This is a genomic window from Sphingomonas sp. PP-CC-3A-396, from assembly GCF_004343105.1.
Lineage (GTDB): Bacteria > Pseudomonadota > Alphaproteobacteria > Sphingomonadales > Sphingomonadaceae > Sphingomonas.
The window spans coordinates 342,544-399,743 of sequence record NZ_SLYF01000004.1 but is presented as its reverse complement, the minus strand read 5'-3'; the positions used below and the strand labels follow the sequence as shown (position 1 = coordinate 399,743).

Annotated in this window: 50 protein-coding genes (1 of these 50 running past the window's edge); 21 read left to right on the top strand and 29 right to left on the bottom strand. The window is 64.5% G+C overall.

What is annotated here, in order from left to right; translation table 11 throughout:
* Positions 1-52: 52 nt before the first annotated feature.
* The 4 genes from ispZ to C8J40_RS10250 form a co-directional block, all read right to left on the bottom strand.
* Positions 53-655: a septation protein IspZ gene (gene ispZ / locus C8J40_RS10265; protein ID WP_132897007.1), complete on the bottom strand. Its 603-nt coding sequence runs from the start codon at positions 653-655 to the stop codon at positions 53-55.
* Positions 656-812: 157 nt separating this feature from the next.
* Entirely contained in the window at positions 813-1,748 is a 936-nt protein-coding gene (gene ftsY, locus C8J40_RS10260) for a signal recognition particle-docking protein FtsY (RefSeq protein ID WP_132896919.1), read from the bottom strand.
* Complete coding sequence (gene mtaB / locus C8J40_RS10255; protein ID WP_132896918.1) at positions 1,745-2,992, bottom strand: tRNA (N(6)-L-threonylcarbamoyladenosine(37)-C(2))-methylthiotransferase MtaB; 1,248 nt, start codon at positions 2,990-2,992, stop codon at positions 1,745-1,747. Before mtaB ends, ftsY begins: the two co-directional genes overlap by 4 nt.
* Positions 2,993-3,302: 310 nt before the next feature.
* On the bottom strand, positions 3,303-4,928 hold the full coding sequence (locus C8J40_RS10250) for an EAL domain-containing protein (protein WP_243693315.1): 1,626 nt from the start codon (positions 4,926-4,928) through the stop codon (positions 3,303-3,305).
* Between the two features lie 367 nt (positions 4,929-5,295).
* On the opposite strand from C8J40_RS10250, the gene ffh reads away from it, so the two are divergent.
* The 4 genes from ffh to rimM all read left to right on the top strand — a co-directional run bounded on the left by ffh (position 5,296) and on the right by rimM (position 8,268).
* On the top strand, positions 5,296-6,852 hold the full coding sequence (ffh, locus tag C8J40_RS10245; RefSeq protein WP_132896917.1) for a signal recognition particle protein: 1,557 nt from the start codon (positions 5,296-5,298) through the stop codon (positions 6,850-6,852).
* Between the two features lie 123 nt (positions 6,853-6,975).
* Positions 6,976-7,404 (top strand): 30S ribosomal protein S16, encoded by a 429-nt coding sequence (gene rpsP / locus C8J40_RS10240; RefSeq protein WP_056062272.1) that lies wholly within the window; start codon positions 6,976-6,978, stop codon positions 7,402-7,404.
* 206 nt (positions 7,405-7,610) lie between these two features.
* Positions 7,611-7,790 (top strand): hypothetical protein, encoded by a 180-nt coding sequence (locus tag C8J40_RS20265; RefSeq protein WP_165911392.1) that lies wholly within the window; start codon positions 7,611-7,613, stop codon positions 7,788-7,790.
* Positions 7,768-8,268: a ribosome maturation factor RimM gene (gene rimM / locus C8J40_RS10235; protein ID WP_132896916.1), complete on the top strand. Its 501-nt coding sequence runs from the start codon at positions 7,768-7,770 to the stop codon at positions 8,266-8,268. The genes C8J40_RS20265 and rimM overlap by 23 nt, the downstream gene beginning before the upstream one ends.
* Before the next feature lie 95 nt (positions 8,269-8,363).
* On the opposite strand, the gene C8J40_RS10230 is transcribed toward rimM, so the two are convergent.
* On the bottom strand, positions 8,364-9,269 hold the full coding sequence (locus C8J40_RS10230) for an NAD(P)/FAD-dependent oxidoreductase (protein ID WP_132897005.1): 906 nt from the start codon (positions 9,267-9,269) through the stop codon (positions 8,364-8,366).
* Between the two features lie 115 nt (positions 9,270-9,384).
* On the opposite strand from C8J40_RS10230, the gene trmD reads away from it, so the two are divergent.
* Together trmD and rplS are read left to right on the top strand one after the other, a co-directional pair.
* Positions 9,385-10,116: a tRNA (guanosine(37)-N1)-methyltransferase TrmD gene (trmD, locus tag C8J40_RS10225; protein WP_132896915.1), complete on the top strand. Its 732-nt coding sequence runs from the start codon at positions 9,385-9,387 to the stop codon at positions 10,114-10,116.
* Positions 10,113-10,505, top strand: a complete 393-nt coding sequence (gene rplS / locus C8J40_RS10220) for a 50S ribosomal protein L19 (RefSeq protein WP_031395442.1) — start codon at positions 10,113-10,115, stop codon at positions 10,503-10,505. The genes trmD and rplS overlap by 4 nt, the downstream gene beginning before the upstream one ends.
* Positions 10,506-11,485: 980 nt before the next feature.
* Here rplS and C8J40_RS10215 read toward each other — a convergent pair.
* The 6 genes from C8J40_RS10215 to C8J40_RS10190 form a co-directional block, all read right to left on the bottom strand.
* The gene (locus C8J40_RS10215) at positions 11,486-12,025 is read right to left on the bottom strand and encodes a pseudouridine synthase (protein WP_132896914.1); all 540 of its coding nucleotides are present in this window, start codon (positions 12,023-12,025) and stop codon (positions 11,486-11,488) included.
* 135 nt (positions 12,026-12,160) lie between these two features.
* Complete coding sequence (locus tag C8J40_RS10210; protein WP_132896913.1) at positions 12,161-13,375, bottom strand: hypothetical protein; 1,215 nt, start codon at positions 13,373-13,375, stop codon at positions 12,161-12,163.
* 228 nt (positions 13,376-13,603) lie between these two features.
* Positions 13,604-15,631, bottom strand: coding sequence for an RNA polymerase sigma factor RpoD (gene rpoD, locus C8J40_RS10205; protein ID WP_056051057.1), 2,028 nt, complete (start codon positions 15,629-15,631; stop codon positions 13,604-13,606).
* A complete protein-coding gene (gene dnaG, locus C8J40_RS10200; protein ID WP_132896912.1) occupies positions 15,631-17,493 on the bottom strand; it encodes a DNA primase in 1,863 nt (620 codons plus the stop codon). The genes rpoD and dnaG overlap by 1 nt, the downstream gene beginning before the upstream one ends.
* Positions 17,494-17,880: an endonuclease domain-containing protein gene (locus C8J40_RS10195; protein WP_132896911.1), complete on the bottom strand. Its 387-nt coding sequence runs from the start codon at positions 17,878-17,880 to the stop codon at positions 17,494-17,496.
* A gap of 45 nt (positions 17,881-17,925) precedes the next feature.
* Entirely contained in the window at positions 17,926-18,378 is a 453-nt protein-coding gene (locus tag C8J40_RS10190; protein WP_107952276.1) for a GatB/YqeY domain-containing protein, read from the bottom strand.
* Between the two features lie 140 nt (positions 18,379-18,518).
* On the opposite strand from C8J40_RS10190, the gene C8J40_RS10185 reads away from it, so the two are divergent.
* The 5 genes from C8J40_RS10185 (at position 18,519) to C8J40_RS10165 (ending at position 24,785) form a co-directional block, all read left to right on the top strand.
* Complete coding sequence (locus C8J40_RS10185; RefSeq protein WP_132896910.1) at positions 18,519-19,832, top strand: carbamoyl phosphate synthase small subunit; 1,314 nt, start codon at positions 18,519-18,521, stop codon at positions 19,830-19,832.
* Positions 19,829-20,245 (top strand): hypothetical protein, encoded by a 417-nt coding sequence (locus C8J40_RS10180; protein WP_132896909.1) that lies wholly within the window; start codon positions 19,829-19,831, stop codon positions 20,243-20,245. Before C8J40_RS10185 ends, C8J40_RS10180 begins: the two co-directional genes overlap by 4 nt.
* On the top strand, positions 20,245-23,577 hold the full coding sequence (gene carB / locus C8J40_RS10175) for a carbamoyl-phosphate synthase large subunit (RefSeq protein WP_132896908.1): 3,333 nt from the start codon (positions 20,245-20,247) through the stop codon (positions 23,575-23,577). The genes C8J40_RS10180 and carB overlap by 1 nt, the downstream gene beginning before the upstream one ends.
* A 75-nt stretch (positions 23,578-23,652) precedes the next feature.
* Positions 23,653-24,129 carry a transcription elongation factor GreA gene (greA, locus tag C8J40_RS10170; RefSeq protein WP_056052861.1) on the top strand — a complete coding sequence of 159 codons (477 nt, stop codon included), beginning with the start codon at positions 23,653-23,655 and terminating at the stop codon, positions 24,127-24,129.
* 5 nt (positions 24,130-24,134) lie between these two features.
* Positions 24,135-24,785, top strand: a complete 651-nt coding sequence (locus C8J40_RS10165; RefSeq protein WP_093399389.1) for a rhomboid family intramembrane serine protease — start codon at positions 24,135-24,137, stop codon at positions 24,783-24,785.
* A gap of 646 nt (positions 24,786-25,431) precedes the next feature.
* Here C8J40_RS10165 and C8J40_RS10160 read toward each other — a convergent pair.
* From C8J40_RS10160 to C8J40_RS10140, 5 genes are all read right to left on the bottom strand, one after another.
* Complete coding sequence (locus C8J40_RS10160) at positions 25,432-25,659, bottom strand: DUF4170 domain-containing protein (protein WP_056051043.1); 228 nt, start codon at positions 25,657-25,659, stop codon at positions 25,432-25,434.
* A gap of 80 nt (positions 25,660-25,739) precedes the next feature.
* Positions 25,740-26,219: a hypothetical protein gene (locus C8J40_RS10155; RefSeq protein WP_132896907.1), complete on the bottom strand. Its 480-nt coding sequence runs from the start codon at positions 26,217-26,219 to the stop codon at positions 25,740-25,742.
* A gap of 98 nt (positions 26,220-26,317) precedes the next feature.
* Positions 26,318-26,590, bottom strand: coding sequence for a phosphatase (locus tag C8J40_RS10150; RefSeq protein ID WP_132740434.1), 273 nt, complete (start codon positions 26,588-26,590; stop codon positions 26,318-26,320).
* A complete protein-coding gene (locus C8J40_RS10145) occupies positions 26,587-26,937 on the bottom strand; it encodes a phage holin family protein (protein WP_243693314.1) in 351 nt (116 codons plus the stop codon). The genes C8J40_RS10150 and C8J40_RS10145 overlap by 4 nt, the downstream gene beginning before the upstream one ends.
* Before the next feature lie 4 nt (positions 26,938-26,941).
* The gene (locus C8J40_RS10140) at positions 26,942-27,451 is read right to left on the bottom strand and encodes a hypothetical protein (RefSeq protein WP_132896906.1); all 510 of its coding nucleotides are present in this window, start codon (positions 27,449-27,451) and stop codon (positions 26,942-26,944) included.
* A 175-nt stretch (positions 27,452-27,626) separates the two neighbouring features.
* Between C8J40_RS10140 and eno the strand changes: the two genes are divergently transcribed.
* Together eno and C8J40_RS10130 are read left to right on the top strand one after the other, a co-directional pair.
* Positions 27,627-28,907 carry a phosphopyruvate hydratase gene (gene eno / locus C8J40_RS10135; protein ID WP_132896905.1) on the top strand — a complete coding sequence of 427 codons (1,281 nt, stop codon included), beginning with the start codon at positions 27,627-27,629 and terminating at the stop codon, positions 28,905-28,907.
* A gap of 25 nt (positions 28,908-28,932) precedes the next feature.
* Positions 28,933-29,259 (top strand): septum formation initiator family protein, encoded by a 327-nt coding sequence (locus C8J40_RS10130; protein WP_055878455.1) that lies wholly within the window; start codon positions 28,933-28,935, stop codon positions 29,257-29,259.
* Positions 29,260-29,266: 7 nt separating this feature from the next.
* Here the strand turns inward: C8J40_RS10130 and C8J40_RS10125 are convergent, their stop codons facing one another.
* Both C8J40_RS10125 and C8J40_RS10120 read right to left on the bottom strand, forming a co-directional pair.
* Positions 29,267-29,920 (bottom strand): hypothetical protein, encoded by a 654-nt coding sequence (locus tag C8J40_RS10125; protein ID WP_132896904.1) that lies wholly within the window; start codon positions 29,918-29,920, stop codon positions 29,267-29,269.
* A gap of 148 nt (positions 29,921-30,068) precedes the next feature.
* Positions 30,069-30,893: an alpha/beta hydrolase gene (locus tag C8J40_RS10120; RefSeq protein WP_132896903.1), complete on the bottom strand. Its 825-nt coding sequence runs from the start codon at positions 30,891-30,893 to the stop codon at positions 30,069-30,071.
* A gap of 123 nt (positions 30,894-31,016) precedes the next feature.
* On the opposite strand from C8J40_RS10120, the gene C8J40_RS10115 reads away from it, so the two are divergent.
* The gene (locus C8J40_RS10115) at positions 31,017-32,759 is read left to right on the top strand and encodes a DUF885 domain-containing protein (protein WP_132896902.1); all 1,743 of its coding nucleotides are present in this window, start codon (positions 31,017-31,019) and stop codon (positions 32,757-32,759) included.
* A 306-nt stretch (positions 32,760-33,065) separates the two neighbouring features.
* Here C8J40_RS10115 and C8J40_RS10110 read toward each other — a convergent pair whose 3' ends face one another.
* Positions 33,066-34,481 carry an MFS transporter gene (locus C8J40_RS10110; RefSeq protein WP_132896901.1) on the bottom strand — a complete coding sequence of 472 codons (1,416 nt, stop codon included), beginning with the start codon at positions 34,479-34,481 and terminating at the stop codon, positions 33,066-33,068.
* A gap of 58 nt (positions 34,482-34,539) precedes the next feature.
* On the opposite strand from C8J40_RS10110, the gene C8J40_RS10105 reads away from it, so the two are divergent.
* A complete protein-coding gene (locus C8J40_RS10105; RefSeq protein WP_132896900.1) occupies positions 34,540-36,669 on the top strand; it encodes a prolyl oligopeptidase family serine peptidase in 2,130 nt (709 codons plus the stop codon).
* A gap of 145 nt (positions 36,670-36,814) precedes the next feature.
* Here C8J40_RS10105 and C8J40_RS10100 read toward each other — a convergent pair whose 3' ends face one another.
* The 4 genes from C8J40_RS10100 to C8J40_RS10085 form a co-directional block, all read right to left on the bottom strand.
* Positions 36,815-37,366 carry a glycine zipper 2TM domain-containing protein gene (locus tag C8J40_RS10100; protein WP_132740412.1) on the bottom strand — a complete coding sequence of 184 codons (552 nt, stop codon included), beginning with the start codon at positions 37,364-37,366 and terminating at the stop codon, positions 36,815-36,817.
* 104 nt (positions 37,367-37,470) lie between these two features.
* Positions 37,471-37,824: a hypothetical protein gene (locus C8J40_RS10095; RefSeq protein ID WP_243693313.1), complete on the bottom strand. Its 354-nt coding sequence runs from the start codon at positions 37,822-37,824 to the stop codon at positions 37,471-37,473.
* 115 nt (positions 37,825-37,939) lie between these two features.
* On the bottom strand, positions 37,940-38,812 hold the full coding sequence (locus C8J40_RS10090; protein WP_132896899.1) for a hypothetical protein: 873 nt from the start codon (positions 38,810-38,812) through the stop codon (positions 37,940-37,942).
* Positions 38,813-38,901: 89 nt separating this feature from the next.
* Positions 38,902-41,181 (bottom strand): UvrD-helicase domain-containing protein, encoded by a 2,280-nt coding sequence (locus C8J40_RS10085; protein ID WP_132897002.1) that lies wholly within the window; start codon positions 41,179-41,181, stop codon positions 38,902-38,904.
* 394 nt (positions 41,182-41,575) lie between these two features.
* Here C8J40_RS10085 and C8J40_RS10080 point away from each other — a divergent pair, with 394 nt between their 5' ends.
* The 4 genes from C8J40_RS10080 (at position 41,576) to C8J40_RS10065 (ending at position 44,436) form a co-directional block, all read left to right on the top strand.
* Positions 41,576-42,325 carry a Bax inhibitor-1/YccA family protein gene (locus C8J40_RS10080; RefSeq protein WP_132896898.1) on the top strand — a complete coding sequence of 250 codons (750 nt, stop codon included), beginning with the start codon at positions 41,576-41,578 and terminating at the stop codon, positions 42,323-42,325.
* Positions 42,326-42,413: 88 nt separating this feature from the next.
* Positions 42,414-43,205: a transglutaminase family protein gene (locus tag C8J40_RS10075; protein ID WP_132896897.1), complete on the top strand. Its 792-nt coding sequence runs from the start codon at positions 42,414-42,416 to the stop codon at positions 43,203-43,205.
* Between the two features lie 140 nt (positions 43,206-43,345).
* Positions 43,346-43,645 carry a hypothetical protein gene (locus C8J40_RS10070; RefSeq protein WP_132896896.1) on the top strand — a complete coding sequence of 100 codons (300 nt, stop codon included), beginning with the start codon at positions 43,346-43,348 and terminating at the stop codon, positions 43,643-43,645.
* Positions 43,646-43,881: 236 nt separating this feature from the next.
* Positions 43,882-44,436, top strand: a complete 555-nt coding sequence (locus C8J40_RS10065; protein WP_132896895.1) for a hypothetical protein — start codon at positions 43,882-43,884, stop codon at positions 44,434-44,436.
* Between the two features lie 123 nt (positions 44,437-44,559).
* Here C8J40_RS10065 and C8J40_RS10060 read toward each other — a convergent pair whose 3' ends face one another.
* The 4 genes from C8J40_RS10060 to C8J40_RS10045 all read right to left on the bottom strand — a co-directional run bounded on the left by C8J40_RS10060 (position 44,560) and on the right by C8J40_RS10045 (position 48,606).
* Positions 44,560-45,288, bottom strand: a complete 729-nt coding sequence (locus tag C8J40_RS10060; RefSeq protein WP_132896894.1) for an extensin family protein — start codon at positions 45,286-45,288, stop codon at positions 44,560-44,562.
* 1 nt (position 45,289) lies between these two features.
* Positions 45,290-46,048, bottom strand: coding sequence for an NUDIX domain-containing protein (locus C8J40_RS10055; RefSeq protein ID WP_132896893.1), 759 nt, complete (start codon positions 46,046-46,048; stop codon positions 45,290-45,292).
* Between the two features lie 57 nt (positions 46,049-46,105).
* Complete coding sequence (locus C8J40_RS10050; protein WP_243693312.1) at positions 46,106-47,488, bottom strand: S1 family peptidase; 1,383 nt, start codon at positions 47,486-47,488, stop codon at positions 46,106-46,108.
* A gap of 125 nt (positions 47,489-47,613) precedes the next feature.
* Positions 47,614-48,606, bottom strand: coding sequence for a polysaccharide deacetylase family protein (locus tag C8J40_RS10045; RefSeq protein ID WP_243693311.1), 993 nt, complete (start codon positions 48,604-48,606; stop codon positions 47,614-47,616).
* On the opposite strand from C8J40_RS10045, the gene C8J40_RS10040 reads away from it, so the two are divergent.
* Complete coding sequence (locus C8J40_RS10040; RefSeq protein WP_243693310.1) at positions 48,605-49,801, top strand: cupin-like domain-containing protein; 1,197 nt, start codon at positions 48,605-48,607, stop codon at positions 49,799-49,801. The two genes, C8J40_RS10045 and C8J40_RS10040, sit on opposite strands and share 2 nt — an antisense overlap.
* A gap of 77 nt (positions 49,802-49,878) precedes the next feature.
* On the opposite strand, the gene C8J40_RS10035 is transcribed toward C8J40_RS10040, so the two are convergent.
* A complete protein-coding gene (locus C8J40_RS10035) occupies positions 49,879-51,357 on the bottom strand; it encodes a tryptophan halogenase family protein (protein ID WP_243693309.1) in 1,479 nt (492 codons plus the stop codon).
* Between the two features lie 470 nt (positions 51,358-51,827).
* On the opposite strand from C8J40_RS10035, the gene C8J40_RS10030 reads away from it, so the two are divergent.
* On the top strand, positions 51,828-55,238 hold the full coding sequence (locus tag C8J40_RS10030) for a TonB-dependent receptor (RefSeq protein ID WP_165911401.1): 3,411 nt from the start codon (positions 51,828-51,830) through the stop codon (positions 55,236-55,238).
* A gap of 131 nt (positions 55,239-55,369) precedes the next feature.
* Here the strand turns inward: C8J40_RS10030 and C8J40_RS10025 are convergent, their stop codons facing one another.
* Positions 55,370-57,200, bottom strand: the 3' portion of a protein-coding gene (locus C8J40_RS10025; protein WP_243693308.1) for a TonB-dependent siderophore receptor. Its footprint extends 266 nt past the window's final position; only the last 1,831 of its 2,097 coding nucleotides appear in the window; the start codon falls outside the window, past its right edge — the gene reads right to left on this strand; the stop codon is at positions 55,370-55,372.

Sequence of the window (57,200 nt, the reverse complement as noted above, 5' to 3'; positions counted from 1 at the left end):
TCCCAGCTTTCGCTGGGATGACGGGTTTGAGTTGGGATGACGGATAGTGAATTTACCCTTCGGGCGGCAGGTCGGTCACGGCTTTGTCGCCCGTTTGCAATCCATGCTTCAACAGCATCGGAATGTTGGCGAACGCAAACAGCAACGTCAGCGGGATCGCACCCCACAGCTTGAAGCCGACCCAGAAATTCCATCCGGCGTCCTTGCCCCACGCGGCCAGCGTGTAGCGCCAGACGAATTCGTTCAGCAGCGCCATGAAAATGAAGAACACGACCCAGTTGCGCGTCAGGTTGTGCCAGCCCTCGGCGGTAAGGCCGGGATAGGCGCTTTCGAGCAACGATTGGAGCAACGGGCGCCCGGTGAGCAGCCCGAACAGCAGGATCGCGGCGAACATCGCGTAGATGATCGTCGGCTTCATCTGGATGAAGCGCTGGTCGTGGAAATAGATCGTCAGCCCGCCGAACACGACGATCAGCGCGCCCGACAGCCACAGCATCGGCGAGATATGCCCCGCCTTCACCTTCGACACGATCATTGCGGCGATGGTGGCGATGATGAACGCGGTGGTGGCCGCGATCACGCGCGCGATCGGCAGGCCGGGGGTGAGGAAGTTCACCGCGAAGAAGATCGCGAGCGGGCCGTAGTCGACGCCCATGCGGAGGCCGGGGGGGAGCGGGGGCTTGATCACTATATTATCCAGAAATCACGGTAAAATGCCGTTCGTCCTGAGCGTAGTCGAAGGACATTGCCACAAGCTGACCAATCCTTCGACGTCGCTCAGGACGAACGGAGAGAGAAAGGCGAGGGAGAGATTACTTCCGAACGCTCTCCACCCCGGCGATGATCCGGCTGACCTCGTTCGCATCGAACGGGCGCAGGTCGGTCATCCCCTCGCCGATCCCGATCGCGTGGATCGGCAGTCCGTATTTCTCCGCCGCCGCGACCAGCACGCCGCCGCGCGCCGTGCCGTCCAGCTTGGTCATCACGAGACCGGTGACGCCTGCGACTTCCTTGAAGACCTCGATCTGCTGGAGTGCGTTCTGGCCAGTCGTCGCGTCGAGCACCAAGACGATGTCGTGCGGGCTCTCGGGGTTGATGCGGCCGAGAACGCGGCGGATCTTCGCCAGCTCGTCCATCAGCTCGCGTTTGTTCTGCAACCGCCCGGCGGTGTCGACGATCAGCACGTCGATACCGGTCTCGGTCGCCTTCTTGACCGCATCCCAAACCACACCCGCCGCGTCGCCGCCCTCGGGGCCGGTCACGATCGGCACGCCGACACGCTCAGCCCAGGTGCGGAGCTGGCCGATCGCCGCCGCGCGGAAGGTGTCGCCGGCGGCGAGCATCACGCCGTAATCCTGCTCCATCAACAGGTGCGCGAGCTTGGCGATCGTCGTGGTCTTGCCCGAGCCGTTGACGCCGATGACGAGGATCACCTGCGGGCGCGGGAAGGCGTCGATCTCGATCGGCTTGGCGACCTTGGCGAGCACCTTCTCGACCTCCTCCGCGACGATCACGCGGATGCCGAGCTCCTCCATGTTGCGCTCGAAGCTGCCTTCGGAAAGGCGGTGGCGGATGCGGCCGGCGGTCTCGGGGCCAAGGTCCGACGCGATCAGCGCCTCCTCGATATCGTCGAGCGTCGCGTTGTCGAGCCGCGCGCCGCCGAGGCCGGCGAGGTTGCCGACGAGCCGGTCGGAGGTGCGCTTGAAGCCGCCGATCAGCTTGTCGTGCCAGGTGGGGGTGGTGCTCATGATGGTTCTCGTGTTGCGCTGAGGCGGTCGGACGTGGCGCCGGTGATCGTGATGCGGACGATGTCGCCGGGTATGGCGGGTTCGTCCAGCAAGACTTCTGCGAAATTGCCGATATGGCCGCGGTCGCCGGGGCGTTCGACGAGCATGTCTTGATGCGTGCCGACAAGGGTTTGCAGCCAGTTCGCCCGCGCGGTTTCGCCGGCGTCGCGGAGGATGGCGGCGCGCTGGCGGCGGGCTTCGGGTTCGACCTGCGGCATCCGTGCGGCGGGGGTGCCGGCGCGGGGCGAATAGGGGAAGATGTGTGGGTGGACGATGTGGCAGTCGTCGATCAGCGCGCGCGTGTTGGCGAACATCGCCGCGTCCTCGGTCGGGAAGCCGGCAATCAGGTCCGCGCCGATCGCGATGTCGGGACGGGCGGTCTTGAGGCGATCGACGAGGGCGACGCTTTCGGCGCGTGAATGGCGGCGCTTCATGCGCTTGAGGATCATGTCGTCGCCCGCCTGGAGCGAGAGGTGGACGTGCGGCATTATCCGGCGCTCGGTCGTAAGAAGCGCGAAGAGGCGGTCGTCGATCTCGATGCCGTCGAGCGAGGAGAGACGCAGGCGTTCGAGCTTCGGCACGTGGTGTAGGATGCGTTCGACGAGATGGCCGAGTGTCGGCGCACCGGGGAGGTCGGGGCCGTAGCTGGTCAGGTCGACCCCGGTGAGGACGATCTCGCGGTGGCCTGCGTCGACGAGGCCCGCAATCCGGTCGACGACCGCACCCGCGGGGACCGAGCGGCTCGGACCGCGGCCGAACGGGATCGCGCAGAAGGTACAGCGGTGGTCGCAGCCGTTCTGAACCTCGACGAAGGCGCGAGCGTGCGCGGAGAAGCTGGCGGCGAGATGCGGTGCCGTCTCGCGGACCTGCATGATGTCGGAGACGAGGACGGGTACAGCAGCCTTCCAAGCTGAATACGTGAGTTTGTCCGCATTGCCGATGACGCGGTCGACTTCGGGCATCGCGGCGAAGCTCGCGGGGTCGATCTGCACGGCGCATCCGGTGACGACGATCTGCGCGTCCGGCCGATCGCGTTTGGCCCGGCGGATCGCGACCCGTGTTGCCTTCACCGCGGCGTTGGTGACGGCGCAGCTGTTGACCACGACCATGTCCCGCCCGGCGACGAGCGCGCGGATGGTCTCGCTTTCGGCGATGTTGAGGCGGCAGCCGAGGCTGATGACCTCTGGCTGCGGGGCAGATGGCATGGAGCGCGATTTAGGAGGGGTGGGGGGCGAAGTCCACGCTTTGCATCGTGGTGCTAGCGCGTTCTCCTGCGAACGCAGGAGCCCAGGGTACCAACCAGGGCACTGCTTGGTCCTGGGCTCCCGCTTTCGCGGGAGAACGAGGGTATTGGTGGCGTTCCTCATCCAACAAACACCACCCCGGCGGAGGCCGGGGCCCAATCGGGGAACGTTGCTAACTACGGACGGCCCGCGGTTACTGCGACCTTTCCCATTGGGCCCCGGCCTTCGCCGGGGTGGTGCTTGGCAGATAGGGCAGGCCAGATGCTCACAGTCAGCCCGCCAGCCGCGGCGCAATCCCCCGCGGCGGCGGCGCATCACGGTCCGGCCGCTGGGCCAAAAGCCGCTTCTCCGCCAGCAACCGACGAACCTGCGCCGCCCCCAGCGGCCGCCCGTACAAATACCCCTGGCCCTTCGCGCACCCGATCGCGCGCAGGCGTTCTTCGATTACGGCGTCCTCGATCCCCTCCGCGGTCGTCGGCAGGTTGAGGCTGTCCCCCAGCCGCGCGATCGTGTTCACGATCGCCATGCTCTCGGGATTATCCAGGATCGAGGTGACGAAGCTCTTGTCGATCTTGATCCGATCGAACGGCAGCGCCCGCAGATGCGCCAGACTCGAATAGCCTGTCCCGAAATCGTCGAGTGCAAGGCGGATGCCTTGGTTCTTCAGGCTCCCCACGATCGACTGTGCGAGCGGGAGATTGTCGAACAATGCGGTCTCGGTAATCTCGATCTCGAGCCGGCTCGCGGGAAAGCCCGTCTCCACTAGCGTCTTGATGATCTTCTGTGCGAGCCACGCATCGCGCAACTGCAGCGGCGAGACGTTGACCGACAGCGTGAGCCCCGCGTCCCAGTCGCGCGCGGCGGCGAACGCCTGGCGCATGATCGACAGCGACAGCTCGCCGATCAGCCCGATTTCCTCGGCGATCGGGATGAACACGTCGGGTGCGATAATGCCCTTGGTCGGATGTTCCCAGCGCGCAAGGACCTCGAAGCCGGTGATGCGGCCGGTGGTCAGGTCGACCTGCTGCTCGAAATACGGGACGATCTCCTGTGCCGGGATCGCGTTGCGCAAGCCCGTCTCGAGTTCGCCGCGCAATTGCAGCGAGCGCTCCATCGATCGATCGAACCACGCATGGCGGCAGCGCCCCGCGGTCTTGGCGGCGTGCAGCGCGATATCAGCGTTGCGCAGTAGCGCGTCGATCGAGGCGCAGTCGCTGTCGGAGCGCGCGATGCCGATCGACACGCCGGTATGGATGTCGACGCCGTTGCTGCGGAACGGCAGCGCGAGGCCGGCGACCATCCGCTCGGCGATCCGGTCGGCGACATTCTTGTGTGCGGAGTCGAACACGAACGCGCAGGCGAATTCGTCCTCGCCGAGCCGCGCGAGCAGGCTGGTGCTCGGCGCGATCGCCGCGATCGTCTCCGCGACATAGGCGAGCAGCAGGTCGCCGACCGCATAGCCGTGCAGGTCGTTGACGCTTTTGAAATGGTCGACGTCGATCGTCAGCATGGCCATCGCCTTGCCGCGGCGGCGGGCGCTGGCAAACAGCGTCGCACCGTCTTCGGACAGGCTGCGGCGATTGAGGAAGCCGGTGAGCGGATCGCGTTGCGCCAGCGCTTGCGCGCGGTGGCCGGCGTCGGTCAGGTCGCTCAGTTCCTCGGCGAGCGCACGGTAGCGGAACCAGCCGAACAGGATCAACGCGACGTTCAGCAGCATCGCCGCGATCAGTGTTCGGTCGATCACGGCGGTGCTGCCGCGCAGATTCGCCAACGCCTTGACCAGGACCGTGCCGCCGGTGCCGACGAACAGCAGGATCGCGGCGCCTGTCACGGCGCCGGTCATGAATTCCCGACTGATGTTGCGGGGCGCACGCGTCGCCGCCGACTTTGCGGTCATGGGAGTGTCCGGTCGTTGATTGGTCGCCGGTGTGGCATGCGACAGGTGTAGGAGATGTTAAGGCGGCGTCGGCTCGGGGCAGGGCGTGGCGTGGGTGCGACTGGTTGATCTACATTGCATCAATTGGTTCTCCCGGAAGGGCAGGAGCTCAGGCTGAGCTTCTGCCCTTCCGGGAGAATAAGGAGATGCGCCCGCTCGACAATTGCGCTCCACGACTCGATCTTGCATCCGCGGCTGCATTCCAGTAGGTGGCCACCCACGTTCCGTTACGGGGCGCATTGGACGAGCATCCAAGGATGCACGCTGGCCGGCGAGGTTTCGCCCGCCGGCGCTTTTGCGTTTGGTAATGGTGTATGGGAGTATTTCGATGTTCGAAAGCCTGAGCGATCGACTTGGCGGCGTCTTCGACCGCCTTCGCGGCCGAGGTGCGCTGACCGAAGCGGACGTGCGCGCGGCGATGCGCGAAGTGCGCGTCGCGTTGCTCGAAGCCGACGTCGCGCTGCCCGTCGCCCGCGAGTTCGTCGAAAAGGCGACCGAGAAGGCGATCGGCCAGAACGTCCTGCGCTCGGTCACGCCGGGGCAGCAGGTCGTCAAGATCGTCAGCGATGCGCTGGTCGAGATGCTCGGTTCGGAGGCTTCCGAGCTGGAACTCGGCGTCACGCCGCCGGCCGTCATCATGATGGTCGGTCTCCAAGGCTCGGGCAAGACGACAACCACTGCCAAGATCGCCAAGCGGCTGGCGGCAGGGCAAGCCAATTTTGGCCAAGGCGCTCGCGAGCGGAAAAAGGTGCTGATGGCGTCGCTCGACGTCAATCGCCCGAACGCGCAGGAGCAGCTGGCGACGCTCGGTACGCAGATCGATGTCGCGACCTTGCCGATCGTGGCTGGTCAGCAGCCGGTCGATATCGCCCGTCGCGCGATGCAGGCGGCCAAGCTCCAGGGCTATGACGTCCTGATGCTCGATACCGCGGGTCGACTCCATGTCGACCAGGCGCTGATGGACGAGATGAAGGCGGTCGCCGACGTCGCGAACCCGGCCGAGATTCTGCTCGTCGTCGACTCGCTTACCGGCCAGGACGCGGTCAACGTCGCGCAGAACTTCAGCGATCAGGTGCCGCTGACGGGTATCGTGCTGACCCGCATGGACGGCGATGCCCGCGGCGGCGCGGCGCTGTCGATGCGCGCGGTCACCGGCAAGCCGATCAAGTTCGCCGGCACCGGCGAGAAGCTCGATGCGCTCGAAGCGTTCCATCCGGAGCGTGTCGCCGGGCGCATCCTCGGCATGGGCGACGTCGTCAGCCTGGTCGAGCGCGCCGCGGAGTCGATTCAGGCCGAAGACGCCGAGCGCATGGCCGCCAAGATGGCCAAGGGTCAGTTCGACATGAACGACCTGCGCGCCCAGCTGGCGCAGATGCAGCGGATGGGCGGGCTCGGCGCGCTGGCGGGGATGATCCCCGGCATGAAGAAGGCGCAGGGCGCGGTCGCGTCGGTCGGTGGCGAAAAGGTGCTGGTGCACATGGACGCGATGATCGGATCGATGACGATCAAGGAGCGCAACAAGCCCGAGCTGATCAACGCCAAGCGCAAGATCCGCATCGCCAAGGGCTCCGGGACGACCGTCCAGGAGGTCAACAAGCTGCTGAAGATGCACCTAGAAATGTCGACCGCCATGAAGAAGATCAAGAAGATGGGTGGCATGAAGGGCATGATGGCGATGCTCGGCAAGGGCGGCCTCGGCGGTGGTCTCGGCGGCATCGGCAACGCGATCGGCGGGCCGCAGATGGGCGACATGCTGAACAAGGCTGGCGCTGGTGACCTGCCGGGCGGCGGCGGCGGTATGGGCGGCGGCGGTCTGCCGGGGCTTGGTGGCCCCAAGATGCCGCAGATGCCGGCCGGTTTCGACGATTTTCTGAAGAAGAAATAACCAACCCCACCCCACACCGTCATCCCAGCGAAAGCTGGGATCTCCCGGTGAGGGCGAGGAACCTACCAACCACAAGGCCCTGGCTTCTGCCGGGGTGACGAATTCGAAGAAGGAAGAACTACAATGGCAATCAACATTCGCCTCGCGCGCGGTGGCTCCAAGAAGCGTCCTTACTACAAGATCGTCGTTGCCGATGCGCGTTCGCCGCGTGACGGCCGCTTCATCGAGAAGATCGGCAACTACAACCCGCTCCTCGCCAAGGACAACGAGCAGCGCGTGCAGCTCGACGCCGACCGCGCGAAGCATTGGCTGAGCGTCGGCGCGCAGCCGACCGACCGCGTCGCGCGCTTCCTCGACCAGGCTGGCGTGCTCGAGCGTTCGGCGCGCAACAACCCGAACAAGGGCAAGCCCGGCGAAAAGGCCACCGAGCGCGCCGAAGAGCGTGCGACCAAGGCGGCCGAAGCTGCCGAGGCTGAGGCCGCTGCGAAGGCTGCACCTGCTGCCGAAGCAGAAGCTCCTGCCGCTGCCGAGACCGAAGAAGCCGCTTCGTAAGATAGCGCTTCTGGATTGGGGGCGGAGCGTGATCGCCTCGCCCCTTCTCCGTCATGCCGGGCTCGTTCCGGCATCCACCTATCCGCACATTCGAAAGAATTGGGTTCGCGGAACAGTGGACGCCGGAACGAGTCCGGGGTGACGAAGGCGCGGGAGGCAACCCCCGCTCCGACTACGGGTCGCCAACCGCACCCGAACCGGACTTCATGCGTTCTACTTTCGGTAACCCCGAACAGGAGCGCATGATGGCCCTCGAATCCGACCCCCGCACAGCCCCCGCACCCGAGGACATCGAAGATGCCACCAACCAAGGCGTCTCCGCCGACGACCCCGCCGAAGGCTCCGACGACACCCCCGGCCGCGATGAAGGTTCCGCGCAAGGCTGACGTGACGCTCGCCGTCGTCATCGGTGCGCACGGCATCGGTGGCGAAGTGCGGCTGAAGGTCTTCGCCGAGAATTTCGGGAGCTATAAGAGCTTCAACAATGGCGCGCTCTCGCTGAAGTCTGCCCGCAACGGCAACAACGGCATGATCGCGCGCTTCGCTGAGGTCGCCGATCGCAACGCTGCCGAGGCGATGCGCGGGACCGAACTGACGGTGCCGCGGTCTTCGTTGCCGCCGCTGGAAGATGGCGAATATTATCACACGGATGTGATCGGGCTCGATGTCGTCTCGACCGACGGTGAGGCGATCGGAAGGGTCGTTGCGATCGATAATTTCGGTGCGGGCGACGTGATCGAGATCGAGCGGCCGTCCGTGGATGACAAGCCTGGCAAGCGCTTCATGATACCGATGCGCCCCGAAGCCGTTCCCGAATGGGATGCCGACCGGCTCATTGTAGAAGCGTCGTTCGCAGCCGAGTAATAGCTTTAATTACTGCTTCCTTGTTCTCCCGCGAAGGCGGGAGTCCAGTCTGGGTCCCCGCCTTCGCGGGGAAACAATCTCTTCCGAGCGTGCGGTTACCGCCGCAAGGGTTTTTGCTCGGCAAGCATGTTTCGGATCGTCGTGGCGGCGACGCCGGCTTCGCCCATTGCGTGGCTGATCTGATCGAGCCCCTTCACGACGTCGCCGGCTACGAACAGGCCGGGGATTGAGGTTCGCTGGTGCGAGTCGACCTCCAGGCACCCATCCTCGGACGCGCGCGCGCCTGCTGCGACGGCCAGTTCCGAACGGATGACCGATCCAAGCGCTGGATAGATGCTGTCGAACGAGAGCCGCCCCTCGACCGTGTCCAAAGCCAATTTGCCTCCCTCGATCGCATAGTTGCCGCAGGGGCCTCCGACGCGAACGATCCCGGCTTCATCTAGCGCTGCCTCGCACGCCGGATCGAGATCGTGGCCGCCCTCGGGCGCGATCAGCGTCACGTCCTTTGTATAGCCGCGCAGGAACAGTGCCTCGCGCATGCCGTGGTCGCCGGTGCCGATGATGCCGACGCGCTTGTCGGTTACCTCGTAGCCGTCGCAGATCGGGCAGTAGCGGAGCAACCCCGCTTCCAGCGCTTCGTCGTGGATGGCGTCGGACATGTCGGGGCGGTTATTTACGACCCCGGTGGCGAGCAGTACGCTCCGGGCTCGTGCGCGGCGATCGCCGAGCCGTACGGTGAAGCCGTCGTCGTCGACCTCAATCGCATCGACCCTCGCACCCTCGCGGACTGCGCCATAGGTTTCTGCCTGTGCCAGCATCCGGGCTAGCAGGTCCGTGCCGCGGATGCCTTCGGGATAGCCGGCATGATTGTGCGTGCACGGGATCAACGCGGCGCGGCTGCTGCCGCAATCGAACAGGCGGATCGAGAGGTGGAATCTCGCGAGATAGATGGCCGCGGTCAGGCCCGCCGGGCCGGCGCCGATGATGATGCAATCGTCCATCCGCCGCGAGCGTTTCGCCAGCGTAATTGTTCCACTGCGCCGATCCGTATAGGTGCTGAACAGATTGCGCCGCACGCTGGTGCAAACCCTGCCTTCGCATAGAGAATTGGACGCTGTGACTTTCGCTGCCACGATATTGACGCTGTATCCGGAGATGTTTCCGGGGTCGCTGGGGACGTCGCTCGCGGGCCGCGCGCTGGGCGAGGGGCGGTGGTCCTGCTCGCCGGTGCAGATCCGGGACTTTGCGACGGACAAGCACAAGTCGGTGGATGATACGCCGGCGGGGGGCGGGGCTGGGATGGTGCTGCGCGCCGACGTGGTGGCTTCCGCAATCGACAGCGTGGCGGATGGGCGGCCGGTGCTGGCGATGACGCCTCGGGGGAAGCCTCTCACCCAGGAGCGGGTGCGGGAGCTCGCGCAGGGCCCCGGCGTCACCATTCTCTGCGGTCGGTTCGAGGGGTTCGACGAACGCCTGTTCGAGGCACGGGAGATCGAGGAGGTCTCGATCGGCGACTACATCCTGTCGGGGGGCGAGATGGGGGCGCTGGTGCTGCTCGATGCTTGCATTCGGCTGCTGCCCGGCGTAATGGGCGCGGCTTCTAGTGGGGATGACGAGAGCTTCGAAACGGGGCTGCTCGAATATCCGCATTATACCCGACCTCAATCATGGGAAGGGCGCACGATCCCGCAGGTGCTGCGATCGGGGGATCATGCGAAGATCGCTGCATGGCGCAAACGCCGCGCGGAGATCGATACACGGTCACGGCGACCGGACCTTTGGGAGCGCCATGAGGGCGCTCGGGTCCAGTCGCCCTCTGGCGCGCAGCGACACGAGGACGAGACATGAACCTGTTGCAGACGATCGAAGCCGAGAACATCGCGAAGTTCCTGGCCAACAAGACGATCCCCGATTTCCGCCCCGGCGACACGCTGAAGGTCGGCGTGAAGGTCGTCGAAGGCGAGCGCACGCGTATTCAGAACTACGAGGGCGTGTGCATCGCGCGCTCGAACAAGGGCATGGGCTCGAACTTCACCGTGCGGAAGATGAGCTTCGGCGAGGGCGTCGAGCGCGTCTTCCCGCTCTACTCGCCGAACGTCGATTCGATCGAAGTCGTCCGCAAGGGTGCCGTGCGTCGCGCCAAGCTGTATTACCTGCGTGGCCGCACCGGCAAGGCAGCACGTATCGCCGAGCGTCGCGACATGCGCCCTGCCAAGGGCACTGCAGCCGCCGAGTAATTGGAGCCTGTTCGAGTTGAAGAAGGGCGCGGGGGCGATGGTCCCCGCGCCCTTTTTCGTTGTGCGCGGGGTGGGGGCTGGTTGGTGGGGCAAGCTGTTGGAAGTGCTGCCGTTTGTTGGTGTTTCGCGTTTATGCTGCAGCACGGAAGTATAGGAAGTGTAGACGCTGGGAAGCATTTTCGATGTGGGGGTGGCGTCGAGGTGTGGGGGCGGTGTCGCGGTGATGAGGGTGGGCGCGGGCATTCGGTGACGGTGCGCTTCTCCGGGTGTGTAGGACAGCCGATTAGCCGCCGGCCAGCGGTGGCGGTGGTGGTGCCTGTCCCTAGGGACATGGGGCGGTTATTTGGCCGGACAGGGACGCGCAGTCCTTCGCAGGCCGACTTGCGCTTCCTTGTTCTCCCGCGAAGGCGGGAGCCCAGTCTGGGTCCCCGCCTTCGCGGGGAAACACGTCTTGCTGGCGGATTGGGATGGTCGCCTGCTTGGGCTGGACGGACCCTGCCACGCTGAGCGCGCTCGCGTGGACATGCCCCACCCCGACCCTCCCCTGAAGGGGAGGGAGTTTTTGTCGTGCCATCATGCAATTTCGGCGCGTCACGCAACGCACTCCCCGCGCGGGCGGGGAACGCTATCCTCAGGACTTATGATCACATTGCGCCACGGAGCGCAGCTCAAGGAATGGATTCACGCGAAGGCGCTAAGGCGCGAAGAGAAGACGGGGCAAGTGCGCTAAATAAGCTGCTTCTCTTCGCGCCTTAGCGCCTTCGCGTGAACATGCCCTTCTTCGTCATCCTGACGAAAGTCAGGACCCAGGATCACGAACGCCGCGCTGCTTGGCTCTGGGTCTTGACTTTTGTCAGGATGACGGCGTGGGTGGGGAGGCGTTCCGCTCGCAGCCGCGAACGCTGTCGTCTGAAGGGTGCCCATGGGCGCCCGTGCCTCCGGTGGCCAGCACGCACCCGTCAGCCCGCCTCAAGCGCCCGTCAGGCGTCGCGCCACGTTCCGGGCTCCAGACCCGCCACGGTCCAGTCGCCGATGCTCCACCGGACCAGCCGCAGCGTGGGGTGGTCTATCGCGGCGGTCATGCGGCGGACTTGGCGGTTGCGGCCTTCGCGGATCGTTATCTTCAGCCAGCAATCGGGGATGCTCGCGCGGACGCGGATCGGCGGCACGCGCGGCCAGAGGTCGGGCGCGGCGATCCGCTCGACGTCGGCGCGGGCAGGGCCATCCTTCAGCAGGACGCCGCCCCGCAACCGATCGAGCGCGTCCTCGCCGGCATCGCCCTCGACCTGCACGAGATAGGTCTTGGCCAGCTTGAACCGCGGGTCCGCGATCCGCGCCTGGAGGCGGCCGTCGTCGGTCAGCAGCAACAGCCCTTCGCTATCGCGGTCAAGCCGCCCCGCCGGATAGACGCCCGGCACATCGACGAACTGCGACAGCGTCGCGCGCGGGGTCGGACTGTTCACGTCGGTGAACTGGCTGAGCACGTCGTACGGTTTGTTGAACAGAATTACGCGGGGCATGGGGGCGCTTTAGAGCGATTGTCGACCGGGTTCGACCGCCAATTAAAAGTTGGCGGACCCAGCCAGAAGGAGGCAGGCAATAGCACCGTTTAGCGCACGGTCCCCCTACGTTGCCCTACGCTTCTTCGGTGCGAATCATTTAGAATCCGGGGAACGCTCAGTTAGCCAGTTATCAATGGCCACCGGCAACTCTTTGACGGTCGGAACAATCCTGTCGGCATACGCAGGCAGGGCGCTCTTCAAAATATGCGAGAATCGCCGGTCCCCTCGCCAAAGGTCAACGTAAGGCAGGTAGAGCGCATGTAAAATGTCGCCACCTAAACTATCTTCTATCCCAGCGGCTGTCCCACGGAGGCCTGTTACCTGCTCAACATATGATGCCAAAACATTCCCAAACATGTCGCATGCCGGTAAAATATCTGAAAAATCTGGGTTATTAGCAAGCAGACCTCGCATTGCGCGGTCTAGCTCGGGATTCTGCGTTTCGTCCAACGCTATGCTGAGAATCATTTTGCCGAATGTAGTTTTATGGCCCCAGACCATAGAACGAAACTGAGTTTTATCTGAATCCGAATTCAGTGCTGGCAACATCGTTTGGCGTAAATCGGTCAGATGGCTCTTCAGGTCTCGGCCGAGTTTCCCAATCCAAGAAGGTAATGAGCGATCAGATTGAATCCTCTCGAAATATACCTCCACAAACTTTACTGGCTCCGCAATTGCCGAAAATAATTTGTGGCTGGCTTGCTCGGGGGAAATCTTTCCACGAAGCAATTGGACGATCGACTGCGTAATCGCTTCGGCCGGAATGCCATAATCGGCGGCAAGCACCGGTGCTGCTTCCTGCGCAATTTTATAAAAATCGACCTTGCGAGCATTCTTTGCGACTCCACGCCGTAAGTGACGTGAAAGAGACATCGCGCTAATTTGCTGATCTAGTTCGAGGCGCATCTTGTCTCTGAGACCCTCAAAGCTAGCAGCTATGTTGGGATACCAATATCGGTCAGATGTAAGGACATTGATCTCAGGAGCTTCGAGGCCAAGTCCTTGAGACTTAGCCGTATCGATTATTTGAGCCGCTAACAGGCGTGACGGGAAAGCGAGCGACCAGGTGCCGCAAAGCCGCTCTATCGCTTCCGTCTTTTTTATCGTCGTTTCGCGAAAATTCGCATTGTATTGGAATAATTCGCCAATAATCGGCATCGACACCGCGAAAATGACATCGCCTGCGCTTTTTCGAGCTTCAAGATCCAAGAAAAGCGCCTCAGTATCGGCGTCAGATTTCCCGCGCAATACGTCGCCAAAGCGTGAATAATCTTGGCTGTCGAGGTAAACTGTAGGGGGTGCCCGCATAGGCCAGCTTCCTATGATGTAGCTGTGACTGCGTAATTACCACACTAAATATATCAGGGTAATTCCAGACTTTCGATAGTCGTAAATCGTCCGCGATTATGAAGTTTTAGCCAAATTCTGAAGAATGAAAATAGATTTGGCGGGTGTCATTGAAACGAACAAATAGGAGCAACAAAAAAGCCGCGAGAATAACTCGCGGCTTTTTCATAGCACCCTTGCTGCAAACCTTTACTGGTCGAGGAAGCTCCGCATCTTCCGTGAGCGGCTCGGATGCTTCAGCTTCCGCAGCGCCTTCGCCTCGATCTGGCGGATGCGCTCGCGGGTGACCGAGAACTGCTGGCCGACCTCTTCCAACGTGTGATCGGTGTTCATGCCGATGCCGAAGCGCATGCGCAGCACGCGCTCTTCGCGCGGTGTCAGCGAGGCGAGCACCCGCGTGACCGTCTCCTTGAGGTTCGCCTGGATCGCGGCATCCACCGGGATGATCGCGTTCTTGTCCTCGATGAAGTCGCCGAGATGCGAATCTTCCTCGTCGCCGATCGGCGTTTCGAGGCTGATCGGCTCCTTGGCGATCTTCATCACCTTGCGCACCTTCTCCAGCGGCATGGAGAGGCGCTCGGCCATCTCCTCCGGGGTCGGCTCGCGGCCCTGCTCGTGGAGGAACTGGCGGCTGGTGCGGACTAGCTTGTTGATCGTCTCGATCATGTGGACCGGGATACGGATGGTCCGTGCCTGGTCCGCGATCGAGCGGGTGATCGCCTGGCGGATCCACCAGGTCGCATAGGTGCTGAACTTGTAGCCGCGGCGATACTCGAACTTGTCGACCGCCTTCATCAGGCCGATATTGCCCTCCTGGATGAGATCCAGGAACTGCAGGCCGCGGTTCGTGTATTTCTTGGCGATCGAGATCACCAGCCGCAGGTTCGCCTCGACCATCTCCTTCTTGGCGATACGCGCCTCGCGCTCGCCCTTCTGGACCATGTTGACGATCCGGCGGAACTCGGTGAGCGCCATGCCGGTCTGCTGCGTGATGTCGGCGATCTCGGCGCGGATGCGCTCGACCGCCTCGCCCTCGTTGGCGACGAACGCGGTCCACTTCTTGTCGACCTTGTTGACCGTCGTCAGCCAATTCTCGTCGATCTCGTGACCGATATAGCGATCGAGGAAGTCCTTGCGCGGCACCTTGTGGCGCTCGGCGAGGCGCAGCATCTGGCCGCCCAGCGCGGTCAGGCGACGGTTATAGGCATAGAGCTGATCGACCAGATATTCGATCTTGGCGTTGTGGAACTGAACGCTCTCGACTTCCGCCGTGAGTTCCTCGCGCAGCTTCTGATACTTGCGCTCGTCGGCCGCGGAGAAATCGCCGCCGATGCCCATCGCGTCGACGCGCGACTGCTGGATCTTGCTGAACTTCTTGTAGAGCGCGGTGATGCTGGCGAACCGCTCAAGCGCGATCGGCTTGAGCTGCTCTTCCATCTGCGCGAGGCTGAGGGTGTTATCCTCCTCCTCGTCGTCCGATGCGCGCGGGGCCCGGCGCTCGCCGTCCTCGTCCTCGTCGGCGGACGGCTCTTCGGGCTCGGCCTCTTCCTTGAACGAGGGGCCGGCGTTCTTCTCGCTGATCTCGCCGTCGTCGGCTTCGCCGTCCTCGGCCATCGCTTCGGGGGCGGGGTCCTTCGACAGCATCGCGTCGAGATCCATGATCTCGCGCAGCTGCATCGTGCCCTCGTTCAGCGCGGTCGACCAGTCGATGATCGCGTTGAAGGTGATCGGCGATTCGCACAGGCCTAGGATCATCGTGTCGCGACCCGCCTCGATGCGCTTGGCGATCGCGATCTCGCCCTCGCGGCTGAGCAGCTCGACCGCGCCCATCTCGCGCAGGTACATGCGGACCGGATCGTCGGTGCGATCGATCGTCTCTTTCTTCTTCTCGATCGCGGGGCCTGTGTCGGCATCCGCGTCGGCGGCCTCCGGCTCGTCCTCGTCGTCCTTGGCGGGCTCTGTCTCGCCGTCCTCGCCGGCTTCGTCGTTCTCGACGATGTTGATGCCCATCTCGCTCAGCGCGGCGCTGATGTCCTCGATCTGGTCGGACGACATCTCACCCTGCGGCAGCGCTTCGTTGAGCTGCTCATAGGTGATGTAGCCGCGCTTCTTGGCGCGCGCGATGACCTTCTTGATCGACGCATCGTTCATGTCGATCAGCGGCGCATCGCCGGTTTCGTTCGTCTCGGCGGGTTCCGCCATGTTCGCCTTAGCCATCAATCGCCCTCGGTACCCAACGCTCGGGCGTCTTCGTTCGACTGTACAAGATTTGCAAGTCGGACTTCCAACGCCTGTTTCTCTCTTACCATAGCCACTTGTCGTTCGAACGCATCTTCGGTGAAGTGCGTCTGCATCGCCGCGGTCGCCTGCTTGAGTGCCGCGTCTACCTCAGGGCGGGCGACCATGATCGCGATCGCCTCGTCGAGGTCGGCACGGACGCGGGCTGGATCGGCCGTGGTCTGCGTGAACGAATAGGGCATCGTATCGGCTCTCAACAGGTCACTCGCGACTGAATTGAAACCGGACCTCGCCAATATGGTGAGCAAGCGCCCGCTATCAAGCTTCTGGTCCTCAAGTGCAACATCTACGACCGCTTCGAACAATCGGCCGAGCGCGCCGTCGATCATTTGGAGCGAGCCGAGCACCTCCATGTGACGCGCGATCTCGACCGGGTGGCGGATCAGGCCGGCGAGCACCGCCTTCGCCAAGACGCGGTCGATGCCGGTGGCGAGGAAGGCCTTCGCGTCTTTGGTGACGGGCGCGGCGGGGGGCTTCCACCCGCCTTTGGGGCGCTCGCCGCGGGGCACGAAGGGGGCGCGCACCGGTTTGAAATGTTCGTAGAAGCGATTCTTGAACTCGGCATGGTATTGCTGCTTCACCGACGGGTCGGCGATGCCTTCGGCGAGTTCGTGGAGGCGGCGCTTGAGGCCGGCGCGCTGTTCGGGGGTGTCGAGCGCCTCGGCGGCGACTTCGGACGCCCAGAGCCGGTCGACGAGCTGTTCGGGGGATTTGAGGAGTGTTTCGAACGCACCGGGGCCGCCGGCGCGAACGAGGTCGTCGGGGTCCTGGCCTTGCGGAAGCGTGACGAAGGCGAGGCTGCGGCCGGGGGCCAGTAGCGGGAGCGCGCGGTGGGCAGCCCGGAGCGACGCCTTCTGGCCGGCACCGTCGCCGTCGAAGCAGAGCAGGGGGACATCGACCATCCGCCACAGCCGTTCGAGCTGAGCTTCGGTCAACGCCGTGCCGAGCGGGGCGACCGCTTCGCCGAAGCCGGCCTGCGCGAGCGCGATGACGTCCATATAGCCCTCGACGACGAGCACGCGGCCCGACTTGCGCGAGGCGGGGGCGGCCTTGTCGAGATTGTAGAGCGTGCGGCCCTTGTCGAAGAGCGGCGTGTCGGGGGAGTTGAGGTATTTCGGCTCGCCACCGTCGAGCACGCGGCCGCCGAACGCGATCGTCCGGCCGCGGGGGTCGCGGATCGGGATCATCAGGCGGCCGCGGAACCGGTCGTACGGGTCCTTTCCCTCGACATTGATGAGCATGCCGGACTCGACCAGCATCGGGTCGCCGTAGTCCTTCAGCGCGGTCTTGAGCTTGCCGCGGCTGTCGGGGGCGAACCCCATCCCGAACGCGCGCGCCGTTTCGGGCCTGATCCCGCGACGATCGAGGAGAGCGCGGGCTTCGGTGCCGGGGAGGCCGTTGAGTTGCTCGGTGAACCACTCGGCCGCGTCGGACATGACCTCGTGCAGGCCCTTGGCGCGTTCGGCCTTGGCGGCGGACTGGCGGTCCATCGCTGGCATGTCCATGCCCGCGGCCTGCGCGAGCTCCTTCACCGCGTCCATGAAGGGCAGGCCGCGCTGGTCGGTCATCCACTTGATCGCGTCGCCGTGCGCGGAGCAGCCGAAGCAATGGTAGAAGCCCTTGTCGTCGTTGACGTAGAAGGACGGCGTCTTCTCGTTGTGGAACGGGCAGCAGCCCTTGTGCTCGCGGCCGGCCTTTGTGAGTTTGGTGGTCTTGCCGACGAGGGCCGAGAGCGAGGTGCGGGCGCGGAGTTCGTCGAGGAATTGTGGGGTTAGCGCCATCTAACCCCCCTCCCGCTTGCGGGAGGGGCTGGGGGAGGGCGTGTCCGCCAAGACGCGCTCGATTTCGAAGACCACGCCTTCAAGTCGCTCCATGACATCGTTGTTCCAGAAGCGAATCACGCGGTAGCCCATCGTCTCGATGTAGCGCGTTCGGTGTTGATCGGCACGTTCGCTGTGGCCGTGGCTATCGCCGTCGATTTCGATCACCAGCTTTGCCCCGCGCGACACGAAATCGCAGATGAAGGGACCGATGGGTAATTGCGTGTTGAAGCGTGTTCCGGCGACTTTGCGCGCGCTCAGGCATTGCCACAGACGGCGTTCGGGCTGCGTCATGTTAACGCGCAATTCGCGGGAGCGGGCTGTCGGGCGCTTGTAGCCTTTGTCCAACAAGCCCTCCCCCGACCCCTCCCGCAGGCGGGAGGGGAGCAGAATTTACGACAGCGCTGCCTTTACCAGGCCGCTCGCCTTGCTCATGTCCAGCTCGCTGGCGTGGCGCGCCTTCAGTTCCGCCATCACGCGGCCCATGTCCTTCATGCCGGTCGCGCCGAGTTCCGCCTTGATCGCCTCGATCGCCGCCGACGTTTCCGCCTCGCTCATCTGCTGGGGCAGGAAGCGTTCGATCACCGCGACCTCGGCCGTCTCCGCATCGGCGAGCTCCTGGCGGCCACCCTTCGAGAACATCTCGATCGACTCGCGGCGCTGCTTGACCATCTTCTGGAGCACTTCGACCACCAGCGCGTCGTCGCTTTCCGGCGCCTTACCGGTCCGCGCCTCAATGTCGCGGTTCTTGATCGCGGCCTGGATCAACGAGATAGCGTTGCGGCTCTGCTTGTCGCCGGCCTTCATGGCGGTCAGCTGCGCAGCCTTGATGTCGTCGCGAATCATGTACTGGTCTTTCAGGCGGTTCGGGATAGCCCGACGGGATAGCGCGTCCGCCGCCCGTTTAACAGATTGACGCTGCGGCACGCCGGCCTTAGCGGACACCACTTAGCGACATCGTCAACGTAAAGAGAGTGCCCAGCCTGATGGCCGACGCCCAGCCTATAGCCATGCCTGCCGGTGCAACAGGCGTCCTCGTCCTCGCCAATGGCGACGTGATCTGGGGGCGCGGGTTCGGCGCAGAGGGCAGTGCGGTCGGCGAAGTGTGCTTCCACACCGCGATGACCGGCTATCAGGAGGTGCTGACCGACCCGTCGTTCGCCGGGCAGATGATCTGCTTCACCTTCCCACACATCGGCAATGTCGGCGCGAACCCCGACGACGTCGAGGCGGACGACCCGCACGCGCTCGGCATCATCGTCCGCGAGGACGTGACTCAGCCGTCGAGCTTCCGCGCGGTCGAGGGGCTGGATGGCTGGATGAAGCGGCATGCGCGGATCGGCTTGTCGGGGGTCGACACGCGCGCGCTGACGCGGCGGATTCGGGTGGCGGGTGCGCCTAATGGGGTGATCGCGCATTCGGCGAGTGGCGAGTTCGACGTGACGGCGTTGCTGGCGATGGCGCGCGCCTGGCCGGGGCTTGAGGGCATGGACCTCGCCAAGGACGTGTCGACCGAGATGCATTACGGCTGGGGTGAAAATGCGCCCGGCGGTGTCTGGAAGCTTGGCTTCGGCTATTCTTCTTCCCCCCTCCCGCAAGCGGGAGGGGCCGGGGGTGGGCTCCCGGCTTCCTCGACAGACGACGGTGCGGTTGAGCCTTCTTCTGCCATCCCCCCGGCAGGTGAGCGCGAGCCCACCCCCAACCCCCTCCCGCTTGCGGGCGGGGGCTCAAGTGAAGCCCGCCCCCACGTCGTCGCGATCGATTACGGCTCGAAGCGCAACATCTTCCGCAACCTCGTCGAGGCCGGCGCGAAGGTGTCCGTCGTCCCCGCCACCGCCAGCTTCGAGCAGGTGATGGCCCTAAACCCCGACGGCATCTTCCTGTCGAACGGCCCCGGTGATCCCGCAGCGACCGCCGACTACGCGGTGCCGGTGATCCGCCAGCTGCTGGAGACGGGCAAGCCGCTGTTCGGCATCTGCCTCGGCCACCAGCTGCTCGGCCTCGCGGTCGGCGCGACCACGACCAAGATGTTCCAGGGCCACCGCGGCGCCAACCATCCGGTTAAGCGTCTGTCCGATGGCGCGGTCGAGATCACCAGCATGAACCACGGCTTCGCAGTCGAGCGCGAAAGCCTGCCGGCGAACGTCCGCGAGACGCATGTGTCGCTGTTCGACGGGTCGAATGCCGGGCTGGAACTGACCGACAAGCCGGCGTTCTCGGTGCAATATCATCCGGAAGCAAGTCCTGGGCCGCAGGATAGTCTGTACCTGTTCGAGCGGTTTGTTGGATCATTGCGTTGAATGAGCACGGCACAGAAGCTGATGCGAACATCAGTGTCTTGCTGCGACTCCATGACGAAATAGATGAGGCATCGGATGCGATGACGGCGCAGGCAATAGCATCAAGCTTCAAGCCGCCAATGCTCCTTGGGCGTGTTGAGGCCGCGCTAGCTCACCTCCTGTTAAGAGGCTGGGTTGTGTCGACGAAAAGATTTCCGATGGAGGCATACAAGATAAGCCGAAATGGAATTTTAGAAGTCGAGAAGACACATGATATTTCGATGACCATTGATCCCGGCACAAATCTAATCATGCGAAATTATAGTGCTCGCGTTCCAAATACGATCACGTCGCACTTCGACTGGACGAAGTGGGGTACAATTTTTGGCGCCGTTGGTGTCGCTGTGTCCATTCTAATTGCGGTCTTTTCATAATGCCAAAACGCACCGACATCACCTCGATCCTCGTCATCGGCGCAGGACCCATCGTCATCGGCCAGGCGTGCGAGTTCGATTATTCGGGCACGCAGGCGATCAAGGCGTTGAAGGAGGAGGGCTATCGTATCGTCCTCGTCAATTCGAACCCCGCCACGATCATGACCGATCCCGAGCTGGCCGACGCGACCTATGTCGAGCCGATCACGCCGGCGATCGTCGCCAAGATCATCGAGAAGGAGCGTCCGGACGCGATCCTGCCGACGATGGGCGGGCAGACCGCGCTGAATACCGCGCTCGCGCTGTTCCATGACGGTACGCTGGAGAAGTTCGGCGTGACGATGATCGGGGCTGATGCCGATGCGATCGACATGGCGGAGGACCGGCTGAAGTTCCGCGACGCGATGGACCGGATCGGGCTGGAAAGCGCGCGCTCGGCGATCGCCCATACTGTCGAGGAAGCGCTCGAAGGTCTTGAGAAGACGGGGCTTCCGTCGATCATCCGGCCGAGCTTCACGATGGGCGGCTCGGGCGGCGGCATCGCGTATAACCGCGAGGAATTCATCGCGATCGTCCGCAACGGGCTCGATTTGTCGCCGACCACCGAGGTGCTGATCGAGGAATCGCTGCTCGGCTGGAAAGAATACGAGATGGAGGTGGTGCGCGATCGCAACGACAACGCGATCATCATCTGCTCGATCGAGAATGTCGATCCGATGGGCGTCCACACCGGCGACTCGATCACGGTCGCGCCGGCGCTGACGCTGACCGACAAGGAATACCAGATCATGCGCAACGCATCGATCTTGGTGTTGCGTGAAATCGGCGTCGAAACAGGCGGTTCGAACGTCCAGTTCGCTGTGAATCCGAAGGACGGCCGGCTGGTCGTCATCGAGATGAACCCACGCGTTTCGCGCTCGTCCGCACTGGCGTCGAAGGCGACCGGCTTCCCGATCGCGAAGGTCGCGGCGAAGCTGGCGGTCGGCTACACGCTCGACGAGATCGAGAACGACATTACCGGCGCTACCCCGGCCGCGTTCGAGCCGACGATCGATTACGTCGTGACCAAGATCCCGCGGTTCGCGTTCGAGAAGTTCAAGGGCGCGTCGAACACGCTCGGCACCGCGATGAAATCGGTCGGCGAGGTAATGGCGATCGGTCGCAACATCCACGAATCGATGCAGAAGGCGTTGCGCGGGCTCGAGACGGGCCTGTCGGGGTTCAACCAGGTCGATCATCTGGTCGGGGCACCGCGTGCGGAGATCGAGGCGGCGCTGGCCGTTGCGACGCCGGACCGGTTGCTGGTGGCGGCGCAGGCTTTGCGCGAGGGCTTTACGGTCGCCGAGGTGCATGCGATCGCCAAGTACGATCCGTGGTTCCTGGAGCGGATTGCCGAGATCATCGCGGCCGAGGCCGAGGTGATGAAGGACGGCCTGCCGATCGACGCGCCCGGCATGCGGCGTTTAAAAAGCATGGGGTTCAGCGACAAGCGGCTCGCGTGGCTGGCGCTGCAATCCGCCAATCTGCGGGGCATGAACCGCGGGATCGCACGTGGCTCGGGGCTGATCCACGAGGTCGTCAAGGCGATGACCGGCGGCGTGACCGAGGAGGAGGTGCGCCAGCATCGCCTGAAGCTCGGCGTGCGGCCGGTGTTCAAGCGGATCGATACCTGCGCGGCCGAATTCGATGCGAAGACGCCGTATATGTATTCGACGTACGAGGCGCCGAGCTTCGGCGAGCCCGAGAACGAGTCCGAACCGACCGATCGCAAGAAGATCGTGATCCTGGGCGGCGGGCCGAACCGGATCGGGCAGGGGATCGAGTTCGATTATTGCTGCTGCCATGCGTGCTTCGCGCTGGCGGATGCGGGCTATGAGACGATCATGGTCAACTGCAACCCGGAGACGGTGTCGACCGATTACGACACGTCGGATCGGCTGTATTTCGAGCCGCTGACCGCCGAGGACGTGTTGGAAATCCTGCATGTCGAGCAGCAGAACGGGACGCTGGTGGGCGTGATCGTGCAGTTCGGCGGGCAGACTCCGCTGAACCTCGCGCGGGCGCTCGAGGCGGCGGGCATTCCGATCCTGGGGACGACGCCGGACGCGATCGATCTGGCGGAGGACCGTGAGCGGTTCGCGGCGCTGATCACCAAGCTCGGGCTGTTGCAGCCGGCCAATGGCCTGGCGCGAAGCCGGGACGAGGCGGTCGCGGCGGCCGAGCGGATCGGGTATCCGGTGTTGATGCGGCCTTCGTACGTGCTCGGCGGGCGGGCGATGGAGATCGTCGATACGATCGGGCAGCTCGAGCATTATATCGCGACCGCGGTGCAGGTGTCGGGCGACTCGCCGGTGCTGATCGACCAGTATCTGCGCGATGCGATCGAGGTCGATGTCGATGCGATCTGCGACGGCACCGATGTCGTCGTCGCGGGCGTGTTGCAGCATATCGAGGAGGCGGGCGTCCATTCGGGCGACTCTGCGTGCTCGATCCCGCCTTACTCGCTGTCGGCGGAGATCATCGCCGAGATCGAGCGGCAGACGGTGGCGCTCGCGCATGCACTGTCGGTCGTCGGCCTGATGAACATCCAGTTCGCGGTGAAGGACGGCCTGGTCTACCTCATCGAGGTCAACCCGCGCGCGTCGCGCACCGTGCCGTTCGTCGCCAAGGCGATCGGCGCGCCGATCGCCAAGATCGCCGCACGCGTCATGGCGGGCGAGAAGCTGGTCAACCTCCCGAAGATCGACCGGCACATCGACTATTATGCGGTGAAGGAGGCGGTGTTCCCCTTCAACAAGTTCCCCGGCGTCGATCCGGTGCTGTCACCGGAAATGAAGTCGACCGGCGAAGTCATGGGAATCGATCCCGATTTCACGATCGCGTTTGCGAAGGCGCAGCTTGGCGCGGGGACGATCCTGCCGACCAAGGGCAACGTCTTCGTCAGCGTGAAGGACGGCGACAAGGCGATGATCGTCGAGGCGGTGAAGGCGCTGGTCGACACCGGGTTCTCGATCGTCGCGACCGGCGGGACCGCGGATCATCTGGCGCGCGCCGGGTTGCCGGTCGAGAAGGTCAACAAGGTGGCCCAGGGTCGGCCGCATATCGTCGACCGGATCAAGGACGGCGATATCGCGCTGATCTTCAACACCACGGAAGGGTGGCAGAGCCTGAAGGACTCGCAGCCGATCCGTGCTTCGGCGCTCGGGCAGCGCATTCCGTACTTCACGACCGCGCCCGCTTCGCTCGAAGCGGCGAAGGCGATAGCCAAGCTTTCGACGCACAGCCTTGAAGTACGGCCGCTGCAATCCTATTATTCGCAGTCGCACGACTGATCCCGACATGAGAATGATGTGTGGGCGGGGCTGGTACAGGGCCTCGCGCGGGGAAATGGATTTGGGGACGAGATGATGGCGACCGTCGAAAAGATGCCGATGCTGCAGGAAGGCTATGAGACGCTCAGTGCGGATCTGAAGCGCCTGAAAGCCGAACGTCCGACGATCGTCGACGCGATCGAAGAGGCGCGCGCGCACGGCGACCTGAGCGAGAACGCGGAATATCATGCCGCGAAGGAGCGTCAGGGCCAGGTCGAGGCATCGATCTCGGACATCGAGGACAAGCTGTCGCGCGCGCAGATCATCGATCCGAAGGACCTGTCGGGCGACAAGGTCGTGTTCGGCGCAACGGTGACGTTGCTCGACGAGAACGACAAGCCGGTGAAGTATCAGATCGTCGGCCAGACCGAGGCGAACGCGAAGACGGGCCGGATTTCGTACAACTCGCCGCTGGGTCGCGGGCTGATCGGGCGCAAGCTCGACGAAGAGGTCGAGGTCACGGTGCCGGCCGGCGAGCGGTATTACGTCGTCTCCAAGATCGAGTTCATCTGAGCCTTATGCAATTCTTCGAGACGCGGGCGACGGCGATCATCACGATCGTGACGGTCATCGTCTCGGGATTCCTGGTGCTGAGCGGGTCGCTTGGGTACTGGGCGGTGAACGCCGGGTTTATCCCGTTGCGGATGACCGATCTCGGTATTCCGAGCGAGCATATGTTCGTCGTGCCGTCCTGGGCGACGCCGCTGACCGCGACATTGATCCATGGCGGGTGGGCGCACATCGCGTTGAACCTCGTGATGCTGGTGTATTGCGGGCAGTTCGTCGAGAAGGCGTTGGGGACGGTCGGGTTGGTCGTGTTGTACGTGCTGGGCGCGTATGCGGCGGCAGCGGGGCATTGGGCGTTCGGGCCTGACTCTACGGCACCTATGATTGGCGCCAGCGGTGCGATCTCGGCGGTCGTTGGGGCTTATGCGCTGTTGTATGGCGAGCGGCGGGCACAGGCGATCGGGCCGGTGCCGGCTGGTGTCGTGCATGTCGTGTGGCTTGCCGCGGCCTGGATCGGGATCCAGTTGCTGATGGGGCTGGCCGGGTTTGGGGCTTCGGTTGGGGCTAGCGGGCCTATTGCTATTGGCGCGCATATCGGTGGGTTTTTGGCGGGGCTGGTGCTGGCTCGGCCGTTGTTGCTCTGGCATTACCGGGCTGCTTGAGCGGCCTGTCCCTGACAAGCGCTCGTTCCGCCCCACGCTAACCGAAACCCACACCCACACCCACACCCATACCGTTCGTCCTGAGTAGCTGCTGAGCTTGTCGAAGCGGCGTATCGAAGGACAGGTTGGCGCGCAGGACCTGTGCTTCGATACGAGCCCTCGATACGCTCCTGACGGAGCTACTCGGTCTCTACTCAGCACGAACGGGTGGGGGGAAGGGGCGGCGCGAAGGAAATGCGCGCTTGTGCGCCTTCGTCGGGCTTGCCGACGTTATCTCTACCCTATCTAGGCGGAGGTAGAGCGTGAGTGGAATGCGTCCGTCAACAAGTCAGCGCGACGAGTGCCGGTAGCACTGCTCAGCGTGCCCTCACCCATCGCCGTATTCGGCGTTTCTCCCTCTCCCGTCGGGAGAGAGAAGGGGCCCGCGGCTGCTTGGCCGTGGGAAGGGTGAGGGCAAGTTGTTTTGCGCTATGCCAGTTTCGCTAGGTCATGAGCACCAGCTCACGTTGGCGAAGGCAGATGTGCCGTCGCTCAACACCGTCATCCCCGCGCGGGCGGGGATTCATAGCCTATGCCGTTGCGATCAGTTCGCGACGTTAGCCAATATGGGCTCCCGCCTCCGCGACAATGACGGCCCAGAAGCAGTTCAGGCTACAGTCGCACCCAAGTTCGGCTCGAGCATGCGGTGCAGATGCACCACCACGAACTTCATCTCCGCATCGTCCACGGTCCGCTGCGCCGCAGCACGCCAGGCCTTCTCGGCGCTGGCGTAGTCGGGGAATACGCCGACGAACTCGATCTTGCTCAGATCGTTGAAATCTAGGGTGCGCGGGTCGCTGACGCGGCCGCCGAATACGAGGTGGAGCTTGCTCATGCGCTGCTTGTCCTTGGGAGGGAGGTTGCAGGTGCCCTAGCGTGTTCGACCCGCGCTTTGAACCCTTAGTCGGTCTCTATTTAGACAGCTGGCTTCTGCGAAACGGCCTTCGCACCTGCGGTACCCGCGGTGGTCAGCGCCTTGACGACGCCTTCGAGCAGACCCTCGGCCTGACCGCGCGCATTGTCCTTGGTGAGTCCCAGTTCGCCGAGTTCAGACTGACCGGCAGCCTTGGCGGCGGCGGTGGCGGCGACGACGGTCTCGCTGAGACGCTTGCCGACCGGCGCGAGCAATTCCTTCTCGCGCGCCGAGCGCGGGATCAGCGCGCCGGCGAGCGCACCGACGGCGAGACCGCCGACGAGGATGCCGAGCGGGTTGGATTCAAGATTGTTAACGACGCGCTTGGTCTTCTCGCGCGATACTTCGAGAACCTCGGAAGCCTTGTCGCCGGCCTCGTGATAGACCTTCGAGGCGGTCTCGCGGACGGTGTCGAGGCCTTCGCGCAGACGGCCTTCGGTCTCATGGGCGGCTTCGTTTGCGGTGGTCTTTGCGTCGGTCATGGAAATGTCCTTCTGATGGCAAGCTGCTCGTCGTTCAATGCAATGGGTTCAACGCGAGCCGGGACTTCAAGGTTTCAATGCGGTGACCGCAGTTGCAGTCAGCGCCCGCGGCGGAAGAGTCCGACGATCCGGTGTCGCGCGAGGAACAGCCCGGCGACCGCGGCAAACCCCGCGGTCGGCCCCGGATTGCGCTTCACCGTCTCGACGCTCGCGGTCAGCGCGGCGGTGCCGGCATCGGCGACGTCGCGGCTGGCGTTGAGCGCGAGCTTCCGCGGGTTGAGCCGGTCCTGCAACTGTCCAACCGTCATCATGACGCGCTGGCGGGCGAGGGCGGCTTCGATCTCTGCGGCGGCGACTTTGGCGGATGTCATGATACGGGCTCGCTTTTGGTCTGAAGCTTCGACTTGCCGATCATCGCCAGGATGCCGGCCAACGCCAGCACCGCAACGACGACGATCACGGTCGACCATCCAGGCCCTACCAGCGTTGCCAGCGTCAAGATCGCACCGACCAGCAGTGCGATCAGCGCGGCCAGCGCCAGCACGCCGGCGACTGCGAAGAACATCGCCGCCGACTTGTACGCGTTGGCCGTCTCGCCGAACTTCGCCTTGTAGACAGCGACTTCCGCGGTCGCGAGACTCTTCGTTTCGGTCGCCAACCGGCCGACGATCGACGAAAGGCTTTCGTCTTCGCCGGTCAGCATCACGGGATCGGACAAGGCGTCAGGCCTTCGGGTTGGCGTCGACGCCCGACTGGACCAGTCGCGCGATGACGAAGCCGATGGCTGCTGCGGCGCCGACCGCGATCGCGGGCGACTTGCGCACCAGTTCGCGGGCGTCGTCGACCAGCTCGTCGATGTCCTTCGCCTTCACCTGGTCGGCAAAACCCGAGACGCTGTCGGCAGCGCTACGGGCGTAGCGGCCGTACTGCGAGCCGAGCTTGTCGTCGACCTGACCGGCGGCGTCGTTGAGAAGCTGGGCGATCTGCTCGAGCGCGCCGCTTGCACGGGCCTTGCCGTCCTCGGCGAAGGTGCGCGCCTTGTCGGCGGCCTGCGCGCTGTACTTGCTCGCGCCTTCCTTGATCGCCTGCTTGGCGTCGGCGGTCTTGCCCGAGAGATCGCTGGTGCCGTTGTCGCCCATCTTGTTATCGATCGTCTTGCTCACCTCGGTGCCGACCTCGTTCGCAGTCGTTTTCAGGTCGTTGACGGTATCGTTTACGCTGGAGTCGGCCATGACGGTCCCTTTCAGAATTGTTACGCCCTCAACACCGCCGCCGGAGCACGGTTCCCGAACCGTCGCGCGATTACACGACACTATTCTCGGATGTCCGCGCGATTGCCCGCAATGGCGCGAGACGGTAGAGGCGGCGCGAACGACCCGGCACCGGGATTTGTAGGAGCATCGTTACGTGACCGCAATCATCGACCTTCATGCACGCCAGATCCTCGACAGCCGTGGCAATCCGACCGTCGAGGTCGACGTGCTGCTCGAAGACGGCAGCTTCGGCCGTGCCGCCGTGCCCTCGGGCGCGTCGACCGGCGCGCACGAAGCGGTCGAGCGACGCGACGGCGACAAAACCCGCTGGGGCGGCAAGGGCGTCGATGGCGCGGTCGACGCGGTCAACGACGAGATCACCGACACCGTGCTCGGCATGGACGCGGAGGACCAGTCGGACCTCGACCGCGCGATGATCGAGCTCGACGGCACCGAGAACAAGGGCCGGCTGGGTGCGAACGCGATCCTCGGCGTCAGCCTCGCCGTCGCCAAGGCCGCGGCCGAAGCACGCGGTTTGCCGCTGTACCGCTATGTCGGCGGCGTGCAGGCGCATCTGCTGCCGGTGCCGATGATGAACATCATCAACGGCGGCGAGCATGCCGACAACCCGATCGATTTTCAGGAATTCATGATCGTCCCGGTCGGCGCGTCGAACATCCTCGAAGCCGTCCGTTGCGGCTCGGAGATCTTCCACACGTTGAAGAAGGGCCTGAGCGAGAAGGGCCTGTCGACCAGCGTCGGCGACGAGGGCGGCTTCGCTCCGAACATCGGCAGCACCACCGAGGCGCTCGACTTCATCATGTCGAGCATCGAGAAGGCGGGCTACAAGCCCGGCGAGGACGTGATGCTCGCGCTCGATTGCGCGGCGACCGAGTTCTACAAGAACGGCAAGTACGACATCTCGGGCGAGGGCCGGATCCTCGAGAGCGCCGAGATGGCGGAATATCTCGCCGACCTGACGCGGCGCTACCCGATCTTCTCGATCGAGGACGGCATGGGCGAGGACGATTGGGAGGGCTGGAAGACGCTGACCGACCTGATCGGCGACAAGGTCCAGCTAGTCGGCGACGATCTGTTCGTGACCAACCCGAAGCGTCTGAAGCGTGGCATCGACCAGGGTATCGCGAACTCGCTGCTGGTGAAGGTCAACCAGATCGGCACGCTGACCGAGACGCTGGAGGCGGTGTCGATGGCGCAGCGGGCTAAGTATACGGCCGTGATGTCGCATCGTTCGGGCGAGACCGAGGATTCGACGATCGCCGATCTGGCGGTCGCCACCAACTGCGGGCAGATCAAGACGGGCAGCCTCGCGCGGTCGGACCGGTTGGCGAAGTACAACCAGCTGATCCGGATCGAGGAAGAGTTGGGTGACGCGGCGCGCTATGCGGGTCGCGACATCCTGATCGGCGGCTGATAAGCTGGAGTTCGGGAGAACGAGCATGGCACGCGTGACGACGAAGACCAGCAAGCTGCGGAAGACGATGCGCAAGGCCGCGTGGCCGGCGCTGGGGCTGACGCTGATGGCGTTCTTCGGCGCGTATGCCGTGCTCGGGCCGAACGGGATGTTCGCGTATGGCGACTACAAGCGCCAGCTTGCGAAGCGCGAGCAGGACTATGCCGCGCTCGATCGCAAGCGTGAGGTTCTGAAAAACCGCGTTGCTCTATTGAACCCGGATCATGCAAATCCGGATATGGTCGACGAGATGGTCCGCAAGGAGCTGAACGTCGCGCATCCGGACGAGGTTATCGTCCCGCTGGGCAATTGATGCCGGCTTACCACCACTGCGCATAGGAAGGGCACGGGAACACCGTTTGTGGCCCGGAACGGCGTGAACGGGGTCGCCATACGCGCACGGCCTCGTAACTCGCTTGGCGCTTGAGGGCGATGCAATAGCGCCACGGCCGGCGGAGTGGGACCACGTTCGTCAGTACGTCATAGTCGCGTTTGGAGATGCGAATATCGTCACGCTCACCCTCCGATCCGATCGATAGGAAGGGCGTCGCCTTTGCAAGGCCCACCGCGTGGATGGGGAAAATGGTGGTGACGACGGGCTCGTCGGATCGCCAGAACAGGGCGACGTCGACCATTCGATAGGCGACCGTCGCGCCGACGATCACGCCAAAGACAAAGCCGATCGTAGCCATCAGGCAGCGGACCACCCAGGGTCGCGCCTTCGCTTTGTGGTGGCCGACCGCACCTTCTACCACACCGATCACGATGCCGGTCCGAAGCCCCGCCATACCGCCGAGCAAACTGATCGCGGTGACGAACCAGATGTTGATGGGTGAGACGACGATCGTCGAGGTGGCGTTGATCGTGACGACCCAGCCAAGGAAAGCCGCAACGGAAACGCCGATGGCGGCCCGATAGGCTTGGCGTGTCGGCAAGACGCGAAGAGGCGCGCGAGTTTGGTATGAGAGGGCCACGCGGATGTCGTAGCTGGGAAACTGTAAACAAGTTAATTGAGCGCGACCGAGGCTGGCTTTTCGACCCCCGTTCCCGGTTCCACCTAATCCAGGGTTACTGGCGAGCGCCAGAACCCTGGATCAGAACGATGTGGAGACCCGGAAAGCGTTACTTACCCAGGAACGTCAGCAGATCGTTGGTGAAGCGATCGCTCTCGGTGATCGTCAGGCCGTGCGGTGCACCGTCATATTCGACGAGCTGCGAGCCGGCGATGCCCTTGGCTGCAGCACGGCCGGTGGCGTCGATCGGCACCGTCTTGTCGCTCGTCCCGTGCACGATCAGCGTCGGCACGCGGAACGCCGCCAAGTCACCGCGGAAGTCCGTATGCCCGAACGCTTCTGCACAGCGCAGCGTCGGATGCAGACCTGCCTGCATCGCCAGGCCCCAGGCCCAGTCGACGACCTCGTCGCTGACCGGCGAGGTGATGAACCCGACGCCGAGGAACTGCTGGAGGAAGGTCTTGAAGAACGCCGGGCGGTCGTCCTCGATGCCCGCGCCGATGCTCGCCAACGTTTCCGCATCGACACCGTCGGGGTTGTCGTCGGTCTTGAGCATGTATGGCACCACGGACGCGATCAGCCCGGCGGCGACCACGCCCTTGCCGTCGTAGCGGCTCATGTAGCGCGCGATCTCGCCGCCACCCATCGAGAAGCCGACGATCGTCGCATCGGTGTTCGCGCCGGTCGCTTCCATCACGTCGGCGAGATCGTCGGTGAGCGTGTCGTAATCATAGCCCGACCACGGCTGGCCCGAGCGGCCGAACCCGCGACGGTCATAGGCGATTGCGCGGAAACCGGCCTGTGCGAGCGCCATCGCCTGCGCGTCCCAGCTGTCGGCGTTGAGCGGCCAGCCATGCGTGAGAATCACCGGGCGGCCAGTGCCCCAGTCCTTGACGTAAATATCGGTACCGTCACGGGTTTTTATATAGGGCATCAAGCTCTCCAGTCATTCGAAACAGGTGTGCGATCAACGGCTCAGCGTGGGCGCCGTTCCGCGCACTGGCGCAGCGGCGCTTCGACTGGCAGCATGGCGTCACGAATCGGAATTGGAGACGAGATGCGGATCGGACTTCTGGCAACGGTGGCGGCGGCTGCGCTGATGCTGAGCGCGTGCGGGCCTGCGCAGACTATTTCGAACACACAGGCTGCGGCACCTGCGCCAACCCCTGCTGCGAAGAACGACTGGGCCGGGTTCCGCGACGGCTTCATCGATGGCTGGTTCAAGATCGATCCGGCCAACGCGGTCTATCAGGGCAAGCATGAGTATGATGGCGGACTCGGCGATTGGAGTGCTGCGGGACTGAAGCGACAGGCGGACTTCCTGCACGCCGCGATCGACAAAGCGGGGGCGTTCAAGGACTTGAAGCCGGCCGAGGCGTTCGAACGCGACTATCTGGTGCAGGTTGCCAAGGGGAAGCTGTTCTGGCTCGATGATGCCGACCAGCCGCATCACAATCCGGCGTGGTATGTCAGCGCGGGGCTCGATCCGAACACGTATATCGCGCGCAATTATGCCGATGCGCCGACGCGGATGAATGCGCTGACCGCGTTCCTGCAGAAGATTCCGGCGGCGGCGGGGAACATCAGGGCGAACCTCAAGACGCCGATGCCGCTGAGCTACGTCAATTACGGGACGGCGGCGTTCAACGGCTTTGCCGACTATTACGCGGGCGACGCGGTGAAGGCGTTTGCGGGCGTGAAGGATGCGGCGGCACAGAAGCAGCTGGCCGATGCGGCAAAGGCGGCGGCAGCGGCGATGCGCGATCTGGGGACGTGGACCGAGGGCCAGCGCGCGACCGCGACGCAGGATTTTGCACTGGGGGCGGACAAGTTCGCACGGATGGTGGCGATGACGGAGGGCGTCGATACGCCGCTCGACCAGCTCGAGGCGGCGGGTGTCGCGGATCTGAGGCGCAACCAGGCGGCGCTGGCGCAGGCCTGCGGCGTGTTCGCCAAGGGGCTGTCGATCACGGCGTGCATGGACAAGATGAACGCGAACAAGCCGGTCGGCGGCCCCGTCGCGGAGGCGCGGCGACAAATCCCGACGCTGCGCAAATTCGTGGTCGATCACGACCTGCTGACAATCCCGGGGACCGAACAGGCGCTGGTCGAGGAATCGCCGCCGTATAACCGGCAGAACTCGGCGTATATCGATCCGCCGGGGCCGTTCGATAAGGGCGTGCCGTCGATCTATTACATCTCGCCGCCCGATCCGAGCTGGACCAAGGCGGTGCAGGACGCGTTCGTGCCGGGCAAGAACGACCTGCTGTTCACGTCGGTGCACGAGGTGATGCCGGGGCATTTCGTCCAGTTCCTGCACGCGAACCGCTCGCCGTCGCTCTTCGGGCGGCTGTTCGTGGGGTACGCGTTTGCCGAGGGGTGGGCGCACTATGCCGAGGAAATGATGTGGGAGGCCGGGCTCAACAACGGCGATCCCGAGACGCATGTCGGGCAGATCTCGAACGCTCTCCTACGCGATTGCCGATATCTGTCAGCGATCCGCATGCACGCGAAGGGGATGACGCAGGAGCAGTCGTTCCGGATGTTCGTCGACGAATGTTACCAGGACGAGGGTAATGCGCGGCAGCAGGCAGCGCGGGGGACGTATGATCCGGCGTATCTGAACTACACGATGGGCAAGCTGATGATCCGCAAATTGCGGGCGGACTGGACCGCGACACGGGGTGGGCGGAAGGCTTGGAAGGCGTTCCACGACCAGTTCCTGAGCTATGGCGGGCCGCCGATTCCCTTGGTGCGGGCCGCGATGATGGGGGAGGCCAAAGCCAGCGCGGCGTTTTGAGTGTGGGGCTAATCCTCCCCGGAACGGGGAGGGGGACCAGCGAAGCTGGTGGAGGGGGCTTTCCCCGCGAGATACGGTTGTGGATGCTCCCGGTGGAGTTCTGCTGAAGCGGTTGCCGAGTTCGCTCTTCGAGGCGGTACGCTCCGGGTGATCCCCCTCCACCCCCGCTCTGCGAGCGGCGGTCCCCCTCCCCGTGCCGGGGAGGATGGGTGTCCCCGCGAAGGCGGGAACACAGACTGGGCACCCGCCTTCGCGGGTGAACATTCTTCCTTGGGCTCTCTCTCCCCGCAGGGGAGGGGAAGCAGGTTACCTCGCTTGGGAGGCCGGTTGCACGTCCTGCGTTTCCTCGCTCGGCGGGTTGCGGATCGAGGGGCGGAGTCGGCTCAGGCTGCATAGGCCTGCCACCAGCGCGAGACCCGCGGCAACCAAAGGCGGTGTCATGCCGGCGCCCACGCCCATCGCGAGCAACGCTGCGACCAAGGTGGCGCCGGTGGTCTGGCCTACCAGCCGCACCGTCGATACCAAGCCGCCAGCCGCCGCCGCCCGCTCCCTCGGCGCACTCCCAATAATCAGCCGCGCATTCGGCGCCATGAACATCCCAAACCCCGACCCGCACAACGCCATCCGCCACGCGATGTCGAAATACCCCGGATCCGCCGGCATGTAGGCGAGCAGTAGCAGCGCACAGATCGAGACGCTCATCCCGATCCCGCCGAGCAGCCCCGCCGGATACCGATCCGACAACCACCCCGACAGCGGCGACACGACCATGTTCGCCAGCGGCCACGGTGCGATTGCGGCGCCGACCTCGGGCGCGCTGAACCCATAGGCGTGCGTCAGGCGAAACGGCGTCGAGAGCAACAATGTCATCTGCGCGATGAACGCAGTGTACGCACCGATCGCCGACAGCGCGAGCACCGGCCGGGCGAGCAGGTCGATCGGCAGGATCGGCTTGGTCTCGCCCTGCTCGCGCTTCACGAAGAACCAGCCGATCACCACGCCCGTCAGCACGATCGCCGCCGAGACGATCGGGCTGTCGCCGTGGACCGCGCTTTCCGCGCCGCCGATGACGAGCCCGATCATCGCTGCGCACATGACCGCGCCGAGCACGTCGAAGGGTTCGTCGTGTTTCCGCGGTTCGGGTAGCGCGCGTCCGAGCAGCAGCGACGCGATCGCGAATGGTACGGCGCTGGCGAATACCCAGGGCCAGGGGGCGATGGCGAGGACGAGCCCGCCGATCGTCGGGGCGAGTGCCGCCGAACTGGAGACGACGACCGAGTTGATGCCGAGCCCGCGGCCGAGCTGCTTGGTCGGATAGATCGAGCGAATCAGCGCCGACGAGACGCTTAGCGCCGCTGCGGCACCCAAGGCTTGCGCGGCGCGGACGACTAGCAGGAACGGGAGGCTCTTCGCGAAGAAGCAGAGCAGCGTCGCGACGGTGAAGAGCAACTGGCCGTATTGGTACATGCGCTTCAGGCCGATGCTGTCGCCGAGCCCCGAGAACGGGAGCAGCGCCATCGCCAGGATCAGCTGGTACACCGTGACCACGGTCACTACCGCGCTGTTGCCGACGTGCAGGTCGCGCGCGATCGTCGGCAGTGCGACGGTGGCGATGCCGCCGTCGATAATCGTCAGCGCGGTCCCTGCCGAGATTGCGGCGATCGCGACGAAGCGGCGGGGCTTGGGCAGGCCGTCGGCCGCCGATATCTGGTCCGGTTGCATTGCGGACCGCGATAGACCTCGTCATGTATCCCGCCAAGCAAATCAGGGAGATACGACGATGCGGGTTCTGGCTTCGATGCTTGCGGCGACGATATTGAGCGGTGGCGCCGGACTTGCGGGCGGTGCCGCGCTTGCCCAAGTCGCACCGATGACCACAACGAACACCGCCGCCGACCCGTATATCTGGCTCGAGGACAAGGATGGCGCCAAGCCGCTCGCCTGGGTCGAGGCGGAGAATGCTAAGACGCTCCCGCGGCTCCAGAACGATCCGCGATACAAGATTTTCTATGCCGAGGCTCTGGCGATCGCGTCGGCGAAGGACCGGATTCCGATGCCGAACCAGATGTTCGGCCGGATCTACAATTTCTGGCGCGATGCCGACCATCCGCACGGGCTGTGGCGCTGGACCAGCGCGGCGGATTACGCGTCGGCGACGCCTAAGTGGACGACCGCGCTCGATCTCGATGCGCTGGGCAAGGCCGAGGGCAAGCAGTGGGTCTGGAAGGGCTCGACCTGCCTCGAGCCCGAGCAGCGGCTGTGCCTCGTCGCGCTGTCCGAGGGCGGCGAGGATGCGGTGACGTATCGAGAGTTCGATCTGCAGACCGGTGCGTTCGTCGCGAACGGCTTCACGCTGCCCAAGTCGAAGCAGGATGCGACCTGGGTCGACAAGGATACGCTGCTGGTCGCGCGCGACTGGGGCGCGGGGACGACGACCCAGTCGGGCTATGCGTTCGTGATGAAGCAGTTGAAGCGCGGCCAGCCGCTCGACGCTGCAACCGAGGTCTATCGTGGCGCCGCGACCGATCAGGGCGGCACCGCGGCGAACGTGCTGACCGACGAGAAGGGCAACCGCCTGATCGTGATCCAGCGCCGGAAGACGTTCTTCGGCGCGGACAAGCTGGTATGGACGCCGGCGGGTGCGCGACCGCTTGCATTGCCCGACCGGACGTTCCCGGCAGGCATGATCGACGGCCAGGTGATCTTCTCGACCAGCGATCCGTGGGGCAAGATCCCGGAAGGCGCGATCGCGTCGGCGCCGCTTGCCGAGGTGGAGAAGGGGACGATCAACCCGACGATCGTCTTCGCGCCGGGACCGCGCCAGTCGGTCGACGGCATGGGGCTGACCAAATCGAAGCTGCTGCTGGTCGTGTCGGACAATGTCCGCGGCCGCGCGTCGGTCTACACGCATGGGGCAGGGGGCTGGACCGCCAAGCCGATCGCGCTGCCCGACAATGCCTCGATCGACGTGGCGAGCACGACCGATCGCAGCGACGACGCCTATCTGACGGTCACCGGGTTCCTGACGCCGACCTCGCTCTATTCGCTGGATGCGGCCTCTTCCGCTGCACCGAAACCCATCAAGACTCTGCCGCCCAAGTTCGACGCGTCGAACGACGTCGTCGAGCAGTTCGAGGCGACCTCGACCGACGGGACGAAAGTGCCGTATTTCGTGGTCCACAAGAAGGGCATCGCGCTCGACGGGACCACGCCGACGATCATGACCGCCTATGGTGGGTTCGAAGTGTCGATGACGCCGAGCTATTCGGGGAGCACCGGCAAACTGTGGCTGGAACGCGGCGGGTCTTATGTGCTCGCCAACATCCGTGGTGGCGGCGAGTTCGGGCCCAAGTGGCATGACGCCGGGCGGAAGACGAAGCGGCAGGTGATCTACGACGACTTCGCCGCGGTGGCGAAGGACCTGTTCGCGCGGAAACTGACGAGCCCGGCCAAGCTCGGCATCTATGGTGGGTCGAACGGTGGTTTGCTGATGGGGGTCGAGTTCAACCAGCATCCGGACCTGTGGAAGGCGGTGACGATCCAGGTGCCGCTGCTCGACATGATCCGGTACGAGGGGATCGCGGCGGGGGCGTCGTGGGTCGACGAATATGGCTCGGTCAGTGTGCCCGAGGAGAAGGCGTTCCTGGAAAAGATCTCGCCGTATCAGAACATCAAGAAGGGCGTCGCGTATCCGGAGCCGTATATCTGGACGACCACCAAGGACGACCGCGTCGGGCCACAGCATGCGCGCAAGTTCGCCGCGCGTCTGAAGGAGTACGGCCTGCCGTATCTCTACTACGAGGATACCGCGGGCGGCCATTCGGGCGATGCTGATATCGAGCAGGGGGCCCGGCTGCAGGCGCTGCAGATGACGTACTTCACCCAGAAGCTCGTCGGGCCTGCGAAGTAAATGTAATCCTCCCCCGCCAGGGGGAGGTGGCAGGCGTTAGCCTGACGGAGGGGGAGGGCGCGACAACCTGCGTTCCGTGTCCTCCCCCTCCGTCACCTTCGGCGACACCTCCCCCTAGCGGGGGAGGATCAGCGCGGACGGTGGCTCAGCGGCAGCGGACCTGGTTGTTGCTCTGCTCCACCGCACGCCCTGCAAGGCCACCCGCGGCCGCGCCCAGCAACGAGCCGACGATCCGCGAACGGCCGCCGTCGATCACGTTGCCAAGGATGCCACCACCGGCCGCACCGATGATCAACCCGGTCGTGCCGTCGTTGCGCTTGCAGTAATAGCGGCCATCCTGACCCGCATAAACGCGGTCGTTGGTCGCCAGCGTGCGCTCTTGGTAGTTCGGACCCGCACGGTAATAGCGCGAGGGATCGTAATTGCCCTCGTCGCGCTCGTCCGGATACGCTTCCTGATAGCCGCCGCTGCGATCGGGCGCGGTACGATAGCCGGTCTGCGGCGCATAACCGCCGCGATTGCCACGCACCGACTGGTAGCGATCGAATTCCGTGCGGAAGATCTGCAACTCGCTGTCGAGCCGCGCCTGCGCTGCCGCGAACCGCGCGTCGTCGGCCTGCGACTGCGCAAGCGCGGGCGTGGCAACGGAAAGGCACGTCGCCGCAATCACCGCAGCCGTACCGAAGAAACGCTTCATGATCCAAATCCTCGTCAAAGGGTCACATGCAGGGACGGACGGCGGCGTCATACCACCGTCCGCCTGGTGCCGACGCACCATAGTACGCGCCGGCTCCGCTTACATCAGCGGCAGATCTGCACGCGACGATGGTTGCGCCATTCGGTGCGGCAACGGCGATTGTTGTTCCAGTTGCGACGGTCGTTGCCACGGCCGCGATAGCGCCGGTCGTCATGGCGATCGCCACGATGATCGTTACGGCGGAAATCACGCCGATCCCCACGGTGATCCCCACGATGATCGTTGTCGCGATACTGCTGGCTATACCCGCGATCGCGCTGCGCCTCGGCAGGAGCGGCGGCGCCGAGGCCGAGCGTTGCGAAGGCCAACCCGGCCGCGATGAGATGCGTAAACTTGATGAGATGTCCTCTCGAACCCGACAATCGGGATGTGCCGGTGATACGGCTGTCGAGAGACATCGTTCCTGAACGGGTTTGTCGGCTGCGGTACAGGTTTGCTGCTAAATACGTGTTGCTGTCAGCGCTCACCCGAAATACGTCATTCTAAAATCAGAATAGAATGTAGCGCAGGCTATCAGGCCGCTTCATGTATTTCTTCACCAAAATCCATGATAACGAGTCTCTCGATTGCGTTATTTCGATAACCAGCTTTGGCTTGGACTTTTATGCGAGACTTGGTCTGGACCGCCCGCGCGTATGCGTTGTTTTCTTGCTCAGCTACCGGATCTTCGACTTCAGCTAACAGGTATCCTTCTCGTTCAGGATGGACCACGCTCAGCTTTTTCGTATGAAACGTAAATCCATCGGTTCTAAGAATAAATGTTTGTAGTGGGCCAAACTCAATTGCGTCCCGTTCTCGAATGGCCACCGCTGTCTCGTCGTCTGCAGCAAGCTGCTTCTGTTCTCCCGAAAAGAACCATAGCCGGCGAACTGAGGGGCCGACTGGAGCAACGGCTTGCACTGTAGCTGGTCCAAGCCGTTCAATAGCTAGTCGTACGATTGCTTGCATGCCCAGAGATTCTTCATGGCGATGTCGATCGACCGCATCTAACGATGCGGCATGCGCCAGAGAAATTTCGGCGATTTTCTCAATGCACAACTCTGCTTCATTTTTCTTTCCGCTGTGAAAAAGGAAGCAGGCTTTGAGCCAGTTTAATATAAGGTCTTTGGTGTCAGTACCGGATATTTGCCAGCCGAGATGCAATAGTTCTGCTACTTCCTGGATAACCGTAGCGATCGTGACCGATCCGACCTTGGGTTCGTATGCCTTAACGACCAAAGGCGCTCGTTCTCCGCGCCTCGGAAGCCGCTGAGCAGACGTAACGACAATCATGTCGAATATGATGCGATCGATGCCTTGAAGCGACTCACCTAAAAGACGCAAGTCGACCGTATGGCTATCCGCGTCACCACCGTCGTATTCGATTGTCAGTTGTTTGCTTGTCATCTTGCCCCAATCTATTGGGGAGATAAGCGAGTGCGGAAAAGCCAGTCAAGCGGTTCGCAGCTTGAAGTAATGATATCGCAAAATCAAAATTATCCAATTATAACGAAGCTATCCATCACCCGCTTCCGCCCGGACTGTTCGAAATCGATCTCCAGCTTGTTGCCTTCGATCTCCGCGATCGCGCCGTAGCCGAACTTCTGGTGGAACACGCGCATCCCGAGCGCGAGGTCGTCGCGACCTTTGTTGCCGAGGCTGATCGCGCTGGAGCGGCTTTCGACGACGCGGGCGGGTTTGGTGGAGAAGGTGCTGCCGGTGCCGGACGCGCGTTGCCAGCCGGGGCCGCGGCCGGTGCCGCGAGCGACGTCCGCGAACGGGTCAGCGCGGTCGGACCAGTTGGCCTGCCACAGGCTCGCGCCGCCGGACATCGTGGTTTCCGTATCGATATGCTCAGGTGGGAGTTCAGCGACGAAGCGTGACGGGATCGAGGAGTTCCACTGGCCGTAGATGCGGCGGTTGGCGGCGTGAATGATGACCGCTAGGCGCCTTGCGCGCGTGATCGCGACATACGCTAGGCGGCGTTCCTCTTCGAGGCTCTTCACGCCGCCCTCGTCGAGCGAGCGCTGCGACGGGAACAGGCCTTCCTCCCAGCCGACCAGGAACACCGTGTCGTATTCGAGGCCCTTGGCGGCGTGGATGGTCATGATCGTGACCTGTGGATCCTGCGCCCCGCCCTCGTTGTCCATCACGAGCGACACGTGTTCGAGGAACGCGCCAAGCGAGTCGTATTCCTCCATCGCGCGGACGAGTTCGCTGAGGTTTTCCAGGCGCCCGGTCGCCTCGACCGATTTCTCGGCCTGGTACATCGCGGTGTAGCCACTCTCGTCGAGCAATTGCCGCGCGAGTTCGGCGTGCGGCAGGCTGGTCGCCATGTCGCGCCAGCGGGCGATATCGCCGACCAGCCGGCCGAGCGATTTCTTCGCTGCGCCGGTCAATTCGTCGGTGTCGAGGATGCGCGCGGCGGCCGTCGTCAGCGGTGTGCCGGTGGCACGCGCGAGCTGGTGGATGCGCGCGACCGCCTTGTCGCCGAGCCCGCGCTTGGGGACGTTGACGATGCGTTCGAAGGCGAGGTCGTCCGCCGGCTGGTTGACTACGCGCAGATACGCCAGCGCGTCGCGGATTTCGGCGCGTTCGTAGAAGCGGAAGCCGCCGACGATCTTGTACGGCATGCCGATCGCGATGAAGCGGTCCTCGAACTCGCGCGTCTGGTGCTGCGCGCGGACCAGGATCGCCACCTCGTCGAGCGATTTGCCGGAGCGGCGGACGATGTCGATCTCCTCACCAACGCGGCGCGCTTCCTCGGGGCCGTCCCAGACGCCGATGACTTTCACCTTCTCGCCGACGTCGCGCTCGGTCCACAGCTGTTTGCCGAGCCGCCCGCCATTGTTTGCGATCACGCCCGATGCGGCGCCGAGGATATGCGGCGTGCTGCGGTAATTCTGTTCGAGCCGGATGACCTTCGCGCCCGGAAAGTCACGCTCGAACTTCAGGATGTTCTCGACCTGCGCGCCGCGCCACGAATAGATCGACTGGTCGTCGTCGCCGACGCAGGCGATGTTCTTGCGCTCCTGCGCGAGCAGCCGCAGCCAGAGATATTGCGACGAGTTGGTGTCCTGATACTCGTCGACCATGATATATTTGAAGCGCTGCTGATACTGCGCGAGCACGTCGCGATGCGTCTTCAGGATGACGAGCATGTGAAGCAGCAGGTCGCCGAAATCGCACGCGTTCAGCGCGATCAGCCGGGTCTGGTATTGCTGGTACAGTTCGCCGCCGCGGCCATTGGCGTAGCGCTCGGATTCGCCCGCATCGATATCGGCGGGGACGAGGCCCTTGTTCTTCCACTGGTCGATGAGCCCGGCAAGGCTGCGCGTCGGAAAGCGCTTTTCGTCGATGTCAGCGGCAAGGATCAGCTGCTTGAGCAACCGCAACTGGTCGTCGGTGTCGAGGATCGTGAAGTTCGATTGCAATCCGACCAGCTCGGCATGACGCCGCAGCATCTTGGCCGCGATCGCGTGGAACGTGCCCAGCCACGGCATGCCCTCGACCGCGTCGCCGACCAGCCGGCCGACCCGCTCGCGCATCTCGCGTGCGGCCTTGTTGGTGAAGGTGACGCTGAGGATTTCGGACGGCCAGGCCCTCTTGGTGAAGATCAAATGCGCGAGCCGGGCGGTCAGCGCGGCGGTCTTGCCGGTACCCGCGCCGGCAATGATCAGCACAGGACCATCGGTGGTCAGCACCGCCTCGCGCTGCGGCGGATTGAGGCCGCGGAGATAGGGGGGCTCGGCATGCGGCGCGGACGTTTGGGTGATCTGGTTCACCGGTGAACAGGTAGGGAACGGGGGGCCATGGGGCAAGCGGGTAACGCTCGCGCAGTGCGGCGATGTGTGGAACAAGAAGCGACCATTTAGCGAGGACGGGACCTGCGGGACGGGGCTGTTCTATACCAACGTCGCGTATCTGCCGGGATCATCGACGCAGGCATATCCGCATCGTCCTGCCAATAATGGGTCGGCTCCCATTAAGTCAGCAAGCTCCGATGGATAGCCAACGAAGCGCCAACGGCAACAAGACGGCGCTATGGAAATTGCGGCAGGTTAACCGCGAACCACAGCGCCGATGCAACCACTCAGCTTGAAAAGCGTCCTGTAAAAGACGATATTCACCGTAACCGGCACCATGCCGGGCAAAGGAGCTGATTTCACAATGGCTAATTGGTCTGACCCCCGGCCCCGCGCCGCGCCGTTCGGAACGACGGCCACGGGCCAGCGTACCGAGGCCTATGACGCTGGTCTCCGGTCGTACATGCTGTCCGTGTATAACTACATGGGCTCGGCAGTCCTTCTGACGGGCATCGTCGCAATGCTGTTCGCGTGGGGCGGTGCGGAATCGCCCGCCGCGCAGGTGTTCATGAGCGGCGGCCCGCTGAAGTACGTCATCATGTTCTCGCCGCTGGCGATCGTGTTCGGCATGAGCTTCGGCCAAAACCGGATGTCGACGGGCACGATGCAGTTGCTCTTCTGGGGCTTTGCGGTCCTGATGGGCCTGTCGATGTCGACCATCTTCCTGGTCTATAGCGGCACGTCGATCGCAGGTGCGTTCTTTGCGACCGCAGCCGGTTTCGCTGGTCTCAGCCTGTACGGCTACACCACCAAGCGTGACCTGTCGGCGTTCGGGACGTTCCTGATCATCGGTGTCGTCGGCCTGCTAGTTGCCAGCCTGATCAACATGTTCCTGCAGTCGGGCGTTATGCAGCTGGTCATCAGCGGCGTCGGCGTGCTGTTGTTCGCAGGCCTCACCGCCTACGACACGCAGCGTACCAAGAGCCTGTATGCGCAGGTCGCGGGGACGGACATGGTCGGCAAGGTCGTGATCATGTCGGCGCTGAGCCTATACCTCGACTTTATCAACATGTTCATGTTCGTGCTGCGTCTGTTTGGTAGCAGCCGCAACTAACTCACGCTAAGGGTTGTAAGAACGCAGGGCTCGGCGGGACACCGCCGGGCCCTTTTTTTATGGCCTTGAAACAGGAATGGGACGCGCAATGCGGCTCTCGATCGACGTGCGTCTGGATTACGGGATCACGGGGGATGCCGATGTGCTCCTCCAGATCGAAGCTGCGGCGATGGTCGACCAGAAAATCGAGTCCGAGTCCCTCACCCTGTGGTCCGACAGCCCGATCCGCGCGGTGCGTGGCGAAGACGGGATCGGCCAGCGCTGCTGGTCGCGCGGGCATGGCCGGTTCACTGCCGAATATAAGGCCATCGTCGCGGTGAACCGCGAGCGGGTCCAGCTCGAGCTGTATCCGGCGACGCCGCCGCGGATGCTCGACGGCGAGCTGACGCCGTATCTTATGCCGAGCCGCTATTGTCCGTCGGATCGGTTCGAGGGTTTCGTCGCACGCGAGTTCGGCGGGCTGGAAGGTGGGCCCCTGGCGGCGGCGCTGACCGAGTGGGTGTACCAGTCGCTCGATTATCGCTGCGGATCGAGCAGCGGGGAGACGACCGCGCTCGATACGTTCGCGTCGCGCTCTGGCGTGTGTCGCGATTACTCGCACCTGCTGGTGTCGCTGGCGCGCGCCGGCGGAATCCCGGCACGCTGCGTGTCAGCCTATGCGCCGGGCGTCGATCCGCCCGACTTCCATGCGGTTGCGGAATTGTGGCTGGCAGGGGACTGGCGGCTGATCGATGCGACCAAGATGGCGACGTGCAGCGATATCGCGCGGGTCTGCGTCGGGCGTGATGCAACGGATATCGCGTTCATGACGGTGTTTGGGCAGGCGTATCTCTGGGAGCAGACGGTGAGGGTGACGCCGCTCGACTCTCCGTCATCCTGACGAAAGTCAGACCCAGGGTTCCGGGGGGAGCGTTTGTGGCTCTGGGTCCTGGCTTTCGTCAGGATGACCGTTGCGCTTGCGCAGGAACGCTCCGCCGCTTGGACCGTTGGTCATTGCCAAGATTAAAAAGGGACGTCGCAATGACCGACATAGACAAGAGCGCGCTGGACAGCCTTTCGGTAGCGCCCGACGACAAGGATGCAGAAGGCAAGAGCTCGGGTCGCGATCCGCGGCAGGAAGCGGGCCAGGACAAGTCGATCGGCAAGCGCCTGCAGAAGAACCCCGACAGCGCCGACGCCCGTCTCGACAACGGGCTCGACGAGTCGATGGACGGCAGCGATCCAATTTCGGCGACGCAGCCGGGGTCGGGCAGCGAGCCGGCGAAGTCCTCGGGCTATGACGAGGACGCAGAGCAGGCGTTGCGCGAAAAGCAGGCGTAACTCGAGCATCTGCTCAACGAACGGGCGTCGGTCGGCAACGACCGGCGCCTTTTTGTTGCTCAAATGCCTCGCAACGCAATCGAATCGCACGATTTCGTTCGGTTCATCGCAGCCTTGTTGCAGCGCAACAGCTTTCATGGTCGCTTGGCGTTACGGAAAGATGACGCGCGATAGGAACGTTGTTAACCATCCGAGCGCATAGTCTGCCGGTTCCTTGACGAGAGCGGGGTGACGACATGGCTTCCAGAATGAAACCGGCACAGGGCTCGATGACGCTGGCCGAGATGAAGGAATTTGCGGCTTTTCCGAGTCCGACGCAGCGGTACATTCGCCGTTCGCTCGACGTAGGGCTCGACCGCGAGGACGCGATGCTGCGCTGGTCGCGCGACGTCGTCGAGGCGGCAAGCATCCGGGCGCAGGCGCGGCTCTACAATAATCTTCCCGATCTGCGTGCGATGGTGCCCGACGACAGCGGCCTCGATGCGATCGAACCATTCCTGGCGCCGTTGATGACCCTGGTAGCGTTCGATCTGGGGCAGGGGCGGCTGACGAGCTTTTCGGCGCTGCGGTTTCTGTACGAGCGGTTGATCGGGGCAGAGGTGAGGCCGTGGTTGCCGTCGGCGTTCTGTGCCGCGGCCGCGTTGCCGCATCTGCATCCGGAACTGCGGCGGAAACTGCTTCAGTCGATCAGTGAGGCGGCGGCAACCGCGTCGGGCTGGTCGAACCGGCAGCCGGCGTTTTTCCCGTACTGGGTCGAGAAGGTGGATTCCGGCACGACGCTGGCGAGCTGAGGCTAGTCCCGTTCGCCCTGAGCGAAGTCGAACGGTCTGTCTCGCGCGCAGGTGCTTCGACTTCGCTCAGCACGAACGGTCAGAGGGGCGGGCAAAGGGGCGGGCAGAGGGGAGCACGGTGGATCACCGGCACGCCCGCCACCCTGCCACGCCACGGTTCGCCTGATCCAGATGCAGATGGTCGGCGTGCTCGGCGTTGTAGTCGGGGGACAAGGTCGTCGCGAACACCTTGCACGCGCCGTCGCGCACCTCCCGCAGGAACGCGGCTTTGGCGTCGTCGCCCTTCCAGTCCCTTGCGACGGTGATGCGCGTGCCGTCGGTCAGGCGGAATCCGGCGATGTCGACCGCGTCGGCGGTGGAGTGCTCGCTCCAGGTGCCTGCATCGCGCCCGTAGATCCGCCGGCAACTGTAACTCCCGAAATGATCGATACTGGCAACGCGCGCCCCGAAATGGCGTTGGGCTGCGGGCTGGACGACGTCCCATTCCCACATCGATAGCGCCGCGGCGACCGGGCAGGCGACGCCGAGGCCTGCGGGTACGAACGCGATCGTCCGAGCGCCACCGGTCAGCCTGACGCCATCCGAATACCCGCATTGCCCCTCGCCCTTGCGCGGCGGCAGGACGGTGTAGCGCACGCCCGCGCGATCGAGCAGCGCGCGGCATTGCGGGAAATTTTCGGTAAGCGCGGTGAGCTTTCGTCCGGTGAGCATCCCGATCGGCTGACCGAGATCGAGCGGCGTCCAGGGCAGATCCTGCGGGCGCCCGCGTAGCCCCGACCAGAGCATCATGCAGAGCGCCGCGACGATCGCCAGCCCGACGAGCCAGCCGAGCATCAGTCGCACCGCCCGCATGTCAGCCGCGCACCGCGTCCGACATCGGTTCCGAAGTGATCGGATAGCCGAGATCGTGCGGGATACAGAGATGTTCGACGCCATCGCGCGTTTCGGTCCACGGCGTCACGGTCCGCACCGGATGCGCGCGCGCGTGCTCGACGGCCGCAACGAAGTCGGCGAACTGTGCCAGCCGTTCGAGATTGCGCCGCGTCGGAAAGATGATCGTCGCGCGCCCCGCATCGGCCTCCGCCAGCACGTCGGCCGCCGTCGCCCAGAACAACCGGACATTCTCCGTCGCATCGACCTGCGCTTCGGGGGCGCCTGCCGGCAATCGCGCCAGGTAGAAGCGCGTATCGAAGATCCGGGCGTGGGCATGCGCCGGTCGCCAGCGTGCGAAATATTCCAGCGCATCCAGATCGAGACCGACGGCGGCGTCCGTTAACGCCTCGCCGAACGCGGTCCCGGCATGCAGCGCCGCGCGCATTCGGGCGAACGCGGTCGGGGAGGGCATCGGCGATAGCCCGATCGGCAGACCGGCTTCCTCGATCGTCTCGCGTACGGCGGCGATCCGTGCTGCGCTTTCGGCGTCCCCCGTCCCGAGTACCGCGGCCAGTGCATGATCGCCGGGATCGACTCGCCCGCCGGGAAACACCAGGGCGCCGCCTGCGAACGCCATCGCCTTGGCGCGTTCGACGAACAGGAGTTCCGGCGGTCCGTCGCCGGCGTCGCGGAACACGACCAATGTGGCGGCGGGAATTGCGGGCGGCGTGTCGGTCATATCGCGGCGTAACGCGTCAATTGCCGATCGGGTAGCGCAAGCGGTGTCCGTGCAACCTCAAGGCGCGACCGGGGCGGGGCTCGTGGCGGCATAGGCAAGCGACCAGCCCGGCGGCAGATAGTCGGTCGACATGTAGTAATAGAACAGGCACGCGCCATCACGGCGGTACGTTCCGCCCTTGACGAGACCGAGCGCAACATTGCCGTCGAACACCGGTGCGCCGCTGTCGCCGGCCTTGCAGGTTGGGCCTTCGACCGCGACCCACGTCGGCAGGCACGCGCCGCCGCACAGATCGCCCGCCGGTGCGAAATCGACCATCGCGACCAGCGCGCAACTATACCCGGTTCGTTCGCCGCGGTGGCAGACGAAATCCCCTGCACGCGTGCTCTCCCGGTTGCGCCACGTCGAAACGGAGCGGGTCAGCGTCTTCGCGGTGTCGGCATAAAATAACGCGGGGAGCGGCGCGCCGGCGGCGATCGTGTTGACCTGGACGTCCTGATAGCCCCAACCCCATTGCCCGACGAAGTCGAGCGGGACGTTGCCCTGGCGCGCGTCGACATAGGTCAGCGCGTCGGGACAATGCGCGGCGGTGGCGATGCCGGAGCGCGATCCGTCGGTGACGACGAACCCGGTCGTGCAGGCATAACGCTTGCCATCGACCGTCCCCACGACCCGCGCGCCGCCTTCGACCGACGGCGCCGGGGGCATCGGCGCGGGTGGCGGAACGATATCCGGGATCGGCGCGGGCAGATCGGGAGCGGCCTGTGTCTGAGCCGGCAGCGCGTCCGTCTGGTCGTTGGTCGTCCGGTCGATCGCCTCGATCCGGACGGGGACGCCGGTCATCGTCTCGATCTCAGCCTGCAACGCGCCGTCTCGATCGAGTTCGGCGTCGCGGCCGCTGATCATGACCAGCAGCGCGCCCGTCCGCGGGTCGATCCCCAGGCCGGGCGGATGTGGCAACGCCGCGCGGATCCGCGCCTGATACGTGGCGATGATCGCCAGCATGCCCGTGCGGTTCATCGCCGCGCCGGTGCGAAACACGATCGGGACGACCATCCCGCCGGCCATGACCGACTGGTCCGGAACAGGGGCGGTGCCGGTCAGCAGGATGACGATCCGATAGGTCGGGCTGTGATCGATCGCGATACCCGCCCAGCGGTCGCGGTAGGTCTCGCGCAGGCGATCGGTCACCGCGACGCTGTCCGCCTGGGCGCGCAACCGGTGCATCGCCTCGTCGAGCGTGACGCCGAACGCGCGCGCATATTGGCCGGCATCCTGCATCAGCGCGTCGACCGGCAACTGGATGCGCGGTCCGGCCGGCTGCGTGACCCCGCGCGTAACGGGCGGCGGAACGATCGTCGGAACCTGCGCTGCCGCGGGTAGCGGTACCGCGGTCAGCAGGGCGAGGGCCAGCAATTGCGGGACTCGAAACATCGACATGGACTGGGCATCGCACCGGAGAGGCAGGCGGGCGCACCACGCGGCACGTCCAGCGCGATCAAACGCATGCACCGCGGTGTCCGATCCCGTCGGCCGTCTTGCGGCGCTCTGGGACGTGGATACGATCAACCGCACGTCACGGCGGGCGGCCCCGCGAGCGCAGGGACCGTGGGTGGCCCGGCCAGCGAGGGCGTTGGCCCTGGTCGCGACAGGTCGAGCGCGGCGGGATAATAGGGATCGGCCTCGGCCTCTGCGAGCGTCACAAAGCGAAAGCCCATGGCCTGGTACAGGGCCAGGAGGCGCGGCATCATGCGCGCATCGAACGCACCGACATGAAGCAGAAGGACATAGGGGATGTCGCGGCCGAGCTGCGCCTTTGCCCGCGCGCGGGAGGCGATCGCCGCTGCACGGGCATCGGCCAGAAAGCTGTCCTCGAGGCGATGAACCGCATCGGCGTCCCGACCGATATCGCACCCGGCATAGGGCGGATTCCATTTATAATCGTCGAAACTCATCGTCACGGCAGCGACCCGGTAGCCCTTCGCCCTGAGGCTTGCACGGGCGGCCTCGCGTGTCGCGGGCGTCTTGCCTTCCGCCAGGAAGGGGTAGCGAAACCAGCGCCAGTCTGACCCCTGTGCAGCCTCCCGTGCAGCCCCTTGTACAGCAGCGCTGAGCGGCACTTCGTTGCGGGTGATATCGTCAGAAAAGGCGGCCGCGCCGATGTCGTCGAGATTGGCGTGCGAATAGCTATGGTTGCCAAGCGGCAGTCCCGCCGAGCGCCAAGCCGCGACCGCCTTGGCCGAGCCGGCCGGGTCGTCGGTCCCGAAACCGCCGTTGAAAAAGCCGAAAGCCGGCGCGTTCGCTGCGCCCAGCGCGCGCACGAGGTCACGGATGACGCCTACCCGTGTCGTACCGGCAGGCAGGGGGCCGTGCGCGGGAATATCGTCGAACGTCAGGGCGATCGCCGGTCGCGATTCGCGATGGTGGGGTCGGAGCGCCGCGGCGGCCTGCGCCGGTCGATCCTGACGATCGGTCGACTCGCGCATCGCATCGCCGGTCCGCGCGACGTCCCGCTGCGCCGCGGGGGCGCCAGGCCCCTTGGCCGCGACGACACTCATGGACGCCAGTATCAGCGCCGTCCGCCACCGCATCATCGTCCACTCCATGGTCATCGTCGTTCGCCGCATCACTAACGATGCGCGTGACGGTATCGCAAGTGGTTGGACGCGCGGTGAAAGTAGCAAGCCGATCGCGGTTGCGGTATCAAGCGGCATGAAGATCGATCATCCCGCCGCCACCGATGCGCGCGTCGAGGAACGCGCCGCCGTCGATGCCGCGACGTTCGCTGCCGAAGTCGCGACCAGCTCGACCCCGATCGTCTTGCGCGGGCAGGTTTCGCACTGGGCGAGCGTGCGCGCGGGGCTTGACGGTGATCGCGCGATCGCTGCCTATCTGGCGGGACTCGGCAATGGCGGCCAACCGATGGAAGTGCTGATCGGCGGACCGGAGTTCCGCGGCCGCTTCTTCTATCGCGGCGACCAGCTCGAAGGCTTCAACTTCCACCGTGAAAAGGCGTCGCTTGGCGCGCTACTCAACGAGCTGCTCCGCCTGTCGGCGCTCCCCGAAAACGCGCGGCATATCCTTTATGCCAACGCCGCGACCGCGCCCGAGCATCTGCCCGGCTGGTCCGCGGCGAACCCGCTCGACCTCCCGATGGGCGGCGCCGTGCCAAGGCTGTGGATCGGCAACGGGACGCAGACCGCAACGCACTATGACGGGTCGACCAATCTCGCCTGCGTCGTCGCCGGTCAGCGTCGCTTCACGCTGTTCCCACCCGATCAGGTTGGCAATCTCTATATCGGACCGCTCGACCGCACGTTGGCGGGACCACCGGCGAGCATGGTCGATCCTCTGGCGCCCGATTTCGATCGCTATCCGCGGTATGCCCAGGCGCTCGGCCACGCGCTGGTCGCCGATCTGGGGCCGGGCGACGCGATCTTCATGCCCGCGATCTGGTGGCATCATGTCCAGGCGTTCGGTACGCTCAACGTGCTGTGTAATTATTGGTGGTCGTTCGATCCGACCATTTCGGCCTTCAACGCGGTCGTGCACGCGCTGATGGCGGTACGCGATCGGCCCGCGGCGGAGAAAGCCGGCTGGCGGGCGTGGTTCGACCATTACGTGTTCGGCGACGACGCGGCGGCGGCGGCCGATCATCTGCCGATGGCGGCGCGCGGTGTACTCGGGCCGGCGAGCGACGAGCGCACCGAACGCCTCCGCAACTATCTGCTCAAATCGCTCCAGCGCCGCTGATCGATACGGGTTCGGGCGATACGGGCCCGATCGATACGGGCCCGATCGATACGGGTTCGGGCGCGGTGCGGCTTTGCTCAGCCGCGTTCGAGCCGCGCCAGCGCGTCGGCATGCGGGGGCATATGCGCCAGTGAGGCGGTGACGACCTGCTCGATCTGCGCGATACGGTGCGCCGCACGCGCGATCGGCAGCGCCGCACAAAGCGGGTCGTGACCATCGACGACGGCGTTCTGCCCGGTCAACAGCGCAAGCCAGCTCGTCTCGTTGAACAGTTCGTCGGGTTCGCGGAAGATGCGCCCGCCATCCCGAAACATCGCGAGTTTTTCGGCAAGGCCCTCGGGAATCGGTGCCGCTGCCCGGTCGCGCCAGAAGTGTTCGGGTCGCGAGTTGAGATGATAATGCGCGACGAGGAAGTCGCGGATGCGGACGAACTCCGCGGTCATCACCCGGTTATAGCGCTCGATCACGACCGACGACGCGACACCCGTACCCGGCAGCATCCGCAGCAGATGCTGGAGCCCACTTTGCACCAGATGGATGCTGGTCGATTCGAGCGGTTCCATGAATCCCGCGGCGAGCCCCAGCGCAACGCAATTGCCCGACCAGAATCGACGGCGGTGCCCGGTCGCGAAGCGGATCACGCGCGGATCAGCCAACGCCTCGCCCTCGATCCCGTCCAGCAGACATGCGGTGGCCTCATCCTCGCTCATGTAGCGGCTCGAAAAGACGTGACCGTTGCCCGTGCGGTGGCGCAGCGGGATGCGCCAGCGCCATCCGGCGGGTTGCGCGATCGCCCGGGTCAGCGGCAATGGGGCGGCGTCGGCGGACGATGGCACCGCGACCGCCCGGTCGCACGGCAGCCATGACGACCAATCTTCCCAGCCGGCGGCCAGCGCGCCCTCGATCAGCAATGCACGAAAGCCGCTACAGTCGATGAACAGGTCGCCTGCGATCCGCGTCCCGCCGGCCAGGTGAACCGCGGCGATCCCCGCCGGGCCCTGTTCGACACGCACCACCATGCCTTCGCAGCGGACGACGCCGTGTGCTTCGGCTTGCGCGCGGAGGAAGTGGGCATAGCGCGCGGCGTCGAAGTGATAGGCGTAACCAATGCGCGACAGCGGTGAGTCGCCGTTGGCGATCGGCTTAGAGAACCGTCCGGTTTCGGCCGCGCGTGCTTCCAGCGAATATTGTCCCAGCGCTTCGGCCTCGCCCGCCTGCCGGGCACGGAGCCATTGCGTGGCGAACGACTGGCCGGCGATGTCGGTGCCGATCTGGCCGAACGGGTGGACGTAGCTCTCTGTCGGATGCGACCAGCCTTCGAACCGGATGCCGAGCTTGTAGCTGCCACCGGTCGCGGCCAGGAACGCGTCTTCATCGATCCCAAGCATGGCGTGAAAGGTGCGGATCGGCGGGATCGTCGCTTCGCCAACGCCGACGGTTGCGATCGCGTCCGACTCGACCAGCGTGACGCGGCCACCGGCCGGGACCAGCAGTCGGCCGAATGCGACGGCGGCCATCCACCCCGCGGTGCCACCGCCGACGATGACGACGGTCATGCCCCGTGCAGGTTCGGGTCTCTCGGGTGATGGATTGGAGCTCATGCTATCCTCGGGGAGGGCGTATCTATGATGGGCGGCGCAACACGCCTTATGCCGATGGTAAGGCCGACATGGTCAATACCCGATCTCCAATTATCCCTGATACCGTAATGCCGGGCGAGTCCGCGGCCTGAGATAGTGTCGCCCTTAATCGATGTTAGCGCGGGTTGGCAGGCTCACCATATCCGTCCGAACTATTCGGCTATATCGTATAAATAAGATCGTACGTCGCCTGCTATCGTATATTTGATTGGCTTAATCCCAGGTCTTGCCCGCTACGTGGTACCGTTACAAACAATGTAACAATTGTGGCGTTCTGTTGCATTTTCGCACTAGCTGTCCGCTCAGGTGCGCGCTACCAAGTGCCTTGTCAAAGCGCGCAATTCATAAATGATAGCGCTATCAGAGAAGAGGGGATGCAGGGCATCATGCAGCGAGAGTCTGGCAATACGCAGTCGTTTGTTCGCGGTGCGGCACTGAAGAGTGGCGTGTCGCTTTTTGCGGTGTGTCTGGCCGCTTTGCCGTACGCGGCGATGGCGCAGTCGGTCGACGCTGCGGGTGACGCGCCCGCGCCGCAGAGCACGCCGACCCCGAACGCGCTACAGCGTACCGCACCTTCTGATCGCGCCGCCGCGGCACAGCCCTCGGCCGCAACCGGATCGCAGCCGTCTGCCAATGCACAAGTACCGTCCGGCGGTGCCGACGTGACTAAGGCGGAGCAGTCCACGGCGACCCCGCAGCAGGAAGCCGCGACGCAGGACGTCGTCGTCACCGGCATCCGTCGCAGCCTGCAGACCGCGCAGGCGATCAAGAAGAATTCCGAAGTCGTCGTCGACTCGATCTCGGCAGAGGACATCGGTGCGCTGCCGGATCGCTCGGTGACCGAGGCGTTGCAGCGCGTTCCCGGCGTCTCGATCAGCCGTTTTGCGGCAGGGGCCGATCCCGATCACTTCTCGACCGAAGGTTCGGGCGTCGTCGTCCGCGGGCTGACCTACACCCGCTCCGAGATCAATGGCCGCGATTCGTTCAGCGCGAACAATGGTCGCGGCTTGTCGTTCGCCGACGTGCCGTCCGAACTGCTCGGCGGTGTCGACGTGTTCAAGAGCCCGTCCGCGGACATGATCGAAGGCGGCATCGCCGGCACGGTCAACCTGCGCACCCGCCTGCCGTTCGATTCGACGGGGTTCACGCTCGGCGGCACGCTCGAGAACAATTATGGCGACTTCGTCAAGAAGTCGGCGCCGACCGTATCGGTCCTGCTCAGCGATCGGTGGGAGACGGGGATCGGCCAGTTCGGCCTGCTCGGCAGCTTCGTCCGCTCACAGGTGCGCAGCCGTGCCGACAGCGTCCAGATTTCGAACTGGGGCGAGCGGCCGCGTGGCACCGATGGCGCCTATTATCAGCTCAACCAGTATAATGCCGCGAACAACCTGATCACGCGGACCGACGGATCGACGGTTGCGGGCGACGGTCTTTTCTATGTGCCGCGTGGCGCCGCCGTGCGCAGCCAGGAATTTAACCGCACGCGCTACGGCTTTTCGGCCGCGGGGCAGTGGCGCAGCAACGACGGGACGATGAACGCAACCGCGCAGTTCCTGCGGTCCGACTCGCGTGAGGCCTGGACCGAGAACTCGATCGAGGTCGCGACCGACAACGTTCTGTCGGCAGGCGATTCTCAGCCCTATCCCGGCACCAGCTTCACGTTCGACGACGACAATGCGTTCACCAGCGGTCTGATCACCGGCCCGAACGGGTATCGTGCCGACCAGGGCACCGACATGCGCACGCCGACCAACGGCCTGCAGAGCAACAACATCGCGCGCGGCAATACCGGGCGCTTCATCACCAACGATGCGAGCTTCAACTTCAAGTGGCAGCCGACCACCCGGCTTGGCGTGACGGTCGATTACCAGCATGTCTGGTCGAAGGTGACGGTGACCGATCTGACGGTCTGGGGCACGACCTACCAGAATGCGGACATCCGCCTGAACGGCAACGATCCCGCCTATGTGAACTTCGTGCCGGTCGCGAACACGCCGAACAACTATCAGAACGCAGCGCATCCGAGCTATCTCGATCCGTATAACAGCTTCTACCGCTCGGCGATGGATCACATCGAGGACAGCGCAGGCAACGAGGACGCCGCGCGTATCGATCTGGACTATTCCTTCCCGGAGGAGAGCTGGCTGACCTCGGTCCGTGCCGGCTATCGGTTCTCGGATCGTCAGAACGAGGCGCGCTCGACCGCCTATAACTGGGGTGTGCTGAGCGAGATCTGGGGCGGTGGCGACGGCAGCGGCGCAGGTGCCGGTTCGGCTGGCGGACCGGTGTGGTTCGATCGCCCGATCGACGGCAATCCGACCACCCGCGATGTCGGCACGCCGGGCCCGCAACAGGCGTTCCTGTACGACAATTTCTTCCGCGGTCAGGCCAATGATCCGTCGAACGGCGGGCGGGTGTTCTTCCCGGGCAATCAGCTGCAGGATTACGGCAGCGCGGTACAGCAGATCAGCCAGATCGCCCGCGAGTGGCGCAACTTCACGTCGACCAACTCGGGTGCCGACGGCTGGGTGCCGCTCGCGCAGCGCTCCGGCGTCATCGCCGGAACACCGTTCCGTCCCGGCGAGGTCAACCCGGTCATCGAGCGCAACAACGCCGCCTATGTCGCGGTCCGGTTCGGCAACGACCTGTCGAACGGCTGGAACGTTAGCGGCAATGTCGGTGTGCGCTACACCAGGACCGAGCGGACCTCGTCGGGCTTCTTCGCGTTCCCCAATCAGTCGTTCAATTGCGTGGCGCCAACCGATGGCTCGGCGATCTCGCGGTTCTGCGCCTTGCCGGACGCCACGCGTGCCGCCGCCGCGGCGTTCCAGAACGGCGCGCTCGTCGCCAACGACGCCAAGCTGACCTATGATTATTTCCTGCCCAGCTTCAACGCCAAGCTCGCGGTCGGCGGTGGTCTCCAGTTCCGCGCCGCATTCAACAAGAGCGTCGCACCGCCCGAATTCGGCCTGACGCGCTCGTTCTACAATATCGGCCTGAACACCAGCGACCAGACGATCCTCTTCAACGGCGGTCCGGTCGCGATCTTCGACGTCGGCAATCCGAACCTGAAACCGGTGCGCGCCGACAATTACGATCTGACCGCGGAATGGTATTTCTCGAGCGTCGGTCAGCTGACCTTCTCCGCGTTCGCCAAGAACCTGTACGGCGTCCAGTCGGTCGGTACGCAGCGGTTGAGCTTCACCAACAATGGCTCGACGTTCGACGCGATCGTCACCACGCCGTTGAACTCAACCGAGACCGGCAAGGTGCGCGGCTTCGAAGTCGGGTACCAGCAGACCTATGGCTTCCTGCCGTCGGTCCTGGGCGGGCTCGGCTTGTCGGCCAACTTCACCTATGTCCACTCGACCGGCGTGTCGCAGCAACAGCTCGACCCGAACGATCCGAACGTTGCGGCCGGGATCATCTCGTCCGTCGATACCAGCAAATTGCCGTTGCAGGGGCTGTCGAAATACCAGTTCAACATCGGGCCATTTTATCAGCGCAACGGGCTGGAGCTTCGTGCGGCGTATAACTGGCGATCGCGCAACCTGTTGACGATCCGCGACGTCATCACGCCGTTCTCGCCGGTCTATGCGGAATCCTATGGCCAGCTCGACGCGTCGATCTTCTATGCGGTGACGCCGTCGATCCGGATGGGTTTCCAGGGCGTGAACCTGACCAAATCGGTCACGCGCACCTCCTATGTGATCAACGACGACCTGCTGACGCGTCCGCGCAACTGGTTCATCAACGACAGTCGCTTCACCTTCTCGATCCGCGCCTCGTTCAAATAGGCGCGATCGGACTCGCCGAACGGCGGGGCAATCTCCTGCGCCTGGGGCGTCCCGTTCGCGGGGCGCCCTTTTTTTTAGGATCAGGCCCGCCGCTGCGCGAATAGTTCAGGGCCTGGCCGAGAGCCGAACCCTCAATAGCTCAGGCGAACCGACATCCGCACGGTGCGCGGCGCGCCGGGGAAGACCCAGACCGGACTGTACGAGCTTTGCGCATACCGGGCGTCGAACAGATTATCGGCTTCGAGACGTGCGGCGAGCGTCGGCGAGAAGGCATAGTCGACCGCGGCCTTCGCCTTGAGATAGCGCGGCAGGACGAGGCCGCTGGTGTCGATCGCGCCCGCGCGGGCGCCGACATAGCTGGCGCCAGCGCTGATAGACGCACCGCGGCCGCCGGGGTCGAGAAACCGGCCGAGGACGAACAGCGTGGCGGCGTGCTCGGGTACGTTGAGTACGCGATCGGTGGCAAAGCTGCGATCGTCGGTCCGCGCATGAGTCCAGGCATAATTGGCGACCAGTTGCCAGCGGGCGGCTATCCGCAATGACGCGTCGAACTCGATCCCGCGGCTGGTCAGCGATCCGACCGGCGCCAGGAAGTTCGGATCGACCGGGTCGTTCGTCAGGATATCGCGCTTGGCGATGTCGAATCCGGTCACCGCGATATCGAGACCGGGAAACGCCGCGGTAATGCCGAGCTCATAGCCTTTGCCGCGTTCGGGGGCGAAGCCTTGACCGTCGCGCCCGGTCCCCGAGTTGAGCAGGAAGCTTTCTCCCCAATTGGCATGGACCGCGAACCGCTCGTCGATCGCATAGCGTCCGCCGAACCGGACATGGACGGGCTCGTCGATGCTCCGGCCGGTCTGCCCGGTGCGGTTGTTGCGGACCTGTTGGCGATAGGCGTCGAACCGCACGCCACCGGTGAGCGTCAGCCGCTGCGTCACGTCCCACATGTCCTGGATGTAGAGCGTGCCCACGCGGCGCGTCTCGTCATTGTCGGTGAACGGCATCAGGGGCAGCGCCTGGCCGCCATAGAGCGGCGCGAAGACATTGATCGCGTGCGGCGCAGCGGCGGTCGGGTTCCTGCGGAGCAGGCCTTCGTGATAGTCGAGCGTATAGCCTTTGATCCCGACGCTGGCCCGGTGCGCTCCGAATTCGCCCGTCAGTTCGAGCCGTGCCGAGAGATCCTCGACCGTGTAATCGCGCGCCCTGCGCTGGCGCCACAGCGTGTCCCCTGCGACCAGACGGGACTGGTCGGACGAGAATCCCCGCAGCGATCCCGTGCGTCGCGCGATACCGCCATTCAGGGTCATCCGGTCGGTGACGGCGATCTGGCCGGACAGTTGATGCCGGGTATTGCGAAACCGCGTCGTGCCATCGGATGGCTCGCCATAGAAACGCGATCGGGGCAGCGCGTTCGCGTCGCCGCCGATCGCCGGAATACCGCGGTCGAACGGTGCATCGAACTGCGTGATCTCGCCGACATAGGTAAGCCGGGTGCCATCGCGCGGCGCCCAGGTCAGCGATGGGCTTACCACCCGGCGGCGCAACGTGACGAAATCGCGCCAGCCGTCACTGTTCTCGGCTGCAACCACGATCCGCGCCGCGAGCGTGCTCGATAGCGGACCGGTCACATCCAGTTCGGCACGCCGCGTATCGAACGAGCCATAGGTCAGCGTCGCGGTCGCCCTCGGGGTGAAGCGCGGCGTCTTGCTGACGATGTTGACCCGGCCACCGGGATCGATGTCGCCGAACAGCGCGCCCGCCGGGCCCTTCAGCACCTCGATCCGCTCGGTCGTCGCGGGATCGCGTGGCGGGCCGAGGCCACGGTTCGCCAAAAAGCTGTCGACATAATACTCCGCGCCGCCATCGGGCGTGCCGAGAAACCCGCGAATGGCAAAATTGTCGAGGAAGCCGCCACGGTTGTTCTGGTTGCTCACGCCGCTGACCAGTTCGAGGGCATCCGAC

Excerpts from the sequence above, each read along its gene's own strand:
- C8J40_RS10105 (WP_132896900.1), top strand. The coding sequence starts at position 34,540 with ATGCGGGTTCTGGCTTCGATGCTTGCGGCGACGATATTGAGCGGTGGC.
- C8J40_RS10045 (WP_243693311.1), bottom strand. The coding sequence starts at position 48,606 with ATGAGTGTCGTCGCGGCCAAGGGGCCTGGCGCCCCCGCGGCGCAGCGG.
- ftsY (WP_132896919.1), bottom strand. The coding sequence starts at position 1,748 with ATGAGCACCACCCCCACCTGGCACGACAAGCTGATCGGCGGCTTCAAG.
- C8J40_RS10060 (WP_132896894.1), bottom strand. The coding sequence starts at position 45,288 with ATGCGGGCGGTGCGACTGATGCTCGGCTGGCTCGTCGGGCTGGCGATC.
- C8J40_RS10230 (WP_132897005.1), bottom strand. The coding sequence starts at position 9,269 with ATGGACGATTGCATCATCATCGGCGCCGGCCCGGCGGGCCTGACCGCG.
- C8J40_RS10100 (WP_132740412.1), bottom strand. The coding sequence starts at position 37,366 with ATGAAGCGTTTCTTCGGTACGGCTGCGGTGATTGCGGCGACGTGCCTT.
- C8J40_RS10035 (WP_243693309.1), bottom strand. The coding sequence starts at position 51,357 with ATGACCGTCGTCATCGTCGGCGGTGGCACCGCGGGGTGGATGGCCGCC.
- rpsP (WP_056062272.1), top strand. The coding sequence starts at position 6,976 with ATGGCAATCAACATTCGCCTCGCGCGCGGTGGCTCCAAGAAGCGTCCT.
- C8J40_RS10115 (WP_132896902.1), top strand. The coding sequence starts at position 31,017 with ATGCGGATCGGACTTCTGGCAACGGTGGCGGCGGCTGCGCTGATGCTG.
- dnaG (WP_132896912.1), bottom strand. The coding sequence starts at position 17,493 with ATGGCGCTAACCCCACAATTCCTCGACGAACTCCGCGCCCGCACCTCG.
- C8J40_RS10190 (WP_107952276.1), bottom strand. The coding sequence starts at position 18,378 with ATGATTCGCGACGACATCAAGGCTGCGCAGCTGACCGCCATGAAGGCC.
- carB (WP_132896908.1), top strand. The coding sequence starts at position 20,245 with ATGCCAAAACGCACCGACATCACCTCGATCCTCGTCATCGGCGCAGGA.
- C8J40_RS10040 (WP_243693310.1), top strand. The coding sequence starts at position 48,605 with ATGGACGCCAGTATCAGCGCCGTCCGCCACCGCATCATCGTCCACTCC.
- rimM (WP_132896916.1), top strand. The coding sequence starts at position 7,768 with ATGAAGGTTCCGCGCAAGGCTGACGTGACGCTCGCCGTCGTCATCGGT.
- rpoD (WP_056051057.1), bottom strand. The coding sequence starts at position 15,631 with ATGGCTAAGGCGAACATGGCGGAACCCGCCGAGACGAACGAAACCGGC.
- ffh (WP_132896917.1), top strand. The coding sequence starts at position 5,296 with ATGTTCGAAAGCCTGAGCGATCGACTTGGCGGCGTCTTCGACCGCCTT.
- C8J40_RS10070 (WP_132896896.1), top strand. The coding sequence starts at position 43,346 with ATGACCGACATAGACAAGAGCGCGCTGGACAGCCTTTCGGTAGCGCCC.
- mtaB (WP_132896918.1), bottom strand. The coding sequence starts at position 2,992 with ATGCCATCTGCCCCGCAGCCAGAGGTCATCAGCCTCGGCTGCCGCCTC.
- C8J40_RS20265 (WP_165911392.1), top strand. The coding sequence starts at position 7,611 with ATGCGTTCTACTTTCGGTAACCCCGAACAGGAGCGCATGATGGCCCTC.
- C8J40_RS10120 (WP_132896903.1), bottom strand. The coding sequence starts at position 30,893 with ATGCCCTATATAAAAACCCGTGACGGTACCGATATTTACGTCAAGGAC.
- C8J40_RS10095 (WP_243693313.1), bottom strand. The coding sequence starts at position 37,824 with ATGTCTCTCGACAGCCGTATCACCGGCACATCCCGATTGTCGGGTTCG.
- C8J40_RS10080 (WP_132896898.1), top strand. The coding sequence starts at position 41,576 with ATGGCTAATTGGTCTGACCCCCGGCCCCGCGCCGCGCCGTTCGGAACG.
- ispZ (WP_132897007.1), bottom strand. The coding sequence starts at position 655 with ATGGGCGTCGACTACGGCCCGCTCGCGATCTTCTTCGCGGTGAACTTC.
- C8J40_RS10210 (WP_132896913.1), bottom strand. The coding sequence starts at position 13,375 with ATGCGGGCACCCCCTACAGTTTACCTCGACAGCCAAGATTATTCACGC.
- C8J40_RS10160 (WP_056051043.1), bottom strand. The coding sequence starts at position 25,659 with ATGAGCAAGCTCCACCTCGTATTCGGCGGCCGCGTCAGCGACCCGCGC.
- C8J40_RS10150 (WP_132740434.1), bottom strand. The coding sequence starts at position 26,590 with ATGACATCCGCCAAAGTCGCCGCCGCAGAGATCGAAGCCGCCCTCGCC.
- C8J40_RS10140 (WP_132896906.1), bottom strand. The coding sequence starts at position 27,451 with ATGGCCGACTCCAGCGTAAACGATACCGTCAACGACCTGAAAACGACT.
- C8J40_RS10130 (WP_055878455.1), top strand. The coding sequence starts at position 28,933 with ATGGCACGCGTGACGACGAAGACCAGCAAGCTGCGGAAGACGATGCGC.
- C8J40_RS10050 (WP_243693312.1), bottom strand. The coding sequence starts at position 47,488 with ATGTCGATGTTTCGAGTCCCGCAATTGCTGGCCCTCGCCCTGCTGACC.
- rplS (WP_031395442.1), top strand. The coding sequence starts at position 10,113 with ATGAACCTGTTGCAGACGATCGAAGCCGAGAACATCGCGAAGTTCCTG.
- greA (WP_056052861.1), top strand. The coding sequence starts at position 23,653 with ATGGCGACCGTCGAAAAGATGCCGATGCTGCAGGAAGGCTATGAGACG.
- C8J40_RS10075 (WP_132896897.1), top strand. The coding sequence starts at position 42,414 with ATGCGGCTCTCGATCGACGTGCGTCTGGATTACGGGATCACGGGGGAT.
- C8J40_RS10030 (WP_165911401.1), top strand. The coding sequence starts at position 51,828 with ATGCAGCGAGAGTCTGGCAATACGCAGTCGTTTGTTCGCGGTGCGGCA.
- C8J40_RS10065 (WP_132896895.1), top strand. The coding sequence starts at position 43,882 with ATGGCTTCCAGAATGAAACCGGCACAGGGCTCGATGACGCTGGCCGAG.
- C8J40_RS10215 (WP_132896914.1), bottom strand. The coding sequence starts at position 12,025 with ATGCCCCGCGTAATTCTGTTCAACAAACCGTACGACGTGCTCAGCCAG.
- C8J40_RS10055 (WP_132896893.1), bottom strand. The coding sequence starts at position 46,048 with ATGACCGACACGCCGCCCGCAATTCCCGCCGCCACATTGGTCGTGTTC.
- C8J40_RS10090 (WP_132896899.1), bottom strand. The coding sequence starts at position 38,812 with ATGACAAGCAAACAACTGACAATCGAATACGACGGTGGTGACGCGGAT.
- C8J40_RS10185 (WP_132896910.1), top strand. The coding sequence starts at position 18,519 with ATGGCCGACGCCCAGCCTATAGCCATGCCTGCCGGTGCAACAGGCGTC.
- C8J40_RS10165 (WP_093399389.1), top strand. The coding sequence starts at position 24,135 with ATGCAATTCTTCGAGACGCGGGCGACGGCGATCATCACGATCGTGACG.
- C8J40_RS10110 (WP_132896901.1), bottom strand. The coding sequence starts at position 34,481 with ATGCAACCGGACCAGATATCGGCGGCCGACGGCCTGCCCAAGCCCCGC.
- C8J40_RS10155 (WP_132896907.1), bottom strand. The coding sequence starts at position 26,219 with ATGACCGACGCAAAGACCACCGCAAACGAAGCCGCCCATGAGACCGAA.
- C8J40_RS10250 (WP_243693315.1), bottom strand. The coding sequence starts at position 4,928 with ATGACCGCAAAGTCGGCGGCGACGCGTGCGCCCCGCAACATCAGTCGG.